Source organism: Streptomyces sp. NPDC018026 (assembly GCF_044327745.1).
Taxonomy (GTDB): domain Bacteria; phylum Actinomycetota; class Actinomycetes; order Streptomycetales; family Streptomycetaceae; genus Streptomyces; species Streptomyces rubrogriseus.
Genome location: NZ_JBIRFY010000006.1, coordinates 170,551 through 227,187, shown reverse-complemented (window position 1 = coordinate 227,187; position 56,637 = coordinate 170,551). Strand labels below are relative to the sequence as shown.

Genomic DNA, 56,637 nt, shown 5'->3' with positions numbered 1-56,637 from the left:
CGGCACCGCCGGGCCGCCCAGGTAGTCGCCCGCCTCGTCGTAGGGCCAGGCGTTGGCCACGCACCCCTTGAGGCCCTTGATCTGCTGCATCATCGCCGGAGCGGGCCGGCCCGCTCCGGGGCACGTCTCGTGGCCGTGGCCGATGCGGTGACCGACCTCGTGGTTCACGATCAGCGCCCGGTACTCGTGGATCGGCCCGTCGAACTCCGGGGAGCCCAGCACCCAGCGCTTGAGGTTCACCACGACGTCCGTGCCGACGCTGCAGTTGACCTCGCCCCGGGTGAGCAGGCCCGCCGCGCCGCAGATCTCGTCGACGGTGCCCGGCGTGGCGATCTTCACCACGAAGTCGTACGAGCCGCTGCTGACCAGCCGGAAGGAGTTGGTCCCGTCCTGGGTCCAGCCGCGGCGGTCGGCGAGCACCTCGGATATCTCGTCCGCGGCGGCGCTGGGCCGGACGTCGATGCCCTCCTCGACCAGGACCTTGTAGCGACGCACCCGGCTGCCGGTGCCCACGGTCGTGCCGTCGGCCTGGGCGGTGACGAAGGTGCCGGGACCGGTCGGCGGAATGGCGATGGTGGTGGCGGAGGGCGAGGACGAGGGGGAGGCCGAGGGCGACGCGGAGGCCTTCGGCGAGGGTGACCCCGAGGGGGAGGGGGAGGCCGAAGGCGTCCGGGTCGAGGCGTCCAGGGCGTCCGTGACGTCGGCCACCTGGTCGTCCGTCACCGGTGGCCGGGAGTCCCGCCAGTACGCGACGGCCGCCCCCGCGGTGAGCAGGACCGCACCGAGGGCGAGGCAGGCCAGGACCGCTCGGGCGGGTCCGCGGCGTCTGCGCCTGCGGGCGCGGGACCTGTGTCCGGCACCGTCCGGCCCGGTTCTTCGGCTGGCCCGGCGGGCGGTGGATCGGCCCACGGTGTGCGTCCTCTCTCTGGTCGGCGGGGCGAGCACCGCGGACTGCGGTGCTGTCGTGCCCCGAAGATCCAAGCGGACGGACGTGCGAAAACGTCACGGTTTCCGAAGTGTCCCTTCTCACGCGGACAATCGGGCCGTGCGGGCAACCGTTCGATGCCCCGGAACGTCTTCCCCCGGAACGTCTTCGTCGGGGTCGCCCGAAGGAAGTCCGGGCGACCCCGACGCATGCGGGGAGGGAGTGCCGTCAGCCGGCGGGGGTCCGCTCCCAGCGGTAGAAGCAGCGCGCCATCGCGTCCTTCGGACCGCGCCACGTCGCCGGGTCGTACGCCGAGACGTACGGTTCGAGCCGCTCGCTGACCTGGCGGAACTCCGGGTGCCCGGTCAGCCTGCCGATGGTGGGGGCCGGGTCGTCGTCGCTCTCGATGAGGTGCAGGTACACGCCGTCACCGAACTCGAACAGGCTGCGCCGGTTGACGCCCACCAGGTGCGGCAGCTCGCCGCTGTCGGACTCGGCGAACACCTTCGCGATGTCCGGTGCCGCGCCGGGTGCCATCCGGGCGACGATCAGTGTGTGGTGCATGGGGGTGCTGCCCTTCGCCGATGTGCGTACGTGTCAGTCGGCGAGCACCGACGCGGTGCGCCGCTCGCCCGCCGCCTGCTCGATCCGGTCCCGGATCAGCGCCATCTGCGTACGCGAGTTGCGGTTGATGTTGTCCGTCATCCAGGCGTCGTCCACCGGCGCGTCCGGCTTCATCGCGAAGTCCTGCGTCCAGCGCATGACGGTGCCCTCGGCGGTCTCCGCGTACTCCCAGACGATGTTCATGTACTGGAAGGGTCCGGTCTCCACGCGCTGGGCGCGGACGGTGCGGGTGACCGGGTCGGCGACCCGCTCGGAGACCCAGCTCCACACCTTGCCGTCGGCGTCCGGGTGCATGGTGAGCCGGAAGGTGACCTTGTCGTCGTCGCGCCCGAGCACCTCCACGGAGGCGTACTCGCTGAACAGCCCGGGCCACTTCTCGATGTCGTTGGTCATGTTCCAGACCAGCTCCATCGGGGCGGCGATGGTGATCTCGTTGTCGGTGTGCCCTGCCATGTCACACTCCCGTCTTGAGGGCGCCGTTGATCAGCGCGAGGAAATCCGCGGGCGTCTTGCAGCGCTCGGCCTGCTCGGGCAGGCCCAGGCCGTACCGCTTCTCCAGCTCGGCCACGATGCCCAGCAGGCCGAGGGAGTCCAGGCCGAAGGTGTCGAAACCGTCGTCGGCCTGCTGCCGGAGGGTGACCGGGTCGACGTGCACGCCGGCGGTGCGCTTCATCAGCGCCGACAGCTCCTCGACGGTCACCTGGTAGTCCAGCTGCTGGTCGGTCATGGGTGTCCTCCTTGACTCGGGTTGGCCGGCCACGGGCATCGCCCGTGACCGTTGGTCGTCGTACGGCCGTCAGCGGCCCTCGGGCGGTACCGCACCCCGGCGCAGGACCAGCGCCGAGTTGGACCCCATGAGGCCGCGCGCCAGGACCAGGGCCGTGCGCGGCTCGGCGGGGCGGGCCCGGCCGGTCACCAGGTCCAGGTCGTGGCACACGTCCAGCACGTGCGGGGTCGGCGGGATCAGCCCGTGCTCCATCGCCAGCACCGCCGTCGCCACGTCAAGGACCGGCGCCGCGCAGTACGCCCGCCCGGTCCCGGTCTTGGGCGCGGTGACCGGCACCCGCGCGGCGTGCGGGCCCAGCGCGTCGGCCAGCGCCAGCGCCTCGGCCCGGTCGGCCTCCGGGACCCCGAGGGCGTCCGCGAAGACCACGTCGACCTCCTCGGGACGGCAGCCCGCCTCGGCCAGGGCGCCCTGGATCGCGCGGGCCAGCCCCTCCCGGGACCCGGACCAGCGGCCGGGCCCGGTGAAGGTCGCCGCGTGCCCGGCCACCGTCGCCCGCACGTCCGCCCCGCGCTCCCGGGCCGCCGCCTCCTCCTCCACGACGAGTACGGCACCGCCCTCGGCCGGTGCGAAACCGCAGGCCGCCTCGGTGAACGGGCGGTAGGCGCGGTCGGGTTCGGAAGCCCGGCTCAGCTCGGGGTAGCCCAGCTGGCAGACGATCGAGTACGGGGCCAGAGGCGCCTCCGTCGCGCCGCAGACCACCGTGTCGGTGCCGTTCCGCACGGCCAGCGCCGCGTGCGCCAGGGCGTCCAGGCCGCCCGCCTCGTCGGCGGCCACGACTCCGCAGGGGCCCTTGAAGTCGTTGCGTATGGAGACCTGGCCGGTGCTGGCCGCGTAGAACCAGGCGATCGACTGGTACGGGCCGACGTGGCGCGAGCCGTGTCCCCACAGGTTCTGCAGCTCCCGCTGCCCGAACTCGCCGCCGCCCGAACCCGCCGCGGTCACCACGCCGACCGAGTACGGCGAGTCGACGTCGGCCCGGCCGAGGCGGGCGTCGGTCAGCGCGTGCTGGGTCGCGGACAGCGCGAAGTGCGTGAACCGGTCGGTCTGGACGAGGAAGCGGTCCTCGACCGTCTCGGCCGCGTCGAAGCCGTGCACCTCGCCCGCGACCCGCAGCGGCAGGTGCGCGCAGCCCTCCCGGGTGACGGGACCGAGACTGCTGGTGCCGTCGGCCACCGCCTTCCAGTGCGCCTCGACGCCGGTGCCGTGCGGCGACACCACGCCGAGTCCGGTGACGACCGCTCGCCGGCTCCCACCGCCGGTGCCGGTCCGTTGTGGTCCGCTCATCGCAGCCCTCCTTCACTGCCGCTCAGTACGACCGCGGACTGGAAGCCGCCGAAGCCGCTGCCCACCGACAGCACGTGCCGCAGCGTCCGCTGCCGTGCCTCGCGCGGCACGTAGTCCAGGTCGCACTCGGGGTCGGGGGTCGTGTAGTTGGCGGTGGGCGGCACCACCTGGTGGGCCATCGCCAGCACGCACGCGGCCAGTTCGATGGAGCCGATCGCGCCGAGCGAGTGGCCCACCATGGACTTGATGGAGCTCATCGGCGTCGCGTAGGCGTGCTGGCCCAGCGAGCGCTTGACGGCCGCGGTCTCGTGCCGGTCGTTCTGCTGGGTGCCGGAGCCGTGCGCGTTGACGTAGTCGATCGCCGTGCCGTCCAGCCCGGCCATGTCCAGCGCCGTGTCGATGGCCCGCGCCATCTCCAGGCCCTCCTTGGTGAGCCCGGTCATGTGGTAGGCGTTGCCGAAGGTGGCGTAGCCGGATATCTCGCAGTACACGTCCGCGCCCCGGGCCCGGGCGTGCTCCAGGTCCTCCAGGACCAGCACCGCCGCGCCCTCGCCCATCACGAAGCCGTTGCGGTCCGCGTCGAAGGGCCGGGAGGCGTGCGCGGGATCGTCGTTGTTCGGCGAGGTCGCCTTGATGGCGTCGAAGCAGGCCATGGTGATCGGCGATATCGGCGAGTCCGCCGCGCCCGCCAGGCACACGTCGACGCGTCCCTCGGCGACCGCGTGGTAGGCGTACCCGACGGCGTCGAGGCCGGACGTGCACCCGGTGGAGACGGTCTGCACCGGCCCGCGCACCCCGAACTCCTCGGCGACCGCGGAGGAGAGGGTGGCCGGGGTGAACGCGCGCTCCAGGTGCGGTTCGGAGCGCCGGTCGTCGACGTCCCAGCGCGAGCCGCGCTCGCTGACCAGGACGTAGTCGTGCTCCAGCCGGGTGGTGCCGCCGACCGCCGTGCCGAGCGTGGCACCGGCCCGCCAGGGGTCCTCGCGGTTCATGTCGAGGTTCGCGTCCCGGACCGCCTCCGAGGCGGCCACCAGAGCGAACTGCACGTACCGGTCGCAGCGCTGGGCGGTGGCGAGGCCGAGCCCGTGGTCGGACGGCTCGAAGTCGCACTCGGCGGCGATCTGCGAGCGCAGCCCGGACGGGTCGAACAGGGAGATGCGGCGCGTCGCCGTACGGCCTTCGGACAGCAGCCCCCAGAACTGGGGCACGCCGATCCCGCCCGGGGCGACGACGCCTATGCCCGTGACGGCGACCCGGCGCCCGGTCATGACACCACCCCGGCCGCGGGGGCGGGCCGCTCGTGCCCGGCGTGGCCGGGGTGTTCCGTGTGCCGGCCCGCGTGCGCCCCGTCGCAGGGGAGCGCGTTGCCCTCGGCGTCCTCCGTATCGACGTGGCCCAGCTCCGGACGCGGGGCCAGCGGCCCCAGGTGGAACACGAGCCGCGCCTCGACGTCCCCCGCGTTGCGGAAGCGGTGGCGCATGTCCTGCGGGATCAGCAGCCCCTGCCCGGTGCCGAGCGAGTGCGGCACCCCGTCCAGATCCACCTCGAGGGCGCCCTCCGTGACGTACACGAACTCCTCGGAGTACGGGTGGTAGTGCTCGGCGATGCGGTCGCCGGGCTGCACGATGGCCACGCCCATGAAGCCGCTGGTCGACCCGGCGGTGGTGGGCGTGAGGAGGGCGCGGAGGTCTCCGCCGCGGCGGCGGTTGGGGGCGATGTCGCCGAGGGAGACGATGCGTACCTGCTGGTCTGTCATGTCGTTCACTCCGGGGTGACGGGAGGAAGGAAGGGGGCAAGCGGTGGGAGGAGCGGGGGAGCGGGAGAGCGGGGCGGCGGGGAAGGCCGCGCGGGCCGGCGGGCACGCCGTCGGACCCGGCCGGCCGCGCGGTCGGGGTGGGCCGTGGTTCAGGAACCGGCCGAACGCCGGTCGGTCAGGGGCGTCATACGGATCCGGCGCAGCAGCCGGGACAGCGTCGCGGCCTCGGCCGGCGACCCGTCGACACCGACCGCGGCGGCGTCCAGCAGCCGCTCGGCATCCGCGGCACCCTGACGGCCGCACAGGCCGAGGACCTCGGCGGGCGCGTCCTCGGGGTCGCCGTCCACGTCCACGAGCCGTACGACGAGGTCGTCGCGGTGGAAGACGGTGGCCGCCAGCACCGGGCCGTCCGGGTTCCGGGCGGCGGACGCGTCCTGACGGGCCAGCAGCCGGGCCAGTTCCCCACCGGCGCCGTCGCGTACCGGATAGAGCAGCGCGAGCCGTTCCCGGCGCGCGCCCGCCCGGTCGGGGGACGTCGCGTGGTGGACGGCCGGCATCGCGGCCCGGGTGAAGAACCGCCGGGCGGACCCCGGGTCGCCGAGGTCCCGGTCCTGCTCCAGATACGGGTTCAGGGCCTCCTCGACGGCCCGCACCCCGGGCTGCCGGGCGACGTGGCGCAACGCGGTCTGCAGGTCGCCGCGCACCTCCACGGCCCGCACGATCCGGTTGCCGGACATGAAGAGCGAGGTGCGCAGCAGCCGCGTGGAGCCGTCCACATGGGCCTCGGGCGACACGTACTCGGACAGCAGCCGGGCGGTCTCGGCCTCGGTGCCGGGCCGCACGGTGAACGTGAGGGCGTGCCGTACGACGTTGTCCCCGATCCGGGGCGCGGAGCGCGGCTCACCGGGCGCCGGGCGCCCCCCGTCGGTCTCCCGCAGGACGCTGTAGCGCAGCGAGTGGGTGTCACGGACGCAGCTCGCCAGCGGCTCGACGGTGTCCAGGTGCTCGTCGCTGTTGACCCAGGCCAGGAAGGGCGCGGCGCTCTCCCACTCACTGGTGAGGAGCCACTGGGTCGGGTTCTCCAGGGACTGGCACAACTGGTCGCTGACGTGTCCGGGGACGGCGGCGACCCGGTCGCGGATGCGCTCGTAGGCGTCCAGGAACTCCTGCTGCATTCCGTCGTGGACGTCCAGCATCAGGACGACCCGCACGCGGGAACCGTCGAACGCGGATATCGACACGCCACCGGCGTCCGTCGCCACGGCGGGCGACGTCGCCGACGTCGTCGACGTCGATGACGTCGCTGTGGCCCGTGTCGCGTCCGTGGTCGGGGCATCCGTCGCTACGACGGGAGAGACCGTCATCCGGCCCACCTCTTCTCCGGTCTTCCTCGTGGACTGGGGCGATCGTCGGCGGTTCCCGCCGGGCCGGCGGGGGTGCGACGGTCGCGTAAGCACGATCGTGGGCCGTGCCCGCGGGGTCCGCGAACCAGGAGGGTTAAGCGGGTGAAGCCTGCGCCGCCGCGGGCCTCGACGGGCCGTACGGGGCATGCATGAAGGCCCCGGCGCACCTCGGTCGGACCCCTCTCGCATCCCTGACGCGCACCTGTCGTACAGACGCGCACCTGTCGTACAACGGAGGACGAACCATGAACGAAAGAGCCGACCGGTCCGGCGGCGCCGCCCCCGGGGGCGACCGGACCCACCGCGTCCCGGTCCTGGTCGTCGGCGGATCCCTGGTGGGCCTGTCGACCTCGGTGTTCCTGGGCCGGCTGGGCGTCCGGCACACCCTGGTGGAGCGGCACGCCGGCACCTCCATCCACCCCCGCGGGCGCGGCAACAACGTCCGCACGATGGAGATCTTCCGGGTGGCCGGCACCGAGCCGGACATCCGCAGGGCCGCCGCCACGCTGGCCGACAACCACGGCATCCTCCAGGCGCCGACCCTGGCCGGTGACGCGGGGGAGTGGCTGTTCAAGCAGATCGACCCGGGCGGCTCACTGGCCCGCTTCAGCCCCAGCTCCTGGTGCCTGTGCAGCCAGAACGACCTGGAGCCCGAACTCCTCGCGCACGCCGCGAACCTCGGCGGCGACCTGCGCTTCGGCACCGAACTGCTCTCCTTCGAGGCCGACACCGAGGGCGTCACGGCGATCGTGAAGAGCCGGGAGACCGGCGAGCACACCACCATCCGCGCGGACTACCTGGTCGCCGCCGACGGTCCCCGCAGCCCCGTGCGCGAACAGCTCGGCATCGGCCAGAGCGGACCCGGCGACCTCTTCCACAACGTCAGCATCACCTTCCGCTCGCGCCGTCTCGCCGACGTCGTGGGCGACCGCCGGTTCATCGTCTGCTACCTGACGGACGAGAACGCCGACGGAGCCCTCCTGCCCGTCGACAACCGCGAGAACTGGGTCTTCCACGCCCCCTGGCACCCCGACCAGGGCGAAACCGTCGAGGACTTCACCGACGAGCGCTGCGCCGCCCACATCCGCCGCGCCATCGGCGACCCCGACCTCGACGTCGAGATCACCGGCAAGGCGCCCTGGCACGCCGCCCAGCGCGTCGCGCGCGGCTACCGCTCCGGCCGCGTCCTGCTGGCCGGCGACTCGGCCCACGAGATGTCCCCCACCGGCGCCTTCGGCTCCAACACCGGCATCCAGGACGCCCACAACCTCGCCTGGAAGCTGGCCGCGGTGCTGGAGGGCTGGGCGGGCGAGGGCCTGCTGGACACCTACGACACGGAACGCCGCCCGGTCGCGGAGGCCACCAGCGCCCGCGCCGCCCATCGCTCGGTCGAGCACAGCCACCCGGGCTTCGCGCCGCCGCCGGTCGTGGGGGGCGGCGGTCCGGGCGCGGGTGCTCCCGGCGGTGCGGGCGGCGGTCCCGGCGGTCCCGGCGGTCCCGGCGGTCCCGGCGGTCCTCGTGGTGCGGGCGGTGCGCCCGGTGGCGGTCCCGGCGGCGGCCCGCAGCGCGGGATCCTCAACGTCGCCCTCGGCTACCGCTACCCCCGTGGCGCGGTGGTCGGCGCCGACCCGGCGACCCCGGTGGTCCCGGAGGGCCTCGACCTCACCGGAGCGCCCGGCAGCCGGGCTCCCCACCTCTGGGTGCGCCGGGGCCAGGACCGCCTGTCCACCCTGGACCTCTACGAGGACTCCCTCGTCCTGCTCAGCGACGCCGCCCAGCCCACCGGCTGGCACGAGGCGGCCGCCGGGGTGGCCGACGGGATGCGGGTCCCGCTGAAGTCGTACCGCGTGGGCGGGACGCCCGGGGCCGACCTGATCCCGGACGACGAGGAGACCGACTGGGCGCGCGCCCACGGGGTGACCCGCGGCGGCGCGGTCCTGGTCCGCCCCGACGGCTTCGTGGCCTGGCGCTCCCCGGGTCCCGCCCCCGACCCGGAGTCGATGCTGCGCCAGGTGGTGGGGACGGTGCTGGCCCGCGGCTGAGTGAGGCACGGGCGGCCCCAAACGTGGACCACTCCCCGTTTACCTGCTAGCGTCGCGCTCGGCGGTGAAACGGGGAGTGGTCCCCAGTATGGTCCCCGGTGCGGGAGGGGTGGCGGACGTGGCGGATACGGCGCTGGTGCTGGGCGGGGGCGGCCTGACCGCGTACGGATGGCAGATCGGCGTCCTGGCGGGACTGGCCGACGCGGGGGTGGACCTCACGGCGGCCGACGTCCTCGCGGGCACGTCGGCCGGCTCGCTGCTGGCGCTCGACCTGGCCAGGGGCTCGGCCCCGGCCGACCTCTACAAGGAGCAGCTCAACCGTGAACGCGCCATGCTGGACGTGGACTTCACGCTCGGCATGACGGTCAGGTACCTGTGGGCCGCGCTGGGCTCGCGCGACCCGGAGACGGTGGTCAGGCGCCTCGGCCGGCTGGCGCTCTCCGTGCGCGACGTGCCGCAGTCCGCGGTCTTCGACGCCATCGGCGCCCAGTTGCCGGTCCGGGACTGGCCGGACCGGCCCGTCCGGATGTTCGCCGTCGACGCGCTCACCGGTGAACCGACCGCCTTCGACGCCGACAGCGGGGTCGACCTGCTGCACGCCATGTCGGCGACCTGCGCACTGCCGCCGCTCTTCCCGCCGATCGGCATCGGTCCGGGCCGCTGGATGGACGGCGGCGTCCGCTCCACGACCAACGCCGACCTGGTCGACGACTGCGCGCGCGTCGTCGTACTGGCCCCGGTCCCCAAGGGCGCGGGAGCGAGCCCGAGCGCGCGGACCCAGGCCGAGACCCTCGCCTCGCGCGGGGCCCGGGTCGCCCTGCTGACCCCCGACCGGGCGGCCCGCCGCGCCTTCGGCCGCAACGCCCTGGACGCCTCCCGCATCCCCGGGGCGGCGCGGGCGGGCCGGCGCCAGGGCGCGGCCCACGCGGGACGCGTCGGGGAGATCTGGCAGGGCTGAGCCCCGCTCGGCCGCCGGACGTCCGATGCTCGTGCCGGCTCCGTGTCAACCCGCCCGAACAGGGGATGCGGGCGTGCCGCCGGTTCCTTGACGCTCCATCACTCCTTCCGTGATCATTCACATGATCTGCACACAAGGGGTGTCACGCGTACCGGTGCCACCCGTACCCGAGAAATCAGGAACGTACGGGAATCGCCCGTTCCCATGCGTGCCCGGCGGCGTCCTGACCCAGACGCCCCGTCCCGTCGTTCCGGCCGGACCGTGCAAGGGGGATCAATTCCATGGACGAGCTCTACGGGCAGCTCCGTTCCGCCGTGGCCCGGTTGTCCGGGCTGACGGAGGCGCTCGACGGGGCCGCACCCGCCGTCGGGCGGGGCGCGCCGCGGCCCGCCACGGCCGAGCAGATCGACGGCGTCTTCGCCACCGTCGCCGGCTCGGCCCGCCTCGAACTGCTGGAGGTGCGGCCCGAGGTGAGGTGCGACCGGGACGCCGGCGGCCCGCGCTCCGGGGTGCGCCACCGGGCGATCGTCGACTCCGGGGTGGCGCACGCCGCCCGCGGGGCGCTCGGGACGGTCGCCGAGATCCGCACCGCCGCGCTGCTGCCGGTCCGCGTCGCGATCGCCGACCGGGACGTGCTGGCGCTCGCGGTGGGGCTGACCGAGACCACCGGCTGGCTGGTGACCGACCGCCACACCGACGCCGCGGCCCGCACCGCGGTCCGGTTCGCCGACAGCTGGTGGCCGCGCGCCCACCGCTACGCACCCGTCGCCGCCGCCGAGTCCGGCACCGAGGCCGCCGTGATCGACGGGCTGCTCCAGGGCCTCACCGACGAGTCCGTCGCCCTCCGGCTCGGCGTGACCCCGCGCACCGTGCGCCGGCACGTCGCGGCGGTGTCCGCCCGGCTGGGCGCCGTGTCCCGGTTCCAGCTCGGGGTGCTGATCGGCCAGCGGGCCGCCCGTGCGGGCAGCCCGGCGTCGGGCGCCGCGGCGGCCCCGGTGGCACCGGAGCCGGACGCGGTCGGTCACGGATAGGGCAGCGGCCGCACGTTCAGGTCGGCGAACTCCAGCGGCCGCTCCCGGCGCCCCGACTCGTACGGGACCCTGCCGTAACGGGGGTTGCCCAGCCCCGGGGCCTGGGGCGGATACGGCGGGCTCAGTTCCGGCATCACCACCTTCATCAGGCTGGTGTGCCGGAACTGCGGCAGCGAGAAGTCGAAGACGACCGGGTCCCAGCCGCGCTCCGCGAGCAGCGCGGTCAGCCGGTCCCAGCGCTGCTCGGGCCCGGCACCGGCCGGCCGCCGCGGCAGCTCCGACAGCGGGATCTCCTCGCCGCCGTCGTAGAACCAGGACACCTTCTCCCGGTTCTCCTCGAAGCCGTAGTAGGGGATGACCTGGATGTAGTTGGAGAAGTCGGCGGCCTCCGCGTCCTTGTCGATGGCGAACTGCCGGCCGAACGCCTCGGTGAACTCCCAGTCCGGCGTGGCCAGCGAGATGCGCAGACTGCGCTCGGCCTGCGCGTACTCCGTGAGCGCCGACAGCATCGCCTCCTCGGTGTCGTCGGACACCCCGCCGCCCGCGAAGTAGCCGTAGCGGCGCAGCCAGCCGTCCCGCTCGATCGCCGTGATCACCGGGTAGTCGAACAGGTCCAGGTTGTGGTGGTGGAAGGTGATCTCGCCGGGCTGCACCCCGGTCGTCTCCAGCAGCCGGCGCAGGACCGGGTCGCGGACCGGCCGGTCGACGACCACCCGGTCCAGCGGTACGCCGCCGTACCAGCGCAGATTGACCGCATCGCGTTCGAACAGCTCCAGCACGCCGTGCCACAGGGCGTCGCGGCGGCTGATGTGGCTGGCCAGGCCGCCGCTGGGGGCCAGCCCCACGAGCGGCTCGTCGGGACCGTGCAGGTAGAAGAGCATCACCAGTTGCGCGGGGAGGTGGACCTCCTCCCCGGACAGCAGCCGGCGCCCGGCGATCCACCCCAGCTCGGTGTCCTCCGTCCACGGCTCGTACAGCGGGTCCTCGGCCAGCTGCTCGGGCGCGAACACCGGGAAGAGTTCCGGGTGCAGACAGGGAACACCCTGCGCCGTCAGGGTGCGGTACGAGCCGTGCACGATCCGCTCCATGTGGGTGAGGTAGGCGAGCGAGCCCAGCACCCGCTCCACCGCCTCGCCCACCGACGACGCGGTGGTGCCGAACAGGTCGTGGCCCTTGCCGCCGCCGTACACCTGGCCGCCGAAGCCGGTGTTGAGCCCCGGCAGGCCCAGCAGCCGGCCCATCGCGTGGTCGAGGTCGAAGTACTGCCCGTGCGCCACGTACATGGGCTTGCCGAGCCCGGAACGGAAGTAGGTGGTGAAGGAGCGCAGCGGACCGAGCGGGTGGTAGTAGTCGAGCACCTCCCTGATGGCCCCGAACTCGGTGTCGTTCAGCACCGGCTTCAGCAGCCGGTCCCGGTGGTTGAGCCACTCGCTGTGCAGCGTGCTCATCGGTTTCCTTCCCAGGTGGACTTGGAACGGGCGATCAGGACGAGGACCACGGAGGCGGCCAGCACCGCGGCCAGCTCCGGCAGCTCGGAGACCATGGAGCGGCCCAGATAGGAGTCGACGGACGCGTCGATGACCGGCGTCATCGGGTTGAACGCGGTGAGGACCCGAAGCCAGTCGGGGAACGAGTCGCGCGGGACCGCCGCCCCGGAACCGAGGAACATCACGAAGAACAACCCCGTGCCGGTGATCTGCACGCTGCGGGTCGGCAGGTCGAGGCTGCCCAGCAGCACCCCGGCGGCGAAGGTGAACACCAGCCCGGTCAGCACCGCCAGCGCGAACTGCGCGGGCGCCGCCAGCACCACGCCGTACGCCACCGCGACCACCGCGAGCAGCGCGGCCACCGCCAGCGCGAACATCAGCAGCCCCACGGCGACCTGCGAGAACCAGAACCACCACATCGGCACCGGCGCCAGCCGGTAGCGGCGCAGCACTCCGCTGGTGCGGCACTCGGAGATGTTGATGGCCACCCCGAGCACCCCCAGGTTGACGGCGATGGTGACCACGATGTGCGGCACGTACTCGTCGATGAAGCGCACCCCGTCGTCCCCGCTGCCGGTGGGCTCGGTGCCGTAGGCGACGCCCAGGAACAGCAGCATCGCCAGCGGGAAGACCAGCACGAAGAACACGGCGGCCGGCTCCCGCAGGAACAGCAGCAGCTCCACGCGGCACAGCCGGACCAGACCGCGCGGGGACCGGCGGGCCGGCGGGGAGATCGGTGCGGGCGGTTCAGTCATGCGCGGGGCGGGGCTCGGGGCGGGGCTCGTGGCGGGGTTCATAGGGGGTTCCCGTTCTCGTCAGATAGAGGTCCTCGAGGTCGGTCGGGCCGGTGGCCGCGGCGGCCAGCACCGGCCCCGGATCGTCGTCCGCCGCCACGTGGGCGCGCAGGGCCGCCACCGCCTTCTCGGCGAACCCGTGCCCGCCGTAGGCGTAGAGGGTTCCGGCCACCACCCGCGAGGTGGTCCAGCCGGGCACCCCGCGCACCAGCTCCCGCACCCACGCCCGGTCCGGCAGCCGCAGCCGGGTGCTGATCCCGGCCGCGCCGAGCAGCTCGGCGACCGGGCCGTCCGCGGCGATCCGGCCCCCGTCGAGCACGTACACGCGGTGGCAGCGGCTCTGCGCCTCGTGCAGGTCGTGGGTGGCCAGCAGCACGGCGGTACGGCTGCCGGTGAGCTGCTCAAGCAGCCCCCACAACTCCAGCCGGGCGTGCGGGTCCAGACCCGTGGTCGGCTCGTCCAGGAGCAGAACGGGCGGCCGGCCGAGCAGCGCGAGGGCCAGGGTCAGCCGGCGCTTCTGCCCGCCGGACAGCTTGCGGTAGAACATCCGGCGGTGCTCGCTCAGCCCGATCTGCTCCAGCAGGTCGCCGACGTCCCACGGGTCGTCGTAGAAACCGGCGAACAGCTCCATCGCCTCGGCCACCCGCAGCCGCTCGGCGAGGCTGGACTCCTGCAACTGCGCGCCGAACGCCAGGTGATAGACGGCGGGACCGGCGCCCCGTCCCATCCCGGCGATCTCGACGGACCCCCGGTCGGGCCGCCGGATGCCCTCCACGCATTCCAGGAACGTGGTCTTCCCGGCGCCGTTGGGTCCCACGAGCCCGACGATCTCCCCCGCGTGCACCCGCACGGACACCCCGGCGAGCACCGCGGTGCCGTCATAACTCTTGTGCAGGTCCTCGGCCCGCAGCACCACGGGGGCACCCGACTGGGCCGGCCGCCTCCCCTTCTCGGTCACGGTCATGGTCGCCTCTCCTGAGGTCCGACGGCGTGCGCGGGTACGGAGGTGAGGGGCACGGCCGGGACGAGGGTCCGGGCGGCCGCCGGCAGGGCACCCAGGCCGGGCAGTTCGTCCGGCGCGCCGGACAGGGCGAGCACACCGCTCACCCACGGCGTGGCGGCGGCGCCCAGCAGCACGGCCGGCGTGCCGCCGGTCGCCGCGGCCAGGACCGTACGCCGGGACAGCCCCGCCCGCTCCCACCACGACAGCTCGTCGTACAGGCCGTATCCCGGCACCAGGGACAGCCCGAGCGCGTCGCTGCCCGCCACCAGCGCGACCCCCAGCTCCCGGGCCCGCGCCAGGGCGTCCAGCAGGAACGCCCAGCCGTCGTCGAACTCCCGGCGCGCCACCCCCTTGAGATGCTCGTAGCCGAAGTGCTCCCGGGCGTACTTGCGGCCGAACACCAGCCCCGGGCCGCGCATGTCGAGCAGATACCGGTGGAACGGCGCCATCGGCAGGGTCCGTTCGAGGCGCGGCTCGGACACCGCCTCCTCCAGCAGCGCGGCGCGCCGCCAGGAGTGCAGCAGCGGCACCAGCGCCGTGCCCTGCCCCGCCAGCACCCGCAGCGGTTCGTCCGCCGCGGCGCGCACCCCCGGGTCCGCGAAGGCGCGTACCGTCGCCGCCGCCGAGCGGGGCGAGGCCGCCGGGGGCAGCAGACAGCGTGGCAGGTCCTGCACCAGCGCCGCGCCGCCCTTCGCCGCGCTGCGGGCGTCGGTGCGGCCCGGCTGGTGCAGCACCGGCAGGCCGTACTCCCGCGCCGCCGCCACCACCTCCCCGAGCGCCCCGGGCTCCAGCGACGGCCCCGTGCACACCACCCGCGCCCCGTCGGCGGCGACCGCGCCCACGGCCCGGCGGGCGGACACGGCGTCCCGCACCAGCCGGGTGGCCGTGGTGGTGGCGGGCGGGCCGTCCAGCACCGGCCCGGTCCACAGCAGCGCCGGATCGCCCGGAGCGGGATCCGCGGCGAGGGCGAGCGGCGGCTCGGTGTGTCCGGCGGCGCTCAGTACGACGGTGACGCCGGCCTCCGCGCACAGGGCGAGGCCCGCCCGGTGCGGGGCGAGCGCGTCGCCCTCCACCGCCCGGTTGAAGTAGCCGGTGACGTGGGCGAGGCCGTCCACCAGGCCCGGCAGCAGCGCACCGTGCCGCCGCACCGGCTCGGCGTCACCGCCCGGCGGGTCCGTACCGGCACCCCAGTCCGTCACCCGGCCGTCGCCGCCGACCCGGACCCAGCCGTCAGCGAGCCATCGGCGGCCGTCGCACAGCAGCGGAGCCCTGTGCACGGTCGTGGTCGTGCTCGTGGTCATCGGGCGAACCTCCAACCTGTGTCGTGTCGTTGGACCGGGCGGCGCGGGTCAGACGGCGGCACACCAGGACCTGGAAGACGGTGTGGGCGGCCACCGCCGGCAGCAACGACCCGGAGCCGAGCGTCAACGCGCCCCACAGCAGCCCGTGCACCGCCTTCGCGGGCACCGCGCGCAGCCCGAACGAGGCGTGGTGGACGCCGAACAGCGCCGCTTGGACCACCAGCGCGGCCCACGGCAGCAGCGCCTCGCGCAGCCCGGTCAGCAGATAGCCCCGGAACAGCACCTCCTCGCCCACCCCCGTGAGCAGTCCCAGGGCGAGCAGGGCACGGGGGGCGCCCGCCCAGGCGCCCACGGAACGGGTGCCGGTCGTGGGCCCTTCAGGGTGCCCGCCGGCCCCGGCCCCGGCCCCGGCCGCGCCGCCCGGGACGGCCGCCGCCCGGTGGGCGAGCAGGAGTTCGGCGAAGTAGCCCAGGGCGCCGGCCAGCACACCGGCGGCCGTGGCCGCCGCGACCACCGTCCACCCGTCCGGGCCCGTACGGTCCGGCCCCGCGGACAGCCCGAGGCGTACCGGGTCGAAGCCGGTGAGCACCGCGGACAGGAACGCCGCCGCGCACACGGTCCCCGTGTACAGCACCGGCGCCAGCCGCTCGACCGCCGCTCGACCGCCCGCGCCGCCGACCCGGAACCGCACGGCCGCCGCGATCACCGCGCCGAGCAGCAGGGCGAACGCGGGGGCCACCGCGACGACCAGCAGCAGCCGGTTCACGCCGTCACCGTCCGGCGGGCGGGCCGCACGCGAACATCAGCGAGACGAAGGTGTCCCGGCCGTCCAGCCGCAGCAACTCGTTCGCGGTGTCGTCGTCGAAGGCGGCCACCGCGGTGCAGCCCAGCCCGAGGGCGGTCGCCACCAGGTAGAGGTTCTGCGTCAGGACGCCGAGGTCGACGTGGGCGAACCGGTAGGAGCGGATGCCGTACTTCCACTCCACCCTGGCCATGTCGAGGGTCAGCACCAGCACGGCCGGCGCGTGGAACAGCCAGTCGGCGGCGATACCGGCCTCGGCGACCTTGCCGCGCATGTTCCCGGAGTCGACGACCGTCAGCTCCGGCCCCGCCGGGCGGTAGTAGTACAGGCCCTGGTCCAGTCCGGCCACGTCGTTGGCGACGACATAGACGTCGACCGGACTGAGCCCGCCGGCCGAGGGCGCCCGCCGCACCGGGAAGTCCCGCACGTTGTAGCCGGGCCGGTGGTCGTGGATGCCCGCCGCGCTCTCCAGCAGCCCGGCGAGGGTGGTCAACGGCAGCGGCCCGGGCGCGAAGACGGTGGACGAGTGCCGCTGCTCGATGGCGTCCGCCAGGGACGTCGAGGGCAGCGGCTCCGGGTCGGGCAGCGGGACCGACGGCAGCCCGGCGGGCAGGGCGGGCTCGGCCGGACGGGGGCGGGCCGCCTGCAGTTCGCGCGGGTCGATCATGTCGTCGCAGACGGCGGCGCGCAGCCGGCGGTGCAGCAGGTCGCGCGGGCGCAGCGGGGGATCGTCCGCGCCCACGGCGACCCTCGCGGCGAGCCCGCGCAGCGCGGGCAGGTCGCAGACCCGCAGTCCGAGCGCGTGCGCGAGCTGCTCGTCGGTGACGTGGGCGGTGTTCGGGCTGGTGGTGCTGGCGTTGGTGGTGCTGGGGTTGGTGGTGTCGACGGTCATGCCGGGTCCTCCTCCCTGTGCTCCGCGGCGTCGGTGCGGCGCAGGGCGACCACCGCCAGGGCGGACCGCTCCAGGCCGTCGCAGTGCAGCAGCGTGTCGAGTTCGTCGTCGTAGAAGTCCCGTACCGGTTGGGCCGCGTAGCCCGCCCGCCCGGCCAGCCCGCACACCACGTCGAGCAGCACGCCCGCGTCCATGAGCATGTGCCGGTAGCCGCGGGGCCCCCAGGCGAGCATGGTGCGCCAGGGCACGCCGGTCAGCACGAGCGCGGCCTCGGCACCGCGCAGCGCCTCGGCGGCCTCCGGGTCGGCCATCGCGCCGGCGAGCGCCGCCGGGCCCTCGTCGAGACGGCGCTCCACCCACAGGGCGCTCTCACCGGGCTGCTGGCGGCACAGGGCACCGTCGGCGACGACCATCAGGTCGCAGCCGTAGAGGAGTTCCGCGAGCGGGCCGTCGTCGCCGAAGGGCGCGCACAGGCCGGCCAGCGGCCCCGGCAGGGTGCCGTGCGGGCGGCGCACGGGATTGGCCTCGGCGGTGAAGTCCTCGGCCCGGTGCCGGCCGCAGGTGGCGAAGAACCAGCGCCGCACTCCCTCGCGTTCGGCGGCGGAGAGCCGGTCGTCGGGGCGGTGCCGGGAGAGCCGGGTGTTGAGGTGGAACAGCTCCGCCACGTCGTCCTGCGCGGGAGCGACCCGGTTGACGAACCCGGAGGCCTTGCCGGGGGCGAGTTCGACGACGTTGGGGGAGGGAAGGAGGGTCTGCTCCAGGGTGCGGCGGAGCAGGTGGTCGAGGCCGGGGAAGTCGGTCCGGGAGGTGCTGGTCCCGGTGGGCGAGGACGCGGGAGGGGTCATGACGGGGCCTCCTACAGGAAGGGGTGCCGGAAGGAGGGCCGCTGCTCCGTGCAGACCGGGCAGCGCGGGAGCCGCAGCACATGCTCCTGGGTGACCTCCAGACGCTCCATGTCGATCCGCAGCGCCCGGCCGACCAGGAAGCTCGCGCCGTCCACGAGGTAGCGGACGGCGCCGATCGCGGCCCACGAGGCGGCGATCGCCGCATAGGGGGCGAGCAGCGGAGGGAGGTCGTCGGCGGTGCGGCGGGAGAGCTCCTCGCTGTACAGCTGGTACTCGTGGCGCAGCGCGCGGGACGACTCGTGCTGGATCTCGTGCTCGTTGTAGCAGGCCGACTCGCCGGGCACCACGAGCGGCCCGACGATCAGCTCGCTGCCGTCGGCGTAGACCGGCAGCCAGGAACGGCCCGCGGCGACGGCCGCCCGGTTGAGCCGGTGCAGCAGCGCGGGACGCAGTCCGTCCAGGGCCAGGACGAGCAGGTCGGTGCCGTCCAGCAGGGCGGCGAGCTGCTCGTCGCCGTCCGCGCCGTCCAGTCCGGCGGTGCCGGCCGCCGGCGCGGACACCTCGCCGACGCCGAGTTCGGTGAGCTGGGCGCGCAGCTGCGTCGCGACGGAGCCGCCGCCGACGAGCCCCACGGTGGTCTGCTCCAGGCCGCGCACGGGGCTGCCGTCGCGCAGGCTGTCGTGCATCGCGAGCAGGCCCGCGTCCTCGGGTACGAGCACGCCGTCGTCGGCGAGTTGACCGACGAGCCCGGTCAGCTGCTCCTTGTCGGCGCGGTCGGCGAAGCGGCCGACGACGTCGTCGGGCAGCCGGGGCTCGGCGAAGGCGCGCAGCAGCGGACCGAGCACCCGGTGCCGGCCGTCGTCACGCAGCACGCGCGAGTAGCGCGAGCGGGCCCCGTGCCGCAGCAGCACCTCGTCGTCGGTGCACTGCACCACGGTGAGATAGGGGTTCCGCACGAGCCGGGCGCCGGAGCGGTCGGTCACGGACGCGCCGGGTTCGGCGGAGTCGGGGGGTGGGGACAGGGTCACGGGTTCTCCTCGGGGGGAGGCGCGATGAAGGGTTCCGCAGGGACGCGGCAGGGATGCGGCAGAGACGCGGCAGGGATGCGGCAGGGACGCCGGGGGGGCAGGGGTGCGGCACGGGTTCGCGGGCGTGCCGTGCGGGGGCCGGGCCCGGTACCGAAGGGGACCGGGCCCGGCCGCGGCGTCACATCATCACCTTCTTGGAGACGGTGCAGTGACAGTGGCAGCACCAACCGCCGGGCGCGACGGTGGCGTCGGCGGAGAAGTACTTCTCCTCGACCTTGTCGATGATCCGCAGCATGAGACACCTCCTCTCCCACTCGTGAGGACGGGGCAACGAGCGGGATCAACCTAGGAAGCGGTGCGAAAGGCGGGCAATGCCCGCGGACGGTCCGGAAGCGGACATGGCCTGAGGGGGACGAGCGGGCGGCCGACCGCCCCGGAACGGCTACCGTCGGTCGTCTTCGGACCCGAGACCGTCCTCGCGCACCCGCACCGCGAGGTCGATCTTCGTGTACGCCGGCCGTCCCGCCCGCCGGTACTTGTCCTTCACGCGGTCGAGGTGGTGCTTGGCGGTGTGCGGGCTGATGCCGAGCCGCCGCGCGGTGGCCTTCAGGGTGAGCCCCGAGGCGTAGTGGCGCAGCACCTCCAGCTCCTTGGGGGAGAGCCGGGGCCGGAGGCGGCCGGTGTGGTGCGCCCAGGCGAAGGCGAGCTCGGGGGAGTGGACGGTGCCCCCGGCGGCCACCGTCACGACGGCCTCGACGAGGGTGTCCAGGTCGTTGTCCTTGGTGAGGTAGCCGTCGGCGCCCGCGGCGACTGCCTCGACGACCCCTGTGCGGTCGGTCGCCGTACTGATGATCAGTACGCGGCTGCCGGCGGCCCTCAGCCGACGGATGTTGGCGACGGCTTCGGAGCCGTCCTTGAGGAGGAGGTCGAGCAGGACGACATCGACGCCCGGACCCTCGGAAAGCCCGTCGTTCGGGCGTCTGTCGTCCGGGAGGGTGGTGTTCGGGCGTCTGTCGTCCGGGAGGGTGGTGTTCGGGCGTCCGGCGTCCGGGAGGGCGGCGAGCAGCGCGTCGACCGTGGCCACGGCCGCGACGAGCCGCAGCTCCGCCCGGCCGGACAGCCAGGAGGCCAGGCCCTCCAGGAGCATCCGGTCGTCGTCGACCACGGCGACCCTGATCATCCCGGCCAGCGCAGCGTGACGCAGGTGCCCTCGCCCGGGGCACTGTCGACCTCGGCGGCACCACCGATGTCCCGCATCCGGGCGTGCACCGAGCGGCGCAGGCCCAGCCCGGACGTGGCGGACGGCCGCTCGGGACCGAAACCGGTGCCCCGGTCCACGACGGTCACCAGCAGATGGCCGTCGTCGCCGGTGGCGGTGAGGTACGCGCGGCCCGTACCGGCGTGCCGGAGCACGTTGTTGAGCGCCTCCCGGACGGCGTCGCCGAAGCCGGTGGCCACGTCGGAGGGCAGGGCGGGAAGCGCGTGGTACCGGGTGGTGACCCGCAGCCCCAGGTCCTCGGCGTCGCGTACGGCCTCCTCCAGGGCGGTGCCCGCAGGCAGTCGGCCCGGCGCCGGATCGCCCCCGGCCTCGGCCTCGGCCTCGTTCTGCTGCACGAGCCTGCGCAGGTAGTCCGCCTCGCGGGCACAACGGCTGCGCACGCCCTCGCTGTTGGCGTCGACGTTGCCCTGGGCGATGGCGGTGAGAGTGGCCAGAACGGTGTCGTGCAGGGCCCGGTGGTGGGCGATCCGTTCCGCGTACCGGGCACTCTCGGCCTCGGCGCGCACGGCCTGGGCGGTCGCGGCGTCCAGCAGCCTGCCCTGGCGGCGCAGGTACCACCAGAAGACCAGGGCGATCGCGGCGGACGATGCCACGGCGTTGAGGTGGCCGACGGTGACGGCGACCTGGGCGTCGGCCATGCCGTAGCCCACGAGGTGCGCGGCGCCGACGGCCAGCACCGAGGCGAGCGCCGCCCAGCGCCGCAGGGCGATGGCGGCGACGGCGCTCGACGAGCCGCCCAGCAGCATGACCCAGGCGATGGACGGCGCGTCCCTGGTGTCCGCCCAGGCGTAGGCGGCGAAGGGCAGGGCGCACCCGGTGACGAGCACGTCCAGGACGACCGCCCGCCGGTCGAACCAGCCGCGCCTGCGGGCGGCGCCGTGGACCAGCACGCTGCAGCCCAGCGCGGTCGCGAGCACGGCCCAGGACACCGGGCGGCCGGCCTGGTGCCGGGCGACGGCGGCGACCCCGACCAGCAGATGGCTGGCGCGGTACAGCAGCGTGGCGAGCACCAGGAACGCCTGCGCCCGTTGCACCCCCGACCCGAGGCCGCCCGTGCCGTCGGGTCCCCCCTCCGCCGCCGCCCCGGCACCGCGCCGCGGTATGCCCCCGTTGTCGCCCCGCCCCATGTCCCCTCCGCAGCAGCGCACACCCCGTCGGACGCGAGGCACCGGGCCGGGCGCCGCACCGTCCGCGGAGACGTGTGATTCCGGGGTGTACGGTCTTCCGGCCGCACGGGTTGCCCAGTTCCCCAACTGGCCCGCACCGCAACGCCCTTGACACCCCACCTTGGTCGAGTGCCAGGCTACTCGTCCGTGCCCGCCGCCCGGACAGGACGGGCCACCCGGTCCGCGGGCTCCGAAAGGCCGGACACCTCGTCGACCAAGGGCTGGACGCGGTACGGGACGACCGCGCTCAGCGCGATGACCGTCCTGCTGCGCCGCACGCCCGGCACCTCGAGCACGTGGTCGATCACCTGCTGCACGTGCTGGTTGCTCGTGCCCGCGATACGGCACCAGATGTCGCCGGGGCCCGTCACGACGTGCGCCTCCAGGATCTGCGGAACGGCCCGCAGACGCGCCGCGATGGCCTCGCGGGCGGGCTGGTGCACCTCGAACGTCGTGAACGCCTGGACCACGTGCCCGAGGGCGGCGACGTCCATGTCCGGGCCGTAACCGGTCACCACGCCGGAGCCGGTCAGCCGGTCGAGCCGGGCCTGCAGGGTGCCGCGGGCGACGCCGAGCCGACGGGCGATCTCCAGCAGGCCCTCACGCGGACGCTCCCGGAGCAGCCGCAGCATCCGGCCGTCGAGCTGGTCGAGCCCCTGTCGTGCCACCGTACCTGCCGATCTGCCACCCGAAGGGCAGCCCGATCCCGCATCGGCTGCCAAATCGGCAGCCGACGGATGCCTCTGTTGCCCATTGGGCACTCCCCGTCCCACCCTATGTGCTCCCGTCCAGGAGGAGACCCGTTCCGTGAGGCAGCACACGCACCCGTTCGTCCCCTACCGCCCCGACCGGTACGACGAGGCCGAAATGGTCCGGCGGGGAAGGGACTTCGTGTCGTTCGTCGACCGCAGGCGCAGCGTGCGGTTCTTCAGCGACGAGCCGGTCCCGCGCGAGTGCGTCGACCTCGCCGTCGCCGCGGCCAACACCGCACCCTCCGGCGCCCACTTCCAGCCGTGGAAGTTCGCCGTGATCGGCGACGCCGCGACCAAGCACCGCATCCGCGTCGCCGCCGAGGAGGAGGAACGGGTCAACTACGAGGGCGGGCGCATCCCGCCCGAGTGGCGCGCCGCGCTCGCCCGCCTCGAAACGGACTCCGACAAGGGCTTCCTCGACGTCGTCCCGTGGATCGTGGTCTGCTTCGCCGAGAAGAGCACCGCGCTGCCGGACGGTTCGCTGCGCAAGAACTACTACGTGAACGAGAGCGTGGGCATCGCCTGCGGCCTCTTCATCACCGCCCTGCACGCGATGGGCCTGAGCACCCTCACCCACACGCCCAACCCGATGGCCTTCCTCACCAAAATCTGCGGACGCCCCGGCAACGAACGCCCCTACATCCTCTTCCCCGTCGGCTACGCGGCGCCCGACTGCGAGGTCCCGGACCTGGCCCGAAAGCCCCTGGCGGAGGCGATCACCGAGCCCCCGCGCTGACGGCCCCCGACCGCCGTGGGCGTCGTCGGGGGCCGTCGCGGCCGTCGGGGCCGTCGGCTCAGGTCCGGCTCACCTCCCGGCGAGCCGCCGCCGGCGGACCAACAGCCCACCGGCCACCCCGGCGGCGGCGAGGGCGCCGGCTGCCACCCCGGCGGCGACCGGCACGGTGTCCGCCGGCCCCGAGTCCGCGTGGGCGTCCGGGGCGGCGACCCGCGCCCGCCCGGCCCCGGTGTCGTACCCGCCGGCGTAGCCGCCCTCGTCGTACGCGGACCCCGGCATCTTGTCGGCGTACCGCTGGTGCACCAGGCGCTGGTAGCGCGCCAGGCCGGTGCCCCCGGCGCCGACGGAGGCGCGGGCCTCCTCGTTCAGCGGGACCACCCGGCCCTCGGCCACCCGGTACCAGGCGTTCAACTGGGGCTCCCGGAAGACCACCGAACCGGCGCCGGCGCGGGCCGCGTAGTCGGTCTCGTCGCTCCCGGTGGCGATGTTGACCACCTGCCACTTCCCGGCGACCCGGGCCGTCCACACCGAGGCGGTGTCGCCGTCGGCGTCGACGGCCTCGGACGCGGCGAACTCCATCGTGGCCACCGGGGTCCGGCCCGCCGAGGCCGCGGTGACGAACTCCGGGTTGAGCGAGTACACCGGTACGGCCGTGCCGACCAGGCGCGGATCGGCGGCCTCGGCGGCGGTGGCCTCCTGGGCGGGGCCGAGTCTGCCCTTGCGGCCCGGCGGGAGGCCGTCGCGGGCGAAGAAGGTCTCCAGGACCCGCAGGGTGGCGGGGTCCCCGGCGGCCCGGTGGGCGGCGGACAGCTGCGCCGGGGTGGGGGCGTCGGCCACCACAGCGGTATCGGAGGGTCCCGTCTGGCCGGCGGCGGCCGCCGGACCGGGCCCGAGAAGGGCCACGCCGGGCAGCGCGATCAGCAGGACGGTGTGTCGGAGTCGGGGTCGCATGCCGGGCTCACGCTCCGATGCCGTAGAGGGAGTGGGTCCAGAAGAAGGAGCCGTTGTTGACGTAGTAGCCGTAGGCGGCCCAGTTGTAGCGGTTGCTCGACGGCCAGGGGTCGCCCCAGTACACCCAGTTCTCGCTGACGTCGTAGCCGTACACGGTCAGCATGTGGCCGCCGCCGGACTGCCACTGGATCCGCGACATCACCGGGCGGTCGGCGTCTATCTCCCGGGTGATCGTGTCGTAGTTCAGGTAGCCGTTGACGTACCGGCCCGGATTGATGCCCATCGCGTCGAACGCCCGCTGGTCGTTGCCGAGGGTGGCCTGCCAGTTGGGGCAGGAGCTGTTCACGGCCCGGCCGAAGGCGAGGTTGCAGAACTGGTTCTGCGAGTAGTCGTGGCCGTAGTACTCCGCGACGGTGTCGCCCGTCGCGGCCCAGCACCAGTTGCTCAACTGCTGGGCCTGCATGGAGATGTTCAGCCGGCGCCAGGTCCACTCGGCCTGGGTGCTGCTGCTGCCTTTGCTGCTGCTGCTGCCGCCGCCGACCGCCGAGCGAGCGAGGGTGGACGACTGCGCCGGGTGGCCGGACGGCGAAGACGCCGCCGACGCCGCCGAGGGGGTGAGCAGCCCGACGCTCGCGGAGAGCGCGAGCGCGACGGCCCACCGTCGCCGTCTCCGAGGGGACAGGGACAAGCGCATGGATGGCCTCCTTGTGGGGGCGGTGAACGACCGCAGCCGACACGGCCGTTCACCTGACGAACCACCGGCCGGGCCCAGGGGAGAACGACGGGAACCGGACACCGGCGGACCGGGACCGCCCGAACCGGCCGGGGGAGTGGCTCGAGAATCGGACCGCGCGTCCGGTCGTTCAAGGTGCGAGCAAAACGGGCCGGTTCAGCGGTGAACCGGGTGTGAACACCCGTGAACGCCGCACGAGCCGGACCGGATCGCCCCGCGCCCCCGTCTGCCCAGCCCCGCCCGCATCGACCGCCGACCGCCCGCGGACGCTCCGCGCACCGGCCGTGGAATGGTCCCGTCCGACCCGGTGCCTTCGACCGCCGGCTGTGTGAACATCCACTCGAAGCACACGGGACCGGCCACCGGCGGAGGTGAAGATGTGATGCGTACCGATACGCACCCCGGCGGTACCGTGCGGGGCGACCCACCGGAAGATGCCCTGCCCGATGCCCTGACCGACGCGCTGACCGGGGCCCTGCGCACCGGCCCCTTCCACCTGGCCCTGCGCACGGCCGTCCGACGCCGCGGCCTCGCCCTGCACCGCATCCGCCACCACCTGGCCGAACAGGGCCTCCAGGTCAGCGTGACCAGCCTCAGCTACTGGCAGCGCGGTGAACGGGTACCGGCAAGGCCCGAGTCGGTACAGGTGGTCAGGGCACTCGAACACATCCTGGACATCGCCCCCGGCGCCTTGCTGCGCCTGCTGGAGCCGACCCGAGGCGGAGTCACGGGCACCACGACCCGGGCGGCCCGCCGCTACCAGGAGCTGATCGGTTCGGACACGGCGGTCCTCCACCTGCTGGACCAACTCGACTGCCCCACCGAGGACCGCCTCCACACGGTGAGCCAGTCGGAGCAGGTGCACCTCGGCCCCCGGCGCGAACTGTGGCGCCGCGAGGTCCAGCAACTCGTACGGGCACACCGGGGCAACGTCGACCGATACGTCTCCATCTACCAGGGCGACCCCGGCTGCGACATCACCCGGGTACGGATCGACCCCCTGGACAACTGCCGCCTGGGCCGCGTACGCGGTGATCAGTCGGCCTCCCTGCTCGCCGTGGAGCTGGTCTTCGACCGCCCTCTGTCCCTCGGCGAGACCCAGCCCTTCCGCTACCGCGTCACCGACGGCACCGGCGGTGAGTGCACCGAGTACACCCGGGGCTTCCGCTACCCGGTGGGCCACTACCTCCTCCAGGTCTACTTCGCCCCACCGGCCCTCCCCGTCCGCTGCTACCGCTTCACCCGCCGCTCCGCCCACGCCCCCCGCCACCGCGTGAGCCAGATCCCCCTCAACGGCTACCACAGCGCCCACCTGACGGAACAGGACGCCAGCCCGGGCATCGTGGGCCTGGCCTGGGAATGGGACTGATCTCGAGGCCCCGGTCAGCGCGAGGCACCGGTGCTTTCGCGCTCACCCGGCCGGGCCGCCGCCTCGGCCGGCCAGGAGGCCATGTCCCGCCCGGACCGGTCGGCCTGCTGGTGTCTCGCTAGCCTGTCGGTATGACGGAGCGCGTCGGACACCACCGTGCGAGGGGTGCGAAGGGTCTGGTCACTCCGGAGGACGCGGACGCGTTGTGGGCCGCTCTGACGGCCGACGGTGCCGTGCCGACGGTTGCCGGGCCGTTCACCCACCGGCCTCACCCCGCCCGGTCGGGGTATGTCCTCCTCGGGTGCCGCGTCGTCACGGCCGTTCAGGTGGACGGGGGCCGGTGGGGTGTTCCGGAGACCCAGGTGCGCGAAGCGGCGGCGGAGTTGAACGCGGTGCGGCTGGACCGGCGGGACCTGGTCCGCGTCGGTCCCTTCCGCGTGTCGCAGGGGCCCGCGTACGACGGGGAAGCACGGATGCGCTGGCGGCGGCGCGTCGCGGACGAGCTGAGCGAGCGGACCGGTCCCGGGCACACGGGGGGCCGACCGACTCACCTGGCGGGGATCGACTGGCGGCGGCTACTGGTGGAGCGCGAGCGTGCCGGGACCCGGACGTGGTGGCTGCCGCGCACGGTGGTGAGGCTGCTCGACGCGGCCGAGCACGCCGAGACACGGTGGCTGCGAGCAGAGCCGGTGCGATCGGCGCAGGGTGCGCCCCAGCAGGCACCGGCCTCGACCACTCCTCCGCCCACCGCCCGCCAGGAGACGGGCGCCGATGGCCGTCCGGAGCAGCGCGTGCCACAGCCCGCCGAGGAGGCCACCGCTCCACCCCGCCCGTACCGGAACGAGCTCGAAGACCGCCAGTACTCCGTGCTCAGCAGAGAGCCCGGCATCACGGAGAGGGTGGCCGGGTGGCTCTGCGCCGTCTGCCTCCGCGTGCCCGCCACGGTCCTCGACCACTGCCACGAGCACGGCTATGTCCGCGCCCCCGTCTGCCAGTCATGCAACACGCGGGAACGTCCCGACCACCTCTACGCCACCGACGTCCGCGTCACGGACCGCTACCTCCGCCTCTTCCGCACCGACGCCGGCACATGGCTCCGCCACTGGCACCGCTGCACCGGCTGTCGCGCACGCACCGTCCTGCCGCTGCCGCACCTCGCCGCGTGGACCGCCTTCAGCGCCTGCCGGTCCCTGCGCCCGACCCACCGGACTCCGGGCGGACGGAAGCCCTGCGGAGCCCTGCGTGTGTCCTGGACGGGCGATCAGGGCACGCCGCGAGCCTGTCTGCTCACCGTCATGGTCGACTTCTGCCCCTCCGGCGAGCACCGGATCCTGGCCCAGGTCCCCTACCGTGAGGCGGTCCGGTTGTTCCGCGGCTGGCTGGCCGAGACGGCCCCCGCCGTGTCCGCCGCGGCCGGCCCCGACCAGGTGGACGGCCTCCCGCCCCAACCCCGCCCGGTCGTCGTGGACACCGGCGGCGACGGCTTGGCACTGTTCTGAGCCGGCCTGCCCCGCCCGGCGAGGTGAACTCCGGCGCCCTCCGCCCACACATGCACGAAGACCCCGACCTCAGAATCTCCGCTGCTGACGGGGCCTTGGACACACCCACACGGTGTGCCCCCAGCAGGATTCAAACCTGCGCACACGGTTCCGGAGGCCGCAACAATCCCGAGCGTTTATGCAGGTCACGCGTACAACTGACAGATAATCAGTCTCGCGATCCCGCGCATGTCCCGCGAGGGTGAAATGCTCTATATATATCAATGGTCCATGGATGTGGCCTTCGGGAGGTGTTTGCCGAGCCTTCGTTCCTTGGGCGTACACCCTTGGCGTCCCGTGCGGGAGCGGTGCGGGAGGCTGTCAGCTGTTCGGCGGGTTTTGCTTGTGGGTGCGGTGAAGGTAGGTCCGGCGTTTGGCGCCCCGATCGCGCGTACGTGCCTGGCGGGTGCGCACTGACTCGTCGCTGGATTCCGTAGCCAAGACAACGCTGTGCCCGGCGTCGACACGCTGCTTGACCAAGGCATGCAGTTGTTCCCTGGTGGTTCCGACGGTTCCGGTGAGCCCGTGTTTGACCAAGTCAATGAACTGGGTTCCAGTGAGGTGACGTTCGACCTGGTCGTATCCGAGCATCCGTGCGGTGCTACCCGCTCGCTTCCCACGCGTGCAGTCGTCATCGAGCAGGAGGCGGATGTACGAGACAGGCAGATACATGCCCGGGGCCAGCCCTTGAGTCGGCCGCCTTTCTGCGCTCTGCGGCCAATAGGCGAGTTTCACAAAGCACGGGTCATTGCCGAGACGCCATTCGCTCGGCTGTGCCGGAGGACTGCTCATCTTGGCTGTTTCTTCGAGGCGGTCGAGTTGGCTTCTCAGGCGTGCATCCACGTATATCGAGCGGGTGTCCGGATCGATTCGCTTGTACTGGACGAAAACGAAGCTCTTGGTCGGCTCGTGATAGTAGAGCATGTCAGTGCCGAGGCGCGACTCCACAGGCGTGGCATTGACATTGACTACCTCGAGCCGCCGTCCTGATGCGTCGTGGAGTACGTGAATGTCACAGCGGACAGTGTTTCCCTGCTGCCATTCGCTGAACATCCCGAACGCCTCGCCAGCGACGCGGACGTCGTAGTCGATGAGGCTGTGCTCCACGGGCTGTGGAATCAGCCCGGCGGTGTACGGAGCGTCTGCTGACTGCGGGCGCTGCCAAGCGGCAAGCGCGGAGAGAGGGAAGTCCGCGATGCGTAGCAGGCTGCCTGTCGCGTCGCGCTGCTCTTGCCATGACTGGTCGGCAGGGCTGTTTCCGAAGACAGGCGGATCGGCTTGGGCTATCAACCAGTCAAGGAGAGGGCCAAGTCCGGGCCACCTCGCGCGTAGCGCGCCCTCCAACGATTGCCATACCGCGTTGCTGCATGCGCCGACTGTGCCCAGCAGTGAAGCGCGGTCGAACTCTTGTCGCAGGGGCGCTGGTACGTCGTTGAGTATGCCGTCGAGACCGTCGAGCGGAACAGTCTCCAGACACTCGCGGAGTGGATCGACGGTAATGCTTTTGTCGACGGCTCCCACAGTGCCATGACGAGCCACGATACCTATCCATGCGAGCCAACGTGACCGGTCACGGCCGGACTGGGCGGGGGCCTCACCGATCAAGAGCACGATAGGCGGTCCGTCGAGGGCTGCGTCGATGTTCAGGCTCTTTGGGCGGGACTTGGTCAGGCGCTGCTCAATTCTGAACTTGCCCTGGTTGGCGTCGAGTTCGTTCGAGCTCAGAGTCACTATAAAGGCCACGCTCGGACCTTATCCCGGCGGCTGCGGCCATGGTCCAGATCGAGCCGATGCTAGACCTTGATGACAGTGATGCGAGAACCGCACAGGGCGGTCAGATCCTCGGGGTCCGAGGTGAGAACCGTCGCCGGACCGGGGGCTGCGAGGGCGGTGGCGCCGAGCATGGCGTCGATGGCGTATTTGTGGCCGTGCAGGCCGGCGTCGGCTAGGAGGGCGGCGGCGTGGCGGGCGATGGGTTCGTTGACCGGTTCGATGACGAGGCGGGAGAGGGTCCACTCCAGGGCCGGGCGGTTGATCCGGGGGTGGACGACTTCCACGAGGGTGGCCGCGGAAGTGATCACCCGCAGGTCGTCGGCGCGAGCGAGGGCGAGCCAACCGGTGACAGTGCGGTCGCGAAGGACGGCCTTCGCCAGCCCTTCGCTGTCGAGGACGAGGGTGCCGCCGGGGGTAGCGGGGGAGGGGCGGGTCACGCGGCGTTCGCCCCGCCTTGCGTTTGCTGCTGGCGGGCCTGGTGGAGCTGGTCGCGCAGGGCCTGGATCTCTTCGTCGGTGATGGGCCCGTGCGCGGCCTCGGCGACCTGGATGAGCTCGTTGAGATTGTCCCGCTCGATCTGGCGCGCGACGGCGGAGGCGACATAGGCAGACAGGCCCGAAGGGCCGCTGCGGGCTCTGGCAGCCTCGGCGATGTCGCGAGGCATGGTGATTGAGTACTTTCCGGTAGGGTCATTCATGCTACACATCCTACCTCTAATCCTCCCCGCTGGTACAGCGCAGAGGGGAGCGCAGCGGCGTCGTTACTACTGAGGCTTTATGTGAGCATCCAGGACGTTCACCTGAGTAGAAGGGTCGTGGACGTCATGACCAACTCGAAATCTCAGGCGCGCGACGTCCCCGGCACGGGGCGTGGAAGCAGGGCCGTGGCCGTTCGCCGCACAGCGGGTGCTACGGATATCAGGGCGCTGGCCGATGACCTCGGCGCGGCGCTCCTCCGTTCCCTTCGGCAAGGCGCTGCGGATGAGTCCCCTGCGGGGATCAGCCGTGGCTTGCCACAGGGCCGCGTGGCTGGGGTCAGTTGGTACGTCTTTGCTCTGGAGTACATGGGGATGAGGTGGCCGCTGATCGCGGCGAAGAGTCGCGATGAGACCAGCGATGCGCTGTACGCGATCACCCGGGGGATGCTCTGGGACGTGCGGGGCCGTCCGAGCGATGAACTGCTGCGGGCGGGGCGATGCGGGGCTGGGCGTTCGTCGTCCCATGCCCGGAGCCGTGCCAGATGCCGGCGGATGTCCGGCTGGCCCTGCGCTGGGTGGCGGGAGCCTCACGTCCGCTGGCCGACCTGATGGATCCGGCCGCCGTGATGCGGTCGGTGTTGACAGCTCTGCGGCTCAAGCAGGATGGCGCGGTGGCGGCGGCCGAGACGCAGCGGCACAAGCACAAGGTCCTGGTTAATGCAGTTCGGTACGCCGTCGAGCAGCGCAAGTTGCCCGCCGACCCACTTGCTTCATCAAATGGAGCGTGGCTGAGACCGTCCACCGGGTCGACCCACAGGTGGTCGCCAACCCAGGTCAGGCGCGTTCCCCGCTGCGCGCGGTCTCCTACGTCGGCAGTTACCAGCGGGCTCGTGGACGGCGGCTGGTCGGACTGTTCGCCGGAATGTAGTACGCCGGGCTGCGCCCCGCCGAAGCGATCGGGGTGTCTTGGGACTGCTGCAGAGTTGGGTGACACCTGACCTGGCTTGCTGAGAGGCGGCCTGGAAGGATGTCGCAGTGTCCAAGCCGTATCCCAAGGAGTTCCGCGAGGACGTCGCGCGGGTCGCGCGCAACCGCGAGCCCGGTGCCACGCTGGAACAGATCGCCGCCGACTTCGGCGTCCACCCGATCACGCTGTCGAAGTGGCTGCGCCGCGCCGACACGGACGAGGGCGCCAGGCCCGCAACGGCATCCGGTGAGTCGGCCGAGCTGCGCGAGGCGCGGAAGCGGATCCGGCTGCTGGAGCAGGAGAACGAGGTGCTCAGGAGGGCGGCGGCGTATCTGTCGCAGGCGAATCTGCCGGCAAAATGATGTACCCGCTCGTCCGCGAGCTGGCCGCCGCCGCTGCCCCTTGCCGGGTGCCGGTGGCGGTGACGTACCGGGTGCTCGGGCTGGCCCGCCAGCCCTACTGCCGGTGGCTGGACCGGTCGATCACCGACGCCGATTTGACCGAGGCATACCGTGCCATCGCCTTGTTCGATGCGCACCGCGACGATCCTGAGTTCGGCCACCGCTTCCTTCTCGACGAACACGCGTCGCCGGTGAGGTGATGGCCGAGCGGACCGCCTGGCGGATCTGCCGGGACAACGGCTGGTGGAGTGCCTTCGGCAAGCGCAGGGGCCGCGGGAAGAACGCCAAGGCCGGGCCGCCGGTCCACGATGACCTGGTGCGGCGGGACTTCACCGCGGACGGGCCGAACCAGCTGTGGCTTACGGACATCACCGAGCACGCAACCGGCGAGGGCAAGCTGTATCTGTGCGCCGTCAAGGACGCTTTCTCGGGCCGTATCGTGGGCTAGTCCGTCGACGCCCGGATGCAGTCCTGCCTCGCGGCGGGAGCCCTGGAGTCAGCCGTCGCCCGCCGCGGCCCCGTCGCGGGGTGCATCGTGCACTCCGACCGCGGCTCGCAATTCCGCTCCCGCAAGGTCGCCGCCGCCCTCACCAGACATGGCCTGGTCGGTTCGATGGGCAGGGTCGGGGCCGCCGGCGACAATGCCGCGATGGAGAGCTTCTTCGCACTGCTGCAGAAGAACGTCCTCGACCGCCGTACCTGGGCCACTCGACATGAGTTGCGGATCGCGATCGTCACCTGGATCGAGCGGACTTACCACCGGCGCCGACGGCAACGACGCCTGGGCCGATTGACCCCGTCGAGTACGAGACCATCATATCCCCACCCGCAACTCTGGCTGCATAAACCCCGCTGTCACCCGATCATGCAGCAGTCCCAAACGCCAAGATTGCCAAATCGCTGGAAGAGGACGGAGACGTGGTGTAGCAACGAGTACGACGCCCGTAGGGCAGTCCAAACCTCTTGGACTGCCCTCGCTCTGTGCAGGCAGGTGCTGGATATTGCCTAGCTTGGGTAAGCATCGAATCGGGCCGTGGTCGCGCTCTAGATAGCAAAGGAGCATCGTGGAAGATAAAGATGAGAGTCTCTTGGGTGGAAGCCTCGGGTACTTCTGGGAAGATGTTCGATCTGGAAAATCCTCTAATGGCAAGGTGAGCGGATTCTTGAAAAGTTTGAACGACGGGAATGTTCAGCTTGATTATTTTCTGGATCTGGATTCTGCCTGGCGGGATGGCTATGTGCTCCCCAAGTGCATCTATGGTGCCACTGTTAATGGGCGTGTTTTGCTTCTGGATTTCATTCAATCTAGGGTAACGAGGCGGACGAATGAGCTGCCATCCGTGCGTACTCAGGTAGCCGGAACGGCGATCCTCGGAGCGACGCCCGAGCATGTGAAAAGAGATGCGGCCATCTCTGTTTCTGTGTTCTTCCCCGGCGTCACTCATTGGGCTGGACTGCAGACTGTTTCTGAAGAATCGCAGAGCGATGATGAGGGGAGAGGTAAGAGCGTCTCTCTTCATGTTGAAGGCGCGCCAAGGCAAGAGTGCCGTCTTAGCCAAGGCCGCACGATCTCGATCGCGTCGCATTGGAAGCTGGGAGGGGATGTTGACGACGGGTCAATCTTTGCGCCTGTGTCTCTGGAATGTTCTACGCGTAGGGCTCAAGCCTTCCGAGATCTACTAGATCCGCTGATGCAGGTGCAGGATATTCTAAATTTTGCCTATGCAGGTTTCGTTCCGGCTCGTGGTGGGCGCGTGAGGTTCGCGACGAATGAGAGTCCGCTTGTTCACCCCAGGGTCTGGTGTGCTCGGATCATGCAAGTTCCTGACGGGGTAACCACTCCAAAATCAATGACCGCAACGCCGATGTTCTCCTTGGCGCACATTGGAGGAATTCGAGGACTTGCCCGCTGGGCTAAATATTGTGATCAAGTGCCGCGTGTTCATCGGGCTATTTCTCTTGGGTACCGAATCGGCATGGCCAATGTGGAAGCTCGCTTTTTGGAGGTGGCTTCGGCGATCGAATATTGGGTGGCCTTGCAAGATCAGGCTGGGCTGAAATGGGCTCAAGAGAAGAGGCGGCCGTTGGCGCTAGCCCGCCATGTAGGTAGAGAATTCACTGAGTGGATCGGCGATCCCCAAGACTGGGATAGCGTTTTCGCTGGTACCTACAATGCTGTCAAGCATGATCCCAAATTTTCACCTGACCCGTATGCTTTGAACTATCTAGCCGGATCAGGGTGGCTTTTGCTGTTGTCAGATGTCCTGAATAGAATTTCTGGAACGAAACTTCCGGGGAAGGTAGTGATTGGAAATCACAGAAATTCCGATCTGGGGCGGAAGGTGTGCGAGTTGCTTTCAGACCCCAGCTCGTCGGTCAAGCGGCGCGAGGAACCTAGGAGGAAGAGGCGGGGGCGCGCATAGCAGTCCTGCAGCGAAGGGGGATGGTGCCCGCGGCTGCATGCTGTTCTCAGGCAGTGCTGAGTGCACGCAATCTGTGTCGGCGCCGCCTGGCTTCCATGCGGGGGCGGTCGGGATGCAGAGCGTGAGATGCCGGCAGTGCCGTGTGAGCTGAGGGCAGCAGCGTTTGGCCCGCGGTGTGTGTCGGAGGTGTGTCGCGGACGCGGAGAGACAACGAGAGAGGGCGGGAGTCAGTGAGACTGACTCCCGCCCTCTTCTGTCGGCATCCGCCCTGGTCACGTACGGATTTTCGTAGGTAACCAGGCGAGTGCCCCCGGCAGGATTCGAACCTGCGCACACGGCTCCGGAGGCCGTTGCTCTATCCCCTGAGCTACGGGGGCGTGTTCGTCGCGTTCGGTGTTGCTCGCGGCGACGGGTAGAACACTACCAGCTCGCCCGGGGTGGTCATGAACGGGTTTTCGCGGGTCGTGACGGTGCCCGTGCGGGGCGTTGTCACCCGCGGGGGGCGGAAGTCGGGAAAACCCGGACGCGGTGGCCGGTCCGGACCTACTCTCGAGTGGTGCCTAGGCCGTCCGGCCGGATTCTTGTTGTGGACGACAACAAGGTCATCCGGCAGCTGATCAGGGTCAACCTCGAGCTGGAGGGCTTCGAGGTCGTGACCGCGGGCGATGGTGCCGAGTGTCTGGAAGTCGTCCATCAGGTGCGGCCCGACGCCGTGACGCTGGACGTGGTCATGCCTCGGCTGGACGGGCTCAGGACCGCGGCCCGGCTGCGTGCCGATCCGCGTACCCGGGACCTTCCGATCGCGATCGTCAGCGCCTGTACGCAGTACGAGGTCGAGGCCGGGTTCGCCGCGGGGGCGGACGCCTTTCTGTCCAAGCCCTTCGAACCCGCCGAGTTGGTCGGTCTGGTGCGGCAGTTGGTGGAGCGGAAGGCCAGCGGGTCCACCGTCGTCAACGGGGCGTCCGGACCGGGTTCCGGGCCGCCGGGCTCCGGGGCCGGGGTCTCGCCGCCGAGGGTGCGTGGGCTCGCCGGGGAGAGTGGGGCGTCCGCGCAGGCGTGACCTGCGACCCGGGTCCGGTCCCCCTCGCGGGTGCCGGCTCACGTCCATATCCCGGGACCGGCGCAAATCGGTTCGCGTCCCCACCCCCTTCCTCCCATACGCTTGTCCCGTGACACCCGTAGAGCTCTCCCGCACCGTGCTGCACGCGGTGCGTCGCGCCGTCGACGCGGGGGAGCTGAGCGTGGCCGTGCCGACGCGTGCCGTGGTCGCGCCGCCGGGGCCCGGCGGGTGCGGGGACTACGCCACCAGCATCGCCCTCCAGCTGGCCCGCCCGGCCGGGCAGCCGCCCCTGGAGGTCGCCGAGGTGCTGCGGCCCTACCTCATGGGCACCGACGGCATCACCGACGTCGTACTCACCGGGCCGGGGTTTCTCAACATCAGTCTCGACCGCGCCGCCACCGCCGCCGGAGTCGTCGGCGAGATCCTGAGCCGCGGGGAGCGGTACGGGTACGCCGACGGGCCCGACGGGCGTGTCGTGCAGCTGCACTGTCCGTACGAGGTGCGTGCCGTCGTCGTCGGCGAGGTCGCGGCGCGGCTCCTGCGTTCCCAGGGGGCGCTGGTGCGGGTGACCGCCGAGGGGTTCGAGCCCGGCTGGGCCTCCGTCCTCGGGGTGACGGTCGACGCCGTCGGGGTCGCCCCGGCCGCGCTGCCCGTCAACGTCCGGCCCGTCCCCGCACACGGGTCCGCCGACCCGATGCCCCTCGGGCGGGACGCCGGGCGCTGGGCCCTGCTCCACCCCGCGGCCCACGACCGGCCCCGGGCCGGCGACCAGTACCTCGTCCAGCGGGAGGCGAATCCCCTGTTCCGCGTGCGGTACGCCCACGCCCGTGCCCGGGCCGCCACGCGCAACGCCGCCGACCTCGGGTTCACCGCGGCCCCCGGACCCGTCGCCGAGCGCGACCTCCTCGCCGCCCTCGCCGACCACCCCCGCGTTCTCGCCGCCGCCGCGGACCACCGCGCCCCCGACCGGCTCGCCCGGCATCTCGTCACCGTCGCCGACGCCGCGCTGCCGTTCCTGCCCACCGTGCTGCCCCGCGGCGGGGAGAAACCCTCGGCCGCCCACCGCGCCCGGCTGGCCCTCGCCGAAGCCGTCGGGGCGGTGCTGGCCGGCGGCCTGGCCCTGCTCGGCATCGACGCACCCGAACACCTCTGAGAGAGCACGGAAGACGCCATGAGCCGTTCCGCACACCCCGCCGGGCCCCGCCACGCCGATGTCCTGCCCGAAGGGCACTACTCCGCCCCGGCCGAGGACCTGAACGCCCTCGATCCCAAGGTCTGGGCCCGCACCGTCGGGCGGGACGCGGACGGGGTCGTCACCGTCGGCGGGATCGCCGTCACGCAGCTCGCCGAGGAGTACGGCACCCCCGCCTACATCCTCGACGAGGCCGACTTCCGGGAGCGGGCGCAGGCGTGGCGGACCGCGTTCGGCGACGACGCCGACGTGTTCTACGCCGGGAAGGCGTTCCTGTCGCGCGCCGTCGTGCGGTGGCTGGACGAAGAAGGGCTCAACCTCGATGTCTGCTCCGGGGGCGAGCTGGCCACCGCGCTGTCCGCCGGGATGCCCGCCGAGCGGATCGCCTTCCACGGGAACAACAAGTCCCCGGAAGAGATCGAGCGCGCCGTGCGCGCCGGGGTGGGGCGGATCGTGCTCGACTCCTTCCAGGAGATCGTGCGGGTCGCGCACATCGCCCAGTCGCTCGGCAAGCGGCAGCGGGTGCAGATCCGGATCACCGTCGGGGTCGAGGCGCACACGCACGAGTTCATCGCCACCGCCCACGAGGACCAGAAGTTCGGGATTCCGCTGGCCGGCGGGCAGGCGGCGGAGGCCGTGCGGCGGGCGCTGCAGCTGGACGGGCTGGAGGTCATCGGGATCCACTCGCACATCGGGTCCCAGATCTTCGACATGTCGGGGTTCGAGGTCGCCGCGCACCGGGTCGTGGGGCTGCTCAAGGACATCCGGGACGAGCACGGGGTCGAGCTGCCCGAGATCGACCTCGGGGGCGGCCTCGGCATCGCGTACACCAGTGACGACGACCCCCGCGAGCCGCACGAGATCGCCAAGGCGCTGACCGAGATCGTGACCCGGGAGTGCGAGGGCGCCCGGCTCGCCACCCCCCGCATCTCCGTCGAGCCCGGGCGGGCCATCGTGGGGCCGACCGCCTTCACGCTGTACGAGGTCGGCACCGTCAAGCCGCTCGACGGGCTGCGGACGTACGTCTCCGTCGACGGCGGGATGTCCGACAACATCCGGACCGCGCTCTACGACGCCGAGTACAGCGTTGCCCTCGCCTCCCGCGCCTCCGACGCCGAGCCGATGCTCGTGCGCGTCGTCGGCAAGCACTGCGAGAGCGGGGACATCGTGGTCAAGGACGCCTTCCTGCCGGGGGACCTGGCACCCGGTGACCTCATCGCCGTACCGGCGACGGGGGCCTACTGCCGTTCCATGGCCAGCAACTACAACCACGCGCTGCGGCCGCCGGTCGTCGCCGTGCGGGACGGTGCGGCGCGGGTCGTCGTGCGGCGGGAGACCGAGGAGGATCTGCTGCGTCTCGACGTCGGGTGATGCCCGAGGGAGGGGGAAGCGGGGGCGGGCGAAGATCTTTCGGTCCGCACCCCCTCCGAAAATGAAATAAACGTCTCACGATCCGGACGAAAGGCAGAAAATCCCGTCCGGTGCGTGAGACTGGTCCAACCGTAGACGGTATGAGGAAACGAGGTCGGATGATGCGTACGCGTCCGCTGAAGGTGGCGCTGCTGGGCTGTGGAGTGGTCGGCTCAGAGGTGGCGCGCATCATGACGACGCACGCCGCCGACCTCGCCGCCCGGATCGGGGCCCCGGTGGAGCTCGCGGGTGTTGCCGTACGGCGGCCCGACAAGGTGCGGGAGGGCATCGACCCGGCCCTCGTCACCACCGACGCCACCGCGCTCGTCAAGCGCGGGGACATCGACGTCGTGGTGGAGGTGATCGGCGGGATCGAGCCCGCGCGGACGCTCATCACCACCGCCTTCGCGCACGGCGCCTCCGTGGTCTCCGCCAACAAGGCGCTCATCGCCCAGGACGGCGCCGCCCTGCACGCCGCCGCCGACGAGCACGGCAAGGACCTGTACTACGAGGCCGCCGTCGCCGGTGCCATCCCGCTGATCCGGCCGCTGCGCGAGTCCCTCGCCGGTGACAAGGTCAACCGGGTGCTCGGCATCGTCAACGGCACGACCAACTTCATCCTCGACGCCATGGACTCGACCGGCGCCGGGTATCAGGAGGCGCTCGACGAGGCCACGGCCCTCGGGTACGCCGAGGCCGACCCGACCGCCGACGTCGAGGGCTTCGACGCCGCCGCCAAGGCCGCCATCCTCGCCGGGATCGCCTTCCACACGCGCGTGCGCCTCGACGACGTCTACCGCGAGGGCATGACCGAGGTCACCGCCGCCGACTTCGCCTCCGCCAAGGAGATGGGCTGCACCATCAAGCTGCTCGCCATCTGCGAGCGGGCGGCGGACGGGGAATCGGTCACCGCGCGCGTGCATCCCGCGATGATCCCGCTCAGCCATCCGCTGGCCAACGTGCGCGAGGCGTACAACGCGGTCTTCGTCGAGTCCGACGCCGCCGGACAGCTCATGTTCTACGGGCCCGGCGCCGGCGGTTCGCCGACCGCGTCCGCCGTGCTCGGCGACCTGGTGGCCGTGTGCCGCAACCGGCTGGGCGGAGCGACCGGACCCGGTGAGTCCGCCTACGCCGCCCTGCCCGTCTCCCCGATGGGCGACGTCGTCACGCGCTACCACATCAGCCTCGACGTGGCCGACAAACCGGGCGTGCTCGCCCAGGTGGCGACCGTGTTCGCGGAGCACGGTGTCTCCATCGACACCGTGCGGCAGTCCGGCAAGGACGGCGAGGCCTCCCTCGTCGTCGTCACCCATCGCGCGTCCGACGCCGCCCTCGGCGGTACGGTCGAGGCGCTGCGCAAGCTCGACACCGTGCGGGGTGTCGCCAGCATCATGCGGGTTGAAGGAGAGTAACCAGCAATGACCCACCAGTGGCGCGGAATCATCGAGGAGTACCGGGACCGGCTGCCCGTCTCCGACAGCACGCCCGTCGTGACGCTCCGTGAGGGCGGCACCCCGCTCGTGCCCGCGCAGGTGCTCTCCGAGCGCACGGGCTGCGAGGTCCACCTCAAGGTCGAGGGGGCGAACCCGACCGGGTCCTTCAAGGACCGCGGCATGACCATGGCCATCAGCAAGGCGAAGGAGGAGGGCGCGCAGGCCGTCATCTGCGCGTCCACCGGGAACACGTCCGCCTCCGCCGCCGCCTACGGTGTGCGCGCGGGCATGGTCTCCGCCGTGCTCGTACCGCAGGGCAAGATCGCGCTCGGCAAGATGGGCCAGGCCCTGGTGCACGGCGCGAAGATCCTCCAGGTCGACGGCAACTTCGACGACTGCCTGACGCTGGCCCGTGCGCTCAGCGACAACTACCCGGTGGCACTGGTCAATTCGGTCAACCCGGTGCGTATCGAGGGGCAGAAGACGGCCGCCTTCGAGATCGTGGACATGCTCGGCGACGCGCCCGACATACATGTCCTTCCCGTGGGCAACGCGGGCAACATCACCGCGTACTGGAAGGGGTACCGGGAGTACGCCGCCGACGGGGTCAGCACCAGGAAGCCCCGTATGTGGGGGTTCCAGGCCTCCGGCTCCGCCCCGATCGTGCGCGGCGAGGTCGTCAAGGACCCGTCGACCATCGCCACCGCCATCCGGATCGGCAACCCCGCCTCGTGGGACTTCGCGCTCGCCGCGCGGGACGAGTCGGGCGGTGCCATCGACGAGGTGACGGACCGTGAGATCCTGCGGGCCTACCGGCTGTTGGCCTCGCAGGAGGGCGTCTTCGTGGAGCCCGCCTCCGCCGCCTCCGTGGCCGGTCTGCTGAAGGCCGCCGAGCAGGGCAAGGTCGACCCGGGGCAGCGCATCGTGTGCACCGTCACCGGCAACGGGCTGAAGGACCCGGACTGGGCCGTCGCCGGCGCCCCGCAGCCGGTCACCGTCCCGGTCGACGCGGCGACGGCGGCCGAGCGGCTCGGGCTGATCTGAGCGCCGCGCCGGTGAAAGGCGCCCGGCGCAGGAGGGCGTAGGCGACGCCCGGCCGGGAAAGTCACTGACGGGGGGTGCACAGGGGGCTTACGACACGCATCGTGCGCCTCCTGTGCGCCCTATGTCGCCACAGAACCTTCCTTCGATAGGCTGTACCTAACCCGCCTGCCGCATATGCCGCGGTACCGCGCCGTCTCCGCGGTCGCGCCCAGGGTTCTGTACGTCATCGTCGTCGTCATCGAATGTCATTCGACAGTCACGCAGCTCAAGGAGAGTCATCGAGCGATGGCCGGTCCAGCGTTCCGCGCCGCCGCCGTCAGGGTGCGCGTCCCCGCAACCAGCGCCAATCTCGGTCCGGGCTTCGACGCCCTGGGCCTCGCGCTGGGTCTGTACGACGACGTGGTCGTCCGGGTGGCCGACTCCGGGCTGCACATCGACATCGCGGGTGAGGGCAGCGAGACCCTTCCCCGCGACGAGAAGCACCTCCTCGTCCGTTCCCTGCGCACCGCCTTCGACCTGCTCGGCGGGCAGCCGCGCGGGCTGGAGATCGTCTGCGCCAACCGCATCCCGCACGGCCGCGGCCTCGGCTCCTCCTCCGCCGCCATCTGCGCCGGCATCGTCGCCGCGCGCGCGGTGACCATAGGCGGCGAGGCCCGCCTCGACGACGCCGCGCTGCTCGACCTCGCCACCGAGATCGAGGGCCACCCGGACAACGTGGCGGCCTGTCTCCTGGGCGGATTCACCCTCTCCTGGATGGAGTCCGGCGCCGCCCGGGCGATCAGGATGGAGCCCTCCGATTCCATCGTTCCGGTGGTTTTCGTGCCCGGAAAGCCGGTACTGACCCAGACCGCGCGCGGACTGCTCCCGCGCAGCGTCCCGCACGTCGACGCCGCCGCGAACGCCGGCCGCGCCGCGCTGCTCGTCGAGGCCCTCACCCGGCGCCCCGAGCTGCTGCTGCCGGCCACCGAGGACCGCCTGCACCAGGAGTACCGCGCGCCGGCCATGCCGGAGAGCACGGCGCTGGTGGAACGGCTGCGTGGCGACGGCATCCCCGCGGTGATCTCGGGTGCCGGACCCACGGTGATGGCACTGGCCGACGCCGACACGGCCGACAAGGTCGAGGCGCTGGCCGGAACGGACTGGGCGGCCAACCGGCTCGGCCTGGACCAGCAGGGCGCGACCGTCCTGCCCCTGGCGACCGCCAGCGACACCTGACGCGGACGGTTGCCGGATTTCGAGAGGGGGAATGTTTGTTGGATCCGGTAGTGTTAACCTCAAGTCTGCACCCGACCCCACCATGGCGAGGTGCCTCGTGTCCCCGTCCGGGACAGACATTCTTCCGGGAGCCCCCCAAGCCGCATTCTGCAGTGGATGTCGTACGTGATCAGTACGGCCGACACGGGCATTGAGCGGCCCACCGGTGGGGGTTACCCCCGCTGGGGGAGTTTCGGAACCGGTGCGACCACGCCGCATGACACAGACACCGGGTGCCACGGCTAGGGGAAGCGCCATCACCAGATATCTCTTCCGCCGTTCAGGCGGACCACCGCCCCGGCACGGTTCACACAGCAAGGACCGAAGCCGGACAGCACAACCGGTCGCCGAGCCAGACAGGCCGACGTCCGCTCCAGGGAAGGACCCTTCGTGAGCGACACCACCGATCTGATGGGCGCACGTGTCGAGGAGACCGCTGCCGCGCCCGCCACGGACGCCTCCGCGCCTGCCACCGGTGCCGGCTCCCGGCGGCGCCGCGGTACCGGCCTCGAGGGCATGGTGCTGGCCGAGCTGCAGCAGGTCGCATCCGGCCTCGGCATCAGGGGCACCGCGCGCATGCGCAAGAGCCAGCTGATCGAGGTCATCAAGGAGGCGCAGGCCGCGGGGGGAGCCCCCGCCAAGGCCGCGCCCGCGGACACCGCCGGCGAGACCAAGCCGAAGCGCCGCAGCACCTCCCGGACCCGTACGGGCGACGAGGCGCCCGCCGAGAAGGCGGAGCGGGCGGAGAAGGCCGGCAAGGCCGACAAGAAGGCGGACAAGGCGGCCGCCGACAAGGCCGCCGCCCAGCAGCAGATCGAGATCCCCGGTCAGCCGTCCCCCAAGGTCAACGCCTCGGCCGAGCAGGCAGCCCCCGCCGACGACGCCCCCTCCGAGCGCCGTCGTCGCCGGGCCACCTCCGACGCGGGCAGCCCGTCCGCCACCGACACGACGGTGGCCGTGGAGACCCGCGCCGAGCCGAAGGCCGACACGTCGGCCCCGCAGCAGTCGCAGCAGCAGGGCCACCAGCAGGGCCAGGGCGACGCCCGTTCCGACGGTGAGGGCGGCGACGGCCGCCGCCGCGACCGCCGTGACCGCGGTGACCGCGGTGACCGTGGCGAGCGCGGCGACCGTGGCGAGCGCGGCCGCGACCGGCGCAACAAGGGCGACGACCAGCAGAACCAGGGCGGCGGTCGCCAGGACCGCCAGCAGCAGGGCGGCGGACGCCAGGACCGTCAGCAGCACGACGACGGTTACGACGACGACGGCAGCGGCCGTCGGGGCCGTCGCGGCCGCTACCGGGACCGCCGGGGCCGTCGCGGGCGCGACGAGATCCAGGAACCGCAGATCAACGAGGACGACGTCCTCATCCCGGTCGCCGGCATCCTCGACATCCTCGACAACTACGCGTTCATCCGGACCTCCGGCTACCTGCCCGGCCCCAACGACGTGTACGTCTCCCTCGCCCAGGTCCGCAAGAACGGCCTGCGCAAGGGCGACCACCTCACCGGTGCCGTGCGCCAGCCCAAGGAGGGCGAGCGCCGCGAGAAGTTCAACGCCCTGGTGCGCCTGGACTCCGTCAACGGCATGGCGCCCGAACACGGCCGCGGACGGCCGGAGTTCAACAAGCTGACGCCGCTCTACCCGCAGGACCGCCTCCGCCTGGAGACGGACCCGGGCGTGCTCACCACCCGCATCATCGACCTGGTCGCGCCGATCGGTAAGGGCCAGCGCGGTCTGATCGTGGCCCCGCCGAAGACCGGCAAGACCATGATCATGCAGGCGATCGCCAACGCGATCACGCACAACAACCCCGAGTGCCACCTGATGGTCGTCCTGGTCGACGAGCGTCCCGAAGAGGTCACCGACATGCAGCGGTCGGTGAAGGGCGAGGTCATCTCCTCGACCTTCGACCGCCCGGCCGAGGACCACACCACGGTCGCCGAGCTGGCCATCGAGCGCGCCAAGCGCCTGGTGGAGCTGGGTCACGACGTCGTCGTGCTGCTCGACTCGATCACGCGTCTGGGCCGTGCGTACAACCTCGCCGCCCCGGCCTCCGGCCGCATCCTGTCCGGTGGTGTCGACTCGACCGCCCTGTACCCGCCGAAGCGCTTCTTCGGTGCGGCCCGCAACATCGAGGACGGCGGCTCGCTGACCATCCTCGCCACCGCCCTGGTGGACACCGGGTCCCGCATGGACGAGGTCATCTTCGAGGAGTTCAAGGGCACCGGCAACGCCGAGCTCAAGCTCGACCGGAAGCTCGCCGACAAGCGCATCTTCCCGGCGGTGGACGTGGACGCGTCCGGCACCCGCAAGGAAGAGATCCTGCTCGGCAGCGACGAGCTCGCCATCACCTGGAAGCTGCGCCGCGTGCTGCACGCGCTCGACCAGCAGCAGGCGATCGAACTGCTCCTCGACAAGATGAAGCAGACGAAGTCGAACGCCGAGTTCCTGATGCAGATCCAGAAGACGACCCCGACGCCCGGCAACGGCGACTGAGCCACCGCCGCGCACCTCAGGGGCCGCCTCCGCTTCGGGGGCGGCCCCTTCGTCATGGGCACGCGCCCGTGCCTGAGACCTCCACCTGCGACCCCTGCGCCTACGACCACCGCCTACGACTCCACCTGCGACCTTCGCCACACGGACCGGCCCGGACGGTGTCCCGGCGGGTCGGGGCCGGTGCTCGCGGATGCCCAGGTCAGCCAGGCCGAGCAGCGCGGGCCGAACACGCTCCGTCACCGTTTCCGCACCGGGTCGCCACAGACTGTTGTGCAACCCTGTCCCGAGTTCCGCCGTCTGAGCTACGGAGGGACCATGGTGAGGTAGCGGCGCCGACCACCGGAGCCGACCGACCCGACCCTGAGCCCAGGGGGTAACCGACCGGACGAACACCGAGGAGCCCATGTCCGCCGAGAGCACGCCGGATCCCGCGATACCCGGCCCCGGCCAGTCCCGCACCCCCGGACCCGGCCGCCGGGGCAAGGGCCGCCGCCGCAGGCCCACGGCCAGGCGGCGCAAGGCCCTGCTCGTCGCGGCGTGGAGCGCAGCGGGCATCGTGGTCCTCGGCGGCACCGGAGCCGGAGTCCTGTACTTCAAGCTCAACGGCAACCTCACGAGCGTCGACATCGACCAGGCGCTCGGCGCCGACCGGCCCGAGAAGGCCGACAACGGCTCGGAGAACATCCTGGTCCTCGGCTCCGACACCCGCTCCGGCGGCAACAAGAAGCTCGGCGGCGGCACCGACGACGGCACCGCCCGCTCGGACACGGCGATGATCGTGCACGTGTACAAGGGCCACAAGAAGGCCAGCGTGGTCTCCATCCCGCGCGACACCCTCATCGACCGCCCCGACTGCACCGACACCGACGGCAACGACCATCCCGCCGCCGACGGCGTGATGTTCAACTCCGCCTACTCCACCGGCGGCGCCGCCTGTGCCGTGAAGACCGTCGAGTCGATCAGCGGCCTGCGCATGGACCACTACCTGGAGGTCGACTTCAGCGGCTTCCAGAACCTCATCGACGACCTCGGCGGCGTACGGGTCACCACCACCGAGGACATCAAGGACCCCGACAGCCACCTCGACCTCACGGCCGGCACCCACCGGCTCGACGGCGAGCAGGCCCTCGGCCTGGTCCGCACCCGGCACGGCGTCGGCGACGGCTCCGACCTCGGCCGCATCCAGCTCCAGCAGGCCTTCGTCAAGGCCCTGGTCGACCAGGTCAAGGACATCGGCCTGCTCGGCAACCCCAAGAAGCTGTACGACATCGCCGACACCGCCACCAAGACCGTCACCACCGACTCCGACCTGGGCTCGGTGAACTCCCTGATGTCCTTCGCGAGCGGCCTGAAGGGCATCGGCCCGGACAGGATGCACATGGTCACCATGCCGGTGGTCTACGACCCCGCCGACGCCAACCGCGTCCTGGTCGAGAAGGACAAGGCCCAGCAGGTCTGGACGGCCCTGAAGAACGACCGCCCGATCCCGGCTGCGGCCACGCAGGGCACGGCCACCGGTGAGGCCAAGGGCGTCGTCAACACCGGGGAATAGTTCACCCCGCCCCCCGGTTTTGGGGGATGGCCCCAGTCCTGGCAGACTGGTACGTCGGCTCCGGTTCACGCTCCCGCATCCCGCGGCTGCGACCCGGCGCCCTCCCGGAACAGTAGGAGACACCTTGAAGCGCGACATCCACCCCGAGTACGTCGAGACGCAGGTCAGCTGCACCTGTGGCGCGTCGTTCACCACCCGCAGCACCATTCAGTCCGGCACCATCCGGGCCGAGGTCTGCTCCGAGTGCCACCCGTTCTACACGGGCAAGCAGAAGATCCTCGACACCGGTGGCCGCGTGGCCCGCTTCGAGGCCCGCTTCGGCAAGGCTTCCGCCGGCTCCAAGAAGTAGCGAGCCTCCAACCGCCGGTCCACGGCCGCATCCCCTCCCCGGGGAGCGCCGGGACCGGCGTTTTTGGTCGCCCGCCTTCCCTTTCCCACGCAGTAGCAGGAGCCCAAGATGTTCGAGGCCGTCGAGGAACTCGTCGCCGAGCACGCCGACCTGGAGAAGAAGCTCGCCGACCCGTCGGTCCACTCCGACCAGGCGAACGCGCGCAAGCTGAACAAGCGGTACGCCGAGCTGACCCCGATCGTCGCCACGTTCCGCTCCTGGAAGCAGACCGGCGACGACATGGAGACCGCGCGCGAGTTCGCGGCCGACGACCCCGACTTCGCCGCCGAGGTCAAGGAGCTGGACAAGCAGCGCGACGAGCTCACCGAGAAGCTGCGGCTGCTGCTCGTCCCGCGCGACCCCAGCGACGACAAGGACGTCATCCTCGAGATCAAGGCGGGTGCGGGCGGCGACGAGTCGGCGCTGTTCGCCGGCGACCTGCTGCGCATGTACCTGCGCTACGCCGAGCGGATCGGCTGGAAGACCGAGATCATCGACTCCACCGAGTCCGAGCTGGGCGGCTACAAGGACGTCCAGGTCGCGGTGAAGACCAAGGGCGGCCAGGGCGCCACCGAGCCCGGCCAGGGCGTCTGGGCGCGCCTCAAGTACGAGGGCGGCGTGCACCGCGTGCAGCGCGTCCCCGCGACCGAGTCCCAGGGCCGCATCCACACCTCCGCTGCGGGCGTCCTGGTGACCCCCGAGGCCGAGGAGATCGACGTCGAGATCAATCCCAACGACCTCCGCATCGACGTCTACCGCTCCTCCGGACCCGGCGGCCAGTCCGTCAACACCACCGACTCCGCCGTGCGCATCACGCACATCCCGACCGGAGTCGTCGCCTCCTGCCAGAACGAGAAGAGCCAGCTGCAGAACAAGGAGCAGGCGATGCGTATCCTGCGCTCCAGGCTGCTCGCGGCGGCGCAGGAGGAGGCGGAGAAGGAGGCCGCGGACGCCCGGCGCAGCCAGGTCCGCACCGTCGACCGCTCCGAGAAGATCCGCACGTACAACTTCCCGGAGAACCGCATCTCGGACCACCGCGTCGGCTTCAAGGCGTACAACCTGGACCAGGTCCTGGACGGCGACCTCGACTCGGTGATCCAGGCCTGCGTCGACGCGGACTCGGCGGCCAAGCTCGCCGCCGCGTAAGCGCCCCGTACGACAGCTCGGAGGACCAGCGTGAACCTGCTGCTCGCGGAGGTGGCCCAGGCCACCCAGCGGCTGGCCGACGCCGGCGTGCCCTCGCCGCGCACCGACGCGGAGGAGCTCGCCGCGCATCTCCACGGCGTCAAGCGGAGCGAGCTGCACACCGTGCCGGACGCGGACTTCGACGCCCGGTACTGGGAGGTCGTCGCCCGCCGCGAGGCGCGCGAGCCGCTCCAGCACATCACCGGCCGCGCCTACTTCCGCTACCTGGAGCTCCAGGTCGGCCCCGGCGTCTTCGTGCCCCGCCCCGAGACCGAGTCGGTCGTCGGCTGGGCCATAGACGCGGTGCGTGCCATGGACGTCGTCGAGCCCTGCATCGTCGACCTGTGCACCGGCTCCGGCGCCATCGCGCTCGCGCTCGCCCAGGAGGTGCCGCGCTCGCGCGTGCACGCCGTGGAGCTGTCCGAGGACGCCCTCACATGGACGCGCAGGAACATGGAGGGGTCCAGGGTCGACCTGCGCCAGGGAGACGCCCTGACGGCCTTCCCGGACCTCGACGGCCAGGTCGACCTGGTGGTGTCCAACCCGCCGTACATCCCGCTCACCGAGTGGGAGTACGTCGCCCCCGAGGCCCGCGACCACGACCCCGAGCTGGCCCTGTTCTCCGGCGAGGACGGCCTCGACCTGATCCGCGGCCTGGAACGCACCGCGCACCGCCTGCTGCGCCCCGGCGGCGTGGTCGTGGTCGAGCACGCCGACACCCAGGGCGGCCAGGTGCCGTGGATCTTCACCGAGGAGCGGGGCTGGGCCGACGCCGCCGACCACCCCGACCTCAACAACCGACCTCGTTTCGCGACGGCCCGCAAGGCACTGCCGTGAACACCCCGACGACTCCCACCCCGCAGTACGTGTACGAGGAGGCCCGCTAAATGGCACGGCGTTACGACACCAACGACGCGACCGACCGAGTGACCGGTCTGCGTGAGGCCGCGTCCGCCGTTCGCCGTGGCGAGCTCGTGGTGCTGCCGACGGACACCGTGTACGGAATCGGCGCCGACGCCTTCGCCGCGGAGGCCGTCGGCGACCTGCTGGAGGCCAAGGGGCGGGGCCGCAGCATGCCCTCCCCGGTGCTCATCGGCTCGCCGAACACCCTGCACGGCCTGGTCACCGACTTCTCCGAGATGGCCTGGGAGCTGGTCGACGCCTTCTGGCCCGGCGCGCTGACCCTGGTCGCCAAGCACCAGCCGTCCCTGCAGTGGGACCTGGGCGAGACCCGGGGCACGGTCGCCGTCCGCATGCCGCTGCACCCGGTCGCCATCGAGCTGCTGACCGAGGTCGGCCCCATGGCCGTCTCCTCCGCCAACCTGACCGGCCACCCGGCGCCCGAGGACTGCGACGCCGCCCAGCAGATGCTCGGCGACTCCGTCTCCGTCTACCTCGACGGCGGCCCCACGCCCGGCATCGTCCCGTCGTCCATCGTCGACGTCACCCGCGAGGTGCCGGTCCTGCTGCGCGCGGGCTCGCTGTCGGCGGAGGAACTGCGCAAGGTGGTACCCGACCTCGAGGTGGCGAATTGACGGCCCCTGAGACGGGGCGTGGCATAGGCAACGGGGAACGCGCCGCGGAGATCACGACCACGTTCGTGGGCCTCCCGCGCGACAGCTTCCGCATCCTCCACGTCAGCACCGGAAACGTCTGCCGCTCGCCCATCACCGAGCGGCTGACCCGGCACGCGGTGCAGGAGCGGCTCGGCGTGCTGGGCGGCGGCCTGATCGTGGAGAGCGCGGGCACCTGGGGCCACGAGGGCGCGCCCATGGAGGCGAACGCCGAGACGGTCCTCACCGACTTCGGCGCCGACCCCGCCGGCTTCACCGGCCGCGAGCTGCTCGACGAGCACGTGATCCGCGCCGACCTGGTCCTCACCGCGACCCGGGACCACCGGGCCCAGGTCATCTCCATGGGCCACTCGGCGGGCCTGCGCACCTTCACCCTGAAGGAGTTCACCCGCCTGGTGAACGCCATCGACCCGGCGACGCTCCCTCCCCTGGAGGACGGCGTGGTCACCCGCGCCCGCGCCCTGGTCCGTGCCGCCGCCGCGCTACGCGGGTGGCTCCTCGCCCCCACGGTCGAGGCGGACGAGGTCTACGACCCGTACGGCGCCCCGCTGACCTTCTTCCGCTCCATCGGCGACGAGATACACCAGGCGCTGGACCCGGTGGTGACGGCGCTGACGGGGGTCCCGGCGCGGATGTAGGCCCGGTCGCGCGCACACCGGGCGGCTTCGTCGCGGCGGGCCTACATTGGTGCTACGTCACCGTCGACGCATGCCCGGAGCGCACCATGTCGGTCACCCACGAGATCATCGAGGCCGATGACAGTTCGGTCGGAGCGCTGCTGCGCCACGATCCCGAGCTGGCCGAGATCCTGTTCGCCGAGGGCCGCCGCCAGTCGACGACCCTGCAGCTGATCGCCGCCGAGAACTTCACCTCGCCCGCCGTGCTCGCCGCCCTCGGCTCACCGCTGGCCAACAAGTACGCCGAGGGCTACCCGGGCGCCCGTCACCACGGCGGCTGCGAGATCGTCGACGTGGCCGAGCGGCTGGCCGCCCAGCGGGCCCAGGCGCTCTTCGGCGCCGAGCACGCCAACGTGCAGTCCCACTCCGGCTCCTCCGCCGTGCTGGCCGCCTACGCCGCGCTGCTGCGCCCCGGCGACACCGTCCTCGCCCTCGGCCTGCCCTACGGCGGCCACCTCACCCACGGCTCACCCGCCAACTTCTCCGGCCGCTGGTTCGACTTCGTCGGCTACGGCGTGGACGCGGAGACCGGGCTGATCGACCACGACCAGGTGCGCACCCTGGCCCGCGCCCGCCGGCCCAAGGCGATCGTCTGCGGCTCCATCGCCTACCCCCGCCACCTCGACTACGCCGCCTTCCGCGACATCGCCGACGAGGTGGGCGCCTACCTCATCGCCGACGCCGCCCACCCGATCGGACTCGTCGCCGGGGGAGCGGCGCCCAGTCCGGTTCCGTACGCCGACATCGTGTGCGCCACCACGCACAAGGTGCTGCGCGGACCCCGCGGCGGCATGATCCTGTGCGGAAGCGAACTGGCGGAACGGGTCGACCGGGCCGTCTTCCCGTTCACCCAGGGCGGGGCCCAGATGCACACCATCGCCGCCAAGGCCGTCGCCTTCGGGGAGGCGGCGACCCCCGCCTTCGCCGCCTACGCCCACCAGGTGGTCGCCAACGCCCGGGCGCTCGCGGCCCACCTGGCCGCCGAGGGCCTGGTCGTCACCACCGGCGGCACCGACACCCACCTGCTCACCGCGGACCCCGCCCCGCTCGGCGTCGACGGGAAGGCCGCACGGGGGCTGCTCGCGGCGGCCGGGATCGTCCTGGACTGCTGCGCCCTGCCGCACGCGGACGCCCGCGGGCTGCGCCTGGGCACGGCGGCGGTCACCACACAGGGCATGGGGGAGCGGGAGATGCGGGCGGTGGCCACCCTGGTCGCGGGGGTGCTGCGCGGGACGACGGACCCGGCCGCGGCACGGGCGGACGTAAGGGATCTGACCGCGGAATTCCCCCCGTACCCGGACTGAGGGCGGGTAGGCGTACAGGCGTACACAGCCACACGTGCAACCATCGTCGATACCCGGAAGTCCTCAACCGTATGCGTTGCATTGCCGAGCGCATCGCTAGGGTGTGGGGTTGAGGATGGCCAGCGAGACCTGTGGGGAAGCCCGTGCGTGAATACCTGCTGACGCTCTGCATCACGGCCGCGGTGACGTATCTGCTGACAGGGCCGGTACGGAAGTTCGCGATCGTGGCGGGGGCGATGCCGGAGATCCGGGCACGTGACGTGCACCGGGAACCCACTCCGCGGCTCGGCGGGATCGCCATGTTCTTCGGGCTGTGCGCCGGCCTGCTGGTCGCCGACCACCTCACCAATCTCAGCGAGGTGTTCGAGAAGTCCAACGAGCCGCGCGCCCTGCTCTCCGGGGCCGCCCTGATCTGGCTGATCGGTGTCCTGGACGACAAGTTCGAGATCGACGCCCTGATCAAGCTCGGCGGTCAGATGATCGCCGCCGGCGTGATGGTGGTGCAGGGTCTGACCATCCTGTGGATCCCGGTGCCGGGCGTCGGCACGGTCGCGCTCACCCAGTGGCAGGGCACCCTGCTGACGGTGGCGCTGGTCGTCATCACCATCAACGCGGTCAACTTCGTGGACGGCCTGGACGGTCTCGCGGCCGGCATGGTGTGCATCGCGGCGGCGGCGTTCTTCATGTACGCCTACCGGATCTGGTACTCGTACGGCATCGAGGCCGCGGCGCCCGCCTCGCTCTTCGCGGTCATCCTCATGGGCATGTGCCTCGGCTTCCTGCCGCACAACATGCACCCCGCCCGGATCTTCATGGGCGACTCCGGCTCCATGCTGATCGGGCTGGTGCTGGCGGCCGGCGCGATCTCCGTGACCGGACAGGTCGACCCCGACCTGATGAACCTGTTCTCCGGTTCGGAGCGCAACTCGGTGCACCAGATGGTGCCGGTCTACATCCCGCTGGTGATGCCGCTGACCATCATCGCCATCCCGGCCGCCGACCTGATCCTGGCCATCGTGCGCCGCACCTGGCGCGGCCAGTCGCCGTTCGCCGCGGACCGGGGGCACCTGCACCACCGTCTGCTGGAGATCGGCCACTCGCACAGCCGCGCGGTGCTGATCATGTACTTCTTCTCGGCACTGATCGCGTTCGGCGCGCTCGCCTACTCCGTGAACGCGGCGTCGATGTGGATCGTGCTGAGCGTCGTCTTCCTCAGCGCGATCGGTCTGGTGCTGCTCCTGCTGCCGCGGTTCACCCCGCGCGCCCCTCGCTGGGCCGAGAGCCTGGTGCCGCCGCGCTACCGGCGCCGCAAGGCCGCAGCCGCCGACGAGGGCGCGGCCGGGGCCGAGGCAGTCGAGGGAGCGGGAGAGGGCGAGGAGCGCGTTCCGGTCACGGTGGGTGTCTCGGGCGTCAACGGGGCGACCGCCGTCGGACACCGTACGCGGACCAGGTAAGTGTGGAAAAAGCCGCAATACCAGACAAGTTGCCGCAGTAATTGCACAAACGCGCAGAGTCATACTCACGTGTGACAGCAAGCACACCCAGAGGTAAAGACCTCATCAAATAGTTTGTGATACGGTTCACGAGTATCCCCCGGGTAGAGCCCAAGGACCGTAGTGCGACGGTCTCTTGTAAGTGAGGACCTCGTCCGGCTCGGGGCTACGCTCGTCCATGACGACACCTGCCCCCTGTGTGTTGAAAGCGGAGTTGCCGCCATGCCGTCCAATGACGTCCGGATCCTGCTTCAGGCTGCCGTGCCCACGGTTGCCGTCGGCGCTGTAGCCGCCGTCGTCAGCGCCGTGGTCGCCGGCGGCAAGGGCGCGGTCGGAGCCGTTGTCGCGACCGTGGTTGCGATGCTCTTCATGGGGATCGGCCTCTACGTCCTGCAGCGCACCGCCAAATCGCTTCCGCACCTTTTCCAGGCGATGGGCCTGATGCTCTACGCGGCACAGATCCTGCTGCTGTTCGTCTTCCTCGCCGCGTTCAAGAACACGACGCTGTTCAACCCCCGGTCCTTCGCGATCACTTTGGTCGCCGTCACGCTCGCGTGGATCGCCGCGCAGACGCGGGCGCACATGAAGGCCAAGATCCTCTACGTCGAGCCCGATTCGTCGAGCGAAAAGTCCGAAAAGACGGGCCACTCGTCGTGAGGGGTAGGGCCGGGATAAAGAGGCATGTGAACTCCTGCTATCGTCCGGTGCCAACTGCGGCATCGCGGGCGCGGGCATCTCGGCTGACGCCTGCTGAATCGCGAGGCGAGATGCCCCACAGCCGCCCCCACACCCGTAACACCAGTCCCGTGCCGAACAGCGGCCCCGCGCCGCGCCGACACAACGAGGTTGCCGTATCCATGCGCCACGCTGAAGGAGCCCGCGGTGAGTGCTGACCCGACGCAGGTGCTCGCCTTCGAGACCGACTGCCACATCTTCGACGGTTGTGGCTTCCCTTCTCCCGGCCTGCACTCGTTCCTGTTCGAGCCCCTGTGGGGCGACCACGACAGCAACTTGTACTTCAACAAGCCCATGCTGCTGGCGCTGCTCGGGTCGATCGTCATCGTCGGGTTCTTCTGGGCGGCCTTCCGCAAGCCGAAGGTCGTCCCCGGCAAGCTCCAGATGGTCGCCGAGGCGGGTTACGACTTCATCCGGCGCGGAGTCGTCTACGAGACCATCGGCAAGAAGGAAGGCGAGAAGTACGTCCCGCTCGTCGTCTCGCTCTTCTTCTTCGTCTGGATGATGAACCTCTGGTCGATCATTCCGGTCGCCCAGTTCCCGGTCACCTCGATCATCGCCTACCCGGCGGTGCTCGCCCTGATCGTCTACGTCACCTGGATCACGCTGACCTTCAAGCGCCAGGGATTCGTCGGGTTCTTCAAGAACGTCACCGGCTACGACAAGTCGCTCGGCCCGGTGCTGCCGCTGGCCATGCTGATCGAGTTCTTCTCGAACATCCTGATCCGGCCCTTCACCCACGCCGTGCGACTCTTCGCGAACATGTTCGCGGGCCACACCCTGCTGCTCCTGTTCACGATCGCCAGCTGGTACCTGCTGAACGGCATCGGCATCGCCTACGCGGGCGTCTCGTTCATCATGACCGTGGTGATGACCGCCTTCGAGTTGTTCATCCAGGCTCTGCAGGCGTACGTGTTCGTCCTCCTGACGTGCACCTACATCCAGGGCGCCATGGCCGAGCACCACTGAGTCAGAGCGCCTGCGAACTCCAATGATCGTCCGGTGGCCAACCCCCACCGGTCCGTAAAGAAAAGGAATACTGGCATGACCACGACCCTTGCTGCCGTCGAAGGTTCCCTCGGTTCCATCGGTTACGGCCTCGCCGCCATCGGCCCCGGCGTCGGCGTCGGCATCATCTTCGGCAACGGCACCCAGGCCCTGGCCCGTCAGCCCGAGGCGGCCGGTCTGATCCGCGCCAACCAGATCCTGGGCTTCGCCTTCTGTGAGGCGCTCGCCCTGATCGGTCTGGTCATGCCGTTCGTCTACGGCTACTGATCGCTGATCCCAGACCAGCCGACTAGACGAAAGGCAAACCCATGAGCCCGATGCTCCAGATCGCGGCAGAGGAGATGGAGAATCCCCTCGTCCCGCCGATCCCCGAGCTCGTCATCGGCCTGATCGCCTTCGTCATCGTCTTCGGCTTCCTCGCCAAGAAGCTCCTCCCGAACATCAACAAGGTTCTGGAAGAGCGTCGCGAGGCCATCGAGGGCGGTATCGAGAAGGCCGAGGCCGCGCAGACCGAGGCCCAGAGCGTCCTCGATCAGTACAAGGCCCAGCTCGCCGAGGCCCGGCACGAGGCCGCGCGGCTGCGCCAGGAGGCGCAGGAGCAGGGCGCCACGCTCATCGCCGAGATGCGCGCGGAAGGCCAGCGGCAGCGTGAGGAGATCATCGCCGCCGGTCACGCCCAGATCCAGGCCGACCGCAAGGCCGCCGCGTCCGCGCTGCGCCAGGACGTCGGCAAGCTGGCCACCGAGCTGGCCGGCAAGCTGGTCGGCGAGTCCCTCGAGGACCACGCCCGCCAGAGCCGTGTGATCGACCGCTTCCTGGACGAGCTGGACGACAAGGCGACGACGGCAGAGGCAACCCGATGAGTGGGATGCACGGAGCGAGCCGCGAGGCCTTGGCCGCCGCACGCGAGCGTCTCGACGCGCTGACGGACTCCACGTCCGTGGACGCAGGCTCGCTCGCCGACGAGCTGGCCGCCGTCACCGCGCTGCTGCACCGCGAGGTGTCGCTGCGTCGGGTCCTCACCGACCCGGCGCAGTCCGGCGAGGCCAAGGCCGAGCTCGCGCAGCGTCTCCTCGGCACCCAGGTCAGCGGCACCGCCGTCGACCTGGTGGCCGGCACGGTGCGCTCCCGCTGGTCGCAGTCCCGCGACCTGGTGGACGCGCTGGAGGAGCTGGCGAACACCGCCGACCTCACCGCCGCCCAGAAGCGGGGCCGGCTCGACAACGTCGAGGACGAGCTGTTCCGGTTCGGCCGGATCATCTCCTCCAACACCGAGCTGCGTGCCGCGCTCACCAGCCGGTCGGCCACCACCGCGGCCAAGAGCGAGCTGCTGCGCGGCCTGCTCGGCGGCCGGGCGGAGCGGACCACCGAGCGTCTGGTGACGCGCCTTGTCACCGCGCCGCGGGGACGTAGCCTGGAGTCGGGACTCGAGTCCCTGTCCAAGCTCGCCGCCGACCGGCGGGACCGGATGGTCGCCGTGGTCACCTCGGCGGTGCCGCTGAGCGACACGCAGAAGCAGCGCCTCGGCGCGGCCCTCGCGAAGGTCTACGGCCGTCCGATGCACCTGAACCTCGACGTGGACCCCGAGGTCCTCGGCGGAATCCGGGTGCAGGTCGGTGACGAGGTCATCAACGGCTCCATCGCGGACCGTCTGGAGGACGCCGGCCGCCGGCTGGCGAGCTGACGTCCGCGCGACGCCGGTCGCGACAACAGCACAGCACGTGGCAGCACAGCAGTAACAGAGCAGTAGCAGTACGTACTTACGACGGCCCTGGTTGGGCCGTGCAGAGGATTCACCTCTCATTGGGGGGAGTCCCGACTCGTGGAATACCCCCCAAGTGAAACTTCGGGCCCAACAAGGAGAGCAGGGAACTCAGATGGCGGAGCTCACGATCCGGCCGGAGGAGATCCGGGACGCACTGGAGAACTTCGTCCAGTCGTACAAGCCGGACGCGGCCTCGCGCGAGGAGGTCGGTACGGTCACCCTTGCCGGCGACGGCATCGCGAAGGTCGAGGGCCTGCCCTCGGCCATGGCCAACGAACTGCTGAAGTTCGAGGACGGCACCCTCGGCCTCGCCCTCAACCTCGAGGAGCGCGAGATCGGTTGCGTCGTCCTCGGTGAGTTCAGCGGCATCGAGGAGGGACAGCCGGTCTCGCGTACCGGTGAGGTCCTCTCCGTGGCCGTCGGCGAGGGCTACCTCGGCCGCGTCGTCGACCCCCTCGGCAACCCGATCGACGGCCTCGGCGAGATCGAGACCTCCGGTCGCCGCGCCCTCGAACTGCAGGCCCCCACGGTCATGCAGCGCAAGTCGGTGCACGAGCCGATGGAGACGGGCTACAAGGCCGTCGACGCCATGACCCCGATCGGCCGCGGTCAGCGTCAGCTGATCATCGGCGACCGTCAGACCGGCAAGACCGCCCTGGCCGTCGACACGATCATCAACCAGCGCGACAACTGGCGCACCGGCGACCCGAACAAGCAGGTCCGCTGCATCTACGTCGCCATCGGCCAGAAGGGCTCCACCATCGCGTCCGTGCGCGGCGCGCTGGAGGAGAACGGCGCGCTGGAGTACACGACCATCGTGGCCGCCCCGGCGTCCGACCCGGCCGGCTTCAAGTACCTGGCGCCGTACACCGGCTCGGCCATCGGCCAGCAGTGGATGTACGAGGGCAAGCACGTCCTGATCATCTTCGACGACCTGTCGAAGCAGGCCGACGCCTACCGCGCCGTGTCGCTGCTGCTGCGCCGCCCGCCGGGCCGCGAGGCCTACCCGGGTGACGTCTTCTACCTGCACTCCCGTCTGCTGGAGCGCTGCGCGAAGCTCTCCGACGCCGAGGGTGCCGGCTCGATGACCGGTCTGCCGATCGTCGAGACCAAGGCCAACGACGTGTCGGCGTTCATCCCGACCAACGTCATCTCCATCACCGACGGCCAGTGCTTCCTGGAGTCCGACCTGTTCAACGCCGGTCAGCGTCCGGCCCTGAACGTCGGTATCTCGGTCTCCCGCGTCGGTGGCTCCGCCCAGCACAAGGCGATGCGCCAGGTCTCCGGCCGACTGCGCGTGGACCTCGCCCAGTTCCGCGA

Annotated in this window: 53 protein-coding genes, 1 tRNA gene and 1 pseudogene (2 of these 55 cut by a window edge); 30 read left to right on the top strand and 25 right to left on the bottom strand. The window is 71.5% G+C overall.

The genetic code is table 11. The features are described from left to right. The 8 genes from ACH4D3_RS20730 to ACH4D3_RS20695 form a co-directional block, all read right to left on the bottom strand. Positions 1 to 909, bottom strand: the 5' portion of a protein-coding gene (locus tag ACH4D3_RS20730) for a DUF3152 domain-containing protein (protein WP_398323940.1). It extends 3 nt beyond the left edge of the window; 909 of the gene's 912 nt are visible here — the first part of the coding sequence; the start codon lies at positions 907 to 909; the stop codon falls past the left edge of the window. 244 nt (positions 910 to 1,153) lie between these two features. Further along, entirely contained in the window at positions 1,154 to 1,489 is a 336-nt protein-coding gene (locus ACH4D3_RS20725) for a TcmI family type II polyketide cyclase (RefSeq protein WP_398323938.1), read from the bottom strand. Between the two features lie 33 nt (positions 1,490 to 1,522). Beyond that, on the bottom strand, positions 1,523 to 2,002 hold the full coding sequence (locus tag ACH4D3_RS20720) for an SRPBCC family protein (protein WP_003973657.1): 480 nt from the start codon (positions 2,000 to 2,002) through the stop codon (positions 1,523 to 1,525). 1 nt (position 2,003) lies between these two features. Beyond that, positions 2,004 to 2,276, bottom strand: a complete 273-nt coding sequence (locus tag ACH4D3_RS20715) for an acyl carrier protein (RefSeq protein ID WP_361004350.1) — start codon at positions 2,274 to 2,276, stop codon at positions 2,004 to 2,006. A gap of 69 nt (positions 2,277 to 2,345) precedes the next feature. After that, complete coding sequence (locus ACH4D3_RS20710) at positions 2,346 to 3,620, bottom strand: ketosynthase chain-length factor (protein WP_398323935.1); 1,275 nt, start codon at positions 3,618 to 3,620, stop codon at positions 2,346 to 2,348. Next, positions 3,617 to 4,888 (bottom strand): beta-ketoacyl-[acyl-carrier-protein] synthase family protein, encoded by a 1,272-nt coding sequence (locus ACH4D3_RS20705; protein ID WP_398323934.1) that lies wholly within the window; start codon positions 4,886 to 4,888, stop codon positions 3,617 to 3,619. The genes ACH4D3_RS20710 and ACH4D3_RS20705 overlap by 4 nt, the downstream gene beginning before the upstream one ends. Beyond that, positions 4,885 to 5,376 carry a cupin domain-containing protein gene (locus ACH4D3_RS20700; RefSeq protein ID WP_398323932.1) on the bottom strand — a complete coding sequence of 164 codons (492 nt, stop codon included), beginning with the start codon at positions 5,374 to 5,376 and terminating at the stop codon, positions 4,885 to 4,887. The genes ACH4D3_RS20705 and ACH4D3_RS20700 overlap by 4 nt, the downstream gene beginning before the upstream one ends. Before the next feature lie 149 nt (positions 5,377 to 5,525). Next, complete coding sequence (locus tag ACH4D3_RS20695) at positions 5,526 to 6,740, bottom strand: SchA/CurD-like domain-containing protein (protein WP_398323930.1); 1,215 nt, start codon at positions 6,738 to 6,740, stop codon at positions 5,526 to 5,528. Positions 6,741 to 7,024: 284 nt separating this feature from the next. Here ACH4D3_RS20695 and ACH4D3_RS20690 point away from each other — a divergent pair, with 284 nt between their 5' ends. The 3 genes from ACH4D3_RS20690 to ACH4D3_RS20680 all read left to right on the top strand — a co-directional run bounded on the left by ACH4D3_RS20690 (position 7,025) and on the right by ACH4D3_RS20680 (position 10,810). Next, positions 7,025 to 8,821 (top strand): FAD-dependent oxidoreductase, encoded by a 1,797-nt coding sequence (locus tag ACH4D3_RS20690; RefSeq protein ID WP_398323928.1) that lies wholly within the window; start codon positions 7,025 to 7,027, stop codon positions 8,819 to 8,821. Between the two features lie 88 nt (positions 8,822 to 8,909). Further along, positions 8,910 to 9,779: a patatin-like phospholipase family protein gene (locus tag ACH4D3_RS20685; RefSeq protein ID WP_398323926.1), complete on the top strand. Its 870-nt coding sequence runs from the start codon at positions 8,910 to 8,912 to the stop codon at positions 9,777 to 9,779. 281 nt (positions 9,780 to 10,060) lie between these two features. Next, positions 10,061 to 10,810 (top strand): LuxR C-terminal-related transcriptional regulator, encoded by a 750-nt coding sequence (locus tag ACH4D3_RS20680; RefSeq protein WP_398323924.1) that lies wholly within the window; start codon positions 10,061 to 10,063, stop codon positions 10,808 to 10,810. Here the strand turns inward: ACH4D3_RS20680 and ACH4D3_RS20675 are convergent. The 11 genes from ACH4D3_RS20675 to ACH4D3_RS20625 form a co-directional block, all read right to left on the bottom strand. Beyond that, positions 10,801 to 12,258: a YcaO-like family protein gene (locus ACH4D3_RS20675; RefSeq protein ID WP_398323922.1), complete on the bottom strand. Its 1,458-nt coding sequence runs from the start codon at positions 12,256 to 12,258 to the stop codon at positions 10,801 to 10,803. The genes ACH4D3_RS20680 and ACH4D3_RS20675 overlap by 10 nt on opposite strands. Then, positions 12,255 to 13,052: an ABC transporter permease gene (locus tag ACH4D3_RS20670; protein ID WP_398323920.1), complete on the bottom strand. Its 798-nt coding sequence runs from the start codon at positions 13,050 to 13,052 to the stop codon at positions 12,255 to 12,257. The genes ACH4D3_RS20675 and ACH4D3_RS20670 overlap by 4 nt, the downstream gene beginning before the upstream one ends. After that, positions 13,045 to 14,055 carry an ABC transporter ATP-binding protein gene (locus ACH4D3_RS20665; protein WP_398323918.1) on the bottom strand — a complete coding sequence of 337 codons (1,011 nt, stop codon included), beginning with the start codon at positions 14,053 to 14,055 and terminating at the stop codon, positions 13,045 to 13,047. Before ACH4D3_RS20665 ends, ACH4D3_RS20670 begins: the two co-directional genes overlap by 8 nt. Beyond that, positions 14,052 to 15,395, bottom strand: coding sequence for a hypothetical protein (locus tag ACH4D3_RS20660; protein WP_398323916.1), 1,344 nt, complete (start codon positions 15,393 to 15,395; stop codon positions 14,052 to 14,054). Before ACH4D3_RS20660 ends, ACH4D3_RS20665 begins: the two co-directional genes overlap by 4 nt. Then, entirely contained in the window at positions 15,325 to 16,161 is an 837-nt protein-coding gene (locus ACH4D3_RS20655) for a lysostaphin resistance A-like protein (protein ID WP_398323914.1), read from the bottom strand. The genes ACH4D3_RS20660 and ACH4D3_RS20655 overlap by 71 nt, the downstream gene beginning before the upstream one ends. A 4-nt stretch (positions 16,162 to 16,165) precedes the next feature. Then, positions 16,166 to 17,089 (bottom strand): SagB/ThcOx family dehydrogenase, encoded by a 924-nt coding sequence (locus ACH4D3_RS20650; protein ID WP_398323912.1) that lies wholly within the window; start codon positions 17,087 to 17,089, stop codon positions 16,166 to 16,168. Next, complete coding sequence (locus ACH4D3_RS20645; protein WP_398323910.1) at positions 17,086 to 17,934, bottom strand: hypothetical protein; 849 nt, start codon at positions 17,932 to 17,934, stop codon at positions 17,086 to 17,088. The genes ACH4D3_RS20650 and ACH4D3_RS20645 overlap by 4 nt, the downstream gene beginning before the upstream one ends. 11 nt (positions 17,935 to 17,945) lie before the next feature. Next, entirely contained in the window at positions 17,946 to 18,962 is a 1,017-nt protein-coding gene (locus ACH4D3_RS20640; RefSeq protein ID WP_398323908.1) for a TOMM precursor leader peptide-binding protein, read from the bottom strand. Between the two features lie 442 nt (positions 18,963 to 19,404). After that, positions 19,405 to 20,142, bottom strand: coding sequence for a response regulator (locus ACH4D3_RS20635; protein ID WP_398323906.1), 738 nt, complete (start codon positions 20,140 to 20,142; stop codon positions 19,405 to 19,407). After that, a complete protein-coding gene (locus tag ACH4D3_RS20630) occupies positions 20,139 to 21,368 on the bottom strand; it encodes a sensor histidine kinase (RefSeq protein WP_398323904.1) in 1,230 nt (409 codons plus the stop codon). The genes ACH4D3_RS20635 and ACH4D3_RS20630 overlap by 4 nt, the downstream gene beginning before the upstream one ends. 176 nt (positions 21,369 to 21,544) lie before the next feature. Continuing rightward, complete coding sequence (locus ACH4D3_RS20625) at positions 21,545 to 22,075, bottom strand: Lrp/AsnC family transcriptional regulator (RefSeq protein ID WP_398323902.1); 531 nt, start codon at positions 22,073 to 22,075, stop codon at positions 21,545 to 21,547. Between the two features lie 139 nt (positions 22,076 to 22,214). Between ACH4D3_RS20625 and ACH4D3_RS20620 the strand changes: the two genes are divergently transcribed. Next, on the top strand, positions 22,215 to 22,895 hold the full coding sequence (locus ACH4D3_RS20620) for a nitroreductase family protein (protein WP_398323900.1): 681 nt from the start codon (positions 22,215 to 22,217) through the stop codon (positions 22,893 to 22,895). Between the two features lie 69 nt (positions 22,896 to 22,964). Here ACH4D3_RS20620 and ACH4D3_RS20615 read toward each other — a convergent pair whose 3' ends face one another. Both ACH4D3_RS20615 and ACH4D3_RS20610 read right to left on the bottom strand, forming a co-directional pair. After that, on the bottom strand, positions 22,965 to 23,846 hold the full coding sequence (locus tag ACH4D3_RS20615; protein WP_398323898.1) for a hypothetical protein: 882 nt from the start codon (positions 23,844 to 23,846) through the stop codon (positions 22,965 to 22,967). A 7-nt stretch (positions 23,847 to 23,853) separates the two neighbouring features. Beyond that, positions 23,854 to 24,540, bottom strand: a complete 687-nt coding sequence (locus ACH4D3_RS20610; RefSeq protein ID WP_398323896.1) for a papain-like cysteine protease family protein — start codon at positions 24,538 to 24,540, stop codon at positions 23,854 to 23,856. Between the two features lie 421 nt (positions 24,541 to 24,961). Between ACH4D3_RS20610 and ACH4D3_RS20605 the strand changes: the two genes are divergently transcribed. Further along, complete coding sequence (locus tag ACH4D3_RS20605) at positions 24,962 to 25,948, top strand: hypothetical protein (RefSeq protein ID WP_398323895.1); 987 nt, start codon at positions 24,962 to 24,964, stop codon at positions 25,946 to 25,948. A gap of 131 nt (positions 25,949 to 26,079) precedes the next feature. Further along, positions 26,080 to 27,447: an endonuclease domain-containing protein gene (locus tag ACH4D3_RS20600; RefSeq protein WP_398323893.1), complete on the top strand. Its 1,368-nt coding sequence runs from the start codon at positions 26,080 to 26,082 to the stop codon at positions 27,445 to 27,447. 360 nt (positions 27,448 to 27,807) lie between these two features. Here the strand turns inward: ACH4D3_RS20600 and ACH4D3_RS20595 are convergent, their stop codons facing one another. Genes ACH4D3_RS20595 through ACH4D3_RS20585 form a run of 3 tightly spaced genes read right to left on the bottom strand, consistent with a single transcriptional unit; the run spans position 27,808 to position 29,956 of the window. After that, a complete protein-coding gene (locus ACH4D3_RS20595) occupies positions 27,808 to 29,229 on the bottom strand; it encodes a hypothetical protein (RefSeq protein WP_398323891.1) in 1,422 nt (473 codons plus the stop codon). A gap of 50 nt (positions 29,230 to 29,279) precedes the next feature. Further along, positions 29,280 to 29,696, bottom strand: coding sequence for a PIN domain-containing protein (locus tag ACH4D3_RS20590; protein ID WP_398323889.1), 417 nt, complete (start codon positions 29,694 to 29,696; stop codon positions 29,280 to 29,282). Next, positions 29,693 to 29,956, bottom strand: a complete 264-nt coding sequence (locus ACH4D3_RS20585) for a CopG family transcriptional regulator (RefSeq protein ID WP_398323887.1) — start codon at positions 29,954 to 29,956, stop codon at positions 29,693 to 29,695. Before ACH4D3_RS20585 ends, ACH4D3_RS20590 begins: the two co-directional genes overlap by 4 nt. 784 nt (positions 29,957 to 30,740) lie before the next feature. On the opposite strand from ACH4D3_RS20585, the gene ACH4D3_RS20580 reads away from it, so the two are divergent. The 3 genes and pseudogenes from ACH4D3_RS20580 to ACH4D3_RS20570 all read left to right on the top strand — a co-directional run bounded on the left by ACH4D3_RS20580 (position 30,741) and on the right by ACH4D3_RS20570 (position 33,747). Continuing rightward, positions 30,741 to 30,884, top strand: a complete 144-nt coding sequence (locus ACH4D3_RS20580) for a hypothetical protein (RefSeq protein WP_398323885.1) — start codon at positions 30,741 to 30,743, stop codon at positions 30,882 to 30,884. 107 nt (positions 30,885 to 30,991) lie between these two features. Then, positions 30,992 to 32,170 (top strand): annotated as a pseudogene (locus ACH4D3_RS20575) (IS3 family transposase). Between the two features lie 218 nt (positions 32,171 to 32,388). Next, positions 32,389 to 33,747 carry a hypothetical protein gene (locus tag ACH4D3_RS20570; RefSeq protein WP_398323883.1) on the top strand — a complete coding sequence of 453 codons (1,359 nt, stop codon included), beginning with the start codon at positions 32,389 to 32,391 and terminating at the stop codon, positions 33,745 to 33,747. A 305-nt stretch (positions 33,748 to 34,052) separates the two neighbouring features. Here the strand turns inward: ACH4D3_RS20570 and ACH4D3_RS20565 are convergent. Continuing rightward, a tRNA-Arg gene (locus ACH4D3_RS20565) sits at positions 34,053 to 34,124 on the bottom strand. Positions 34,125 to 34,303: 179 nt separating this feature from the next. Here ACH4D3_RS20565 and ACH4D3_RS20560 point away from each other — a divergent pair. The 21 genes from ACH4D3_RS20560 to atpA form a co-directional block, all read left to right on the top strand. Beyond that, positions 34,304 to 34,807 carry a response regulator gene (locus ACH4D3_RS20560; RefSeq protein ID WP_398323881.1) on the top strand — a complete coding sequence of 168 codons (504 nt, stop codon included), beginning with the start codon at positions 34,304 to 34,306 and terminating at the stop codon, positions 34,805 to 34,807. 109 nt (positions 34,808 to 34,916) lie between these two features. Continuing rightward, complete coding sequence (gene nrtL, locus ACH4D3_RS20555) at positions 34,917 to 35,960, top strand: ArgS-related anticodon-binding protein NrtL (protein WP_398323879.1); 1,044 nt, start codon at positions 34,917 to 34,919, stop codon at positions 35,958 to 35,960. A gap of 18 nt (positions 35,961 to 35,978) precedes the next feature. After that, positions 35,979 to 37,370, top strand: coding sequence for a diaminopimelate decarboxylase (lysA, locus tag ACH4D3_RS20550; protein ID WP_398323877.1), 1,392 nt, complete (start codon positions 35,979 to 35,981; stop codon positions 37,368 to 37,370). 158 nt (positions 37,371 to 37,528) lie between these two features. Next, positions 37,529 to 38,821, top strand: coding sequence for a homoserine dehydrogenase (locus ACH4D3_RS20545; RefSeq protein ID WP_398323875.1), 1,293 nt, complete (start codon positions 37,529 to 37,531; stop codon positions 38,819 to 38,821). A 6-nt stretch (positions 38,822 to 38,827) separates the two neighbouring features. Further along, a complete protein-coding gene (gene thrC / locus ACH4D3_RS20540) occupies positions 38,828 to 39,886 on the top strand; it encodes a threonine synthase (protein ID WP_398323873.1) in 1,059 nt (352 codons plus the stop codon). 285 nt (positions 39,887 to 40,171) lie between these two features. Next, positions 40,172 to 41,101: a homoserine kinase gene (thrB, locus tag ACH4D3_RS20535; protein ID WP_011030204.1), complete on the top strand. Its 930-nt coding sequence runs from the start codon at positions 40,172 to 40,174 to the stop codon at positions 41,099 to 41,101. Between the two features lie 429 nt (positions 41,102 to 41,530). Further along, positions 41,531 to 43,636 (top strand): transcription termination factor Rho, encoded by a 2,106-nt coding sequence (gene rho / locus ACH4D3_RS20530; protein ID WP_398323871.1) that lies wholly within the window; start codon positions 41,531 to 41,533, stop codon positions 43,634 to 43,636. 403 nt (positions 43,637 to 44,039) lie between these two features. Next, complete coding sequence (locus tag ACH4D3_RS20525) at positions 44,040 to 45,188, top strand: LCP family protein (RefSeq protein WP_398323870.1); 1,149 nt, start codon at positions 44,040 to 44,042, stop codon at positions 45,186 to 45,188. A 124-nt stretch (positions 45,189 to 45,312) separates the two neighbouring features. Continuing rightward, positions 45,313 to 45,537, top strand: coding sequence for a 50S ribosomal protein L31 (gene rpmE, locus ACH4D3_RS20520; RefSeq protein WP_007387665.1), 225 nt, complete (start codon positions 45,313 to 45,315; stop codon positions 45,535 to 45,537). 108 nt (positions 45,538 to 45,645) lie between these two features. After that, positions 45,646 to 46,722, top strand: a complete 1,077-nt coding sequence (gene prfA, locus ACH4D3_RS20515) for a peptide chain release factor 1 (RefSeq protein WP_003973637.1) — start codon at positions 45,646 to 45,648, stop codon at positions 46,720 to 46,722. A 30-nt stretch (positions 46,723 to 46,752) separates the two neighbouring features. Next, positions 46,753 to 47,598, top strand: a complete 846-nt coding sequence (prmC, locus tag ACH4D3_RS20510; RefSeq protein ID WP_398323867.1) for a peptide chain release factor N(5)-glutamine methyltransferase — start codon at positions 46,753 to 46,755, stop codon at positions 47,596 to 47,598. Between the two features lie 50 nt (positions 47,599 to 47,648). After that, the gene (locus ACH4D3_RS20505; protein WP_398323866.1) at positions 47,649 to 48,296 is read left to right on the top strand and encodes an L-threonylcarbamoyladenylate synthase; all 648 of its coding nucleotides are present in this window, start codon (positions 47,649 to 47,651) and stop codon (positions 48,294 to 48,296) included. Beyond that, on the top strand, positions 48,293 to 48,973 hold the full coding sequence (locus tag ACH4D3_RS20500) for a protein-tyrosine-phosphatase (RefSeq protein WP_398323864.1): 681 nt from the start codon (positions 48,293 to 48,295) through the stop codon (positions 48,971 to 48,973). Before ACH4D3_RS20505 ends, ACH4D3_RS20500 begins: the two co-directional genes overlap by 4 nt. A gap of 86 nt (positions 48,974 to 49,059) precedes the next feature. Further along, positions 49,060 to 50,316, top strand: coding sequence for a serine hydroxymethyltransferase (glyA, locus tag ACH4D3_RS20495; protein WP_398323862.1), 1,257 nt, complete (start codon positions 49,060 to 49,062; stop codon positions 50,314 to 50,316). Positions 50,317 to 50,459: 143 nt separating this feature from the next. Further along, a complete protein-coding gene (locus ACH4D3_RS20490) occupies positions 50,460 to 51,770 on the top strand; it encodes an MraY family glycosyltransferase (RefSeq protein ID WP_398323861.1) in 1,311 nt (436 codons plus the stop codon). Positions 51,771 to 52,031: 261 nt separating this feature from the next. After that, the gene (locus ACH4D3_RS20485) at positions 52,032 to 52,466 is read left to right on the top strand and encodes a hypothetical protein (RefSeq protein WP_398323859.1); all 435 of its coding nucleotides are present in this window, start codon (positions 52,032 to 52,034) and stop codon (positions 52,464 to 52,466) included. 225 nt (positions 52,467 to 52,691) lie between these two features. Then, the gene (gene atpB, locus ACH4D3_RS20480; protein WP_398323858.1) at positions 52,692 to 53,513 is read left to right on the top strand and encodes a F0F1 ATP synthase subunit A; all 822 of its coding nucleotides are present in this window, start codon (positions 52,692 to 52,694) and stop codon (positions 53,511 to 53,513) included. Positions 53,514 to 53,588: 75 nt separating this feature from the next. Beyond that, positions 53,589 to 53,819: an ATP synthase F0 subunit C gene (atpE, locus tag ACH4D3_RS20475; RefSeq protein ID WP_398323856.1), complete on the top strand. Its 231-nt coding sequence runs from the start codon at positions 53,589 to 53,591 to the stop codon at positions 53,817 to 53,819. Positions 53,820 to 53,860: 41 nt separating this feature from the next. After that, complete coding sequence (locus ACH4D3_RS20470; RefSeq protein ID WP_398323854.1) at positions 53,861 to 54,415, top strand: F0F1 ATP synthase subunit B; 555 nt, start codon at positions 53,861 to 53,863, stop codon at positions 54,413 to 54,415. 5 nt (positions 54,416 to 54,420) lie between these two features. Then, positions 54,421 to 55,236: a F0F1 ATP synthase subunit delta gene (locus ACH4D3_RS20465; RefSeq protein WP_398323852.1), complete on the top strand. Its 816-nt coding sequence runs from the start codon at positions 54,421 to 54,423 to the stop codon at positions 55,234 to 55,236. Positions 55,237 to 55,429: 193 nt separating this feature from the next. Continuing rightward, positions 55,430 to 56,637: the 5' portion of a F0F1 ATP synthase subunit alpha gene (atpA, locus tag ACH4D3_RS20460; protein ID WP_398323851.1), read on the top strand. It continues 382 nt past the right edge of the window; 1,208 of the gene's 1,590 nt are visible here — the first part of the coding sequence; it begins with the start codon at positions 55,430 to 55,432; its stop codon lies off the right edge, out of view.

Coding starts and splice junctions, on each gene's coding strand:
- ACH4D3_RS20725 (WP_398323938.1), bottom strand. CDS start 1,489: ATGCACCACACACTGATCGTCGCCCGGATGGCACCCGGCGCGGCACCG.
- ACH4D3_RS20720 (WP_003973657.1), bottom strand. CDS start 2,002: ATGGCAGGGCACACCGACAACGAGATCACCATCGCCGCCCCGATGGAG.
- ACH4D3_RS20715 (WP_361004350.1), bottom strand. CDS start 2,276: ATGACCGACCAGCAGCTGGACTACCAGGTGACCGTCGAGGAGCTGTCG.
- ACH4D3_RS20710 (WP_398323935.1), bottom strand. CDS start 3,620: ATGAGCGGACCACAACGGACCGGCACCGGCGGTGGGAGCCGGCGAGCG.
- ACH4D3_RS20705 (WP_398323934.1), bottom strand. CDS start 4,888: ATGACCGGGCGCCGGGTCGCCGTCACGGGCATAGGCGTCGTCGCCCCG.
- ACH4D3_RS20700 (WP_398323932.1), bottom strand. CDS start 5,376: ATGACAGACCAGCAGGTACGCATCGTCTCCCTCGGCGACATCGCCCCC.
- ACH4D3_RS20695 (WP_398323930.1), bottom strand. CDS start 6,740: ATGACGGTCTCTCCCGTCGTAGCGACGGATGCCCCGACCACGGACGCG.
- ACH4D3_RS20690 (WP_398323928.1), top strand. CDS start 7,025: ATGAACGAAAGAGCCGACCGGTCCGGCGGCGCCGCCCCCGGGGGCGAC.
- ACH4D3_RS20685 (WP_398323926.1), top strand. CDS start 8,910: ATGGTCCCCGGTGCGGGAGGGGTGGCGGACGTGGCGGATACGGCGCTG.
- ACH4D3_RS20680 (WP_398323924.1), top strand. CDS start 10,061: ATGGACGAGCTCTACGGGCAGCTCCGTTCCGCCGTGGCCCGGTTGTCC.
- ACH4D3_RS20675 (WP_398323922.1), bottom strand. CDS start 12,258: ATGAGCACGCTGCACAGCGAGTGGCTCAACCACCGGGACCGGCTGCTG.
- ACH4D3_RS20670 (WP_398323920.1), bottom strand. CDS start 13,052: ATGACTGAACCGCCCGCACCGATCTCCCCGCCGGCCCGCCGGTCCCCG.
- ACH4D3_RS20665 (WP_398323918.1), bottom strand. CDS start 14,055: ATGACCGTGACCGAGAAGGGGAGGCGGCCGGCCCAGTCGGGTGCCCCC.
- ACH4D3_RS20660 (WP_398323916.1), bottom strand. CDS start 15,395: ATGACCACGAGCACGACCACGACCGTGCACAGGGCTCCGCTGCTGTGC.
- ACH4D3_RS20650 (WP_398323912.1), bottom strand. CDS start 17,089: ATGACCGTCGACACCACCAACCCCAGCACCACCAACGCCAGCACCACC.
- ACH4D3_RS20645 (WP_398323910.1), bottom strand. CDS start 17,934: ATGACCCCTCCCGCGTCCTCGCCCACCGGGACCAGCACCTCCCGGACC.
- ACH4D3_RS20635 (WP_398323906.1), bottom strand. CDS start 20,142: ATGATCAGGGTCGCCGTGGTCGACGACGACCGGATGCTCCTGGAGGGC.
- ACH4D3_RS20630 (WP_398323904.1), bottom strand. CDS start 21,368: ATGGGGCGGGGCGACAACGGGGGCATACCGCGGCGCGGTGCCGGGGCG.
- ACH4D3_RS20615 (WP_398323898.1), bottom strand. CDS start 23,846: ATGCGACCCCGACTCCGACACACCGTCCTGCTGATCGCGCTGCCCGGC.
- ACH4D3_RS20610 (WP_398323896.1), bottom strand. CDS start 24,540: ATGCGCTTGTCCCTGTCCCCTCGGAGACGGCGACGGTGGGCCGTCGCG.
- ACH4D3_RS20605 (WP_398323895.1), top strand. CDS start 24,962: ATGCGTACCGATACGCACCCCGGCGGTACCGTGCGGGGCGACCCACCG.
- ACH4D3_RS20600 (WP_398323893.1), top strand. CDS start 26,080: ATGACGGAGCGCGTCGGACACCACCGTGCGAGGGGTGCGAAGGGTCTG.
- ACH4D3_RS20585 (WP_398323887.1), bottom strand. CDS start 29,956: ATGAATGACCCTACCGGAAAGTACTCAATCACCATGCCTCGCGACATC.
- lysA (WP_398323877.1), top strand. CDS start 35,979: ATGAGCCGTTCCGCACACCCCGCCGGGCCCCGCCACGCCGATGTCCTG.
- ACH4D3_RS20545 (WP_398323875.1), top strand. CDS start 37,529: ATGATGCGTACGCGTCCGCTGAAGGTGGCGCTGCTGGGCTGTGGAGTG.
- thrC (WP_398323873.1), top strand. CDS start 38,828: ATGACCCACCAGTGGCGCGGAATCATCGAGGAGTACCGGGACCGGCTG.
- thrB (WP_011030204.1), top strand. CDS start 40,172: ATGGCCGGTCCAGCGTTCCGCGCCGCCGCCGTCAGGGTGCGCGTCCCC.
- ACH4D3_RS20525 (WP_398323870.1), top strand. CDS start 44,040: ATGTCCGCCGAGAGCACGCCGGATCCCGCGATACCCGGCCCCGGCCAG.
- prfA (WP_003973637.1), top strand. CDS start 45,646: ATGTTCGAGGCCGTCGAGGAACTCGTCGCCGAGCACGCCGACCTGGAG.
- ACH4D3_RS20505 (WP_398323866.1), top strand. CDS start 47,649: ATGGCACGGCGTTACGACACCAACGACGCGACCGACCGAGTGACCGGT.
- glyA (WP_398323862.1), top strand. CDS start 49,060: ATGTCGGTCACCCACGAGATCATCGAGGCCGATGACAGTTCGGTCGGA.
- ACH4D3_RS20485 (WP_398323859.1), top strand. CDS start 52,032: ATGCCGTCCAATGACGTCCGGATCCTGCTTCAGGCTGCCGTGCCCACG.
- atpE (WP_398323856.1), top strand. CDS start 53,589: ATGACCACGACCCTTGCTGCCGTCGAAGGTTCCCTCGGTTCCATCGGT.
- ACH4D3_RS20470 (WP_398323854.1), top strand. CDS start 53,861: ATGAGCCCGATGCTCCAGATCGCGGCAGAGGAGATGGAGAATCCCCTC.
- ACH4D3_RS20465 (WP_398323852.1), top strand. CDS start 54,421: ATGCACGGAGCGAGCCGCGAGGCCTTGGCCGCCGCACGCGAGCGTCTC.